Below are 46,069 nucleotides of genomic sequence, written 5' to 3'. Positions count from 1 at the left end.
TGCAAACTCCACCATAACGATGAACCCGGTGGCCACCAGCGACGCCGCATTCCGGGGTGGGGCATGCCCCACCCCGGAATACACCATCGCCTACACCGGAAATTACACCACGAGCGCGGACGCTAACAGTGATCGTGGACCTGGCGCGCTGACCCTAACCACTCTGGTGCGCCATCTGACGGAATCTCTCCATGACTGCCCGCTGCCCGGTGACAACCGCCGGATGCAGGCGGGGACAGGCTGAAACAGATCGCGAACCCCGCGCCGGGCGGCCGGAAGTTCGGTGGCATCGCGGCGGCCGGACCGCTGTCTCAACCGATGCAATCACATGCAACCCCTTGAAGAATCTGGTGGGCCCGGCAGGATTCGAACCCGCAACCAAGCCGTTATGAGCGGCCAGCTCTACCCTTGAGCTACAGGCCCCCGGATCAGGGATATCCGCGCGATAGCAAATCGGTCGCCCGTGCGCCAGAGTGGTCAGGACCGGCGCGTTCACCGCCTGGAACCCCGCCCCCTGAGACAGTGGCCCGCACAAGGCCGAACCAGCGCTTGAACAGCCTTGTGCAGCGCAGTAGGGTGCGCCGCCCTTTTTCAAAGGGGCACCCGACCACCGCCCCATCGACCAACCGACACGAAGGAACGACCATGGCTTTCCTGAGCGACGCGCTCGGCCGCATCAAGCCCTCCCCCACCCTGGCAGTCACCGCCAAGACGGCGGAGCTGAAAGCGCAGGGCATTGACGTCATCAGCCTGGGCGCGGGTGAGCCCGACTTCGACACGCCCGAGCACATCAAGGAAGCCGCCATCCAGGCGATCCGCAACGGCGACACCAAGTACACGGTGGTCGACGGCACGCCGGCGCTGAAGAAGGCGGTCGCGCTGAAGTTCAAGCGCGACAACGGCCTGGATTATGCGCCGGACCAGATCTCGGTGAACTCCGGCGGCAAGCACACCCTGTTCAACGCGCTGATGGCGACGGTGAACCCCGGCGACGAGGTGATCATTCCCGCGCCTTACTGGGTGTCCTACCCGGACATGGTCTATCTCGCCGGCGGCACGCCGGTGATCGTCAACGCCGGCATGGAAACCGGCTTCCGCATGACGCCGGACGCGCTGGAAGCCGCCATCACCCCCAAGACCAAGTGGCTGATCCTGAACTCGCCGTCGAACCCGACCGGCGCGGCCTACACCCGCGACCAGCTGCGGGCGCTGGCCGACGTGCTGCTGCGGCATCCGCATGTGTGGATCATGGCCGACGACATGTACGAGCACATCCTGTTCGATGACTTCGAGTTCGCCACCATCGCCCAGGTCGAGCCCGGCCTCTATGACCGCACGCTCACCGTCAACGGCGCCTCCAAGGCCTATTCGATGACCGGCTGGCGCATCGGCTTCGCCGGCGGCCCCAAGGTGCTGATCAAGGCGATGGCCGCGATCCAGTCGCAGTCGACCTCCAACCCCTGCTCGATCAGCCAGGCGGCGGCCGTCGCCGCGATGACCGGGCCGCAGGACTTTCTGAAGGAGCGCGCCCGCGCCTTCCAGAAGCGCCGCGACCTGGTGGTGTCGATGCTGAACCAGGCCACCGGTCTGGTCTGCCCGACCCCGGAAGGCGCCTTCTACGTCTATCCCAGCTGTGCCGGCGTCATCGGCAAGACCACGCCCAAGGGCCAGGTCATCGCCACCGACGAGGACTTCGTCACCTACCTGCTGCAGGACCACCGGGTGGCGGTGGTGCAGGGTTCGGCCTTCGGCCTGGCCCCGCACTTCCGCATTTCCTACGCCACGTCGGAGGATGTGCTGACGCGGGCCTGCGAGGCGATCCAGCGGGCCTGCGCCGAACTGCGCTGATCCGCGACCAGTCGAGCCGGGCGGACGGTGGATGCGCCAAATGGTGCATCCACCGTCCGCTCAGGCGTCGTATAAGGGGGAACAGGAGGATCCGCTCATGCTCATCCGTTCCCGACCCGACTGGTGGCTGCCCGAGCGCGCGGCCACACCGGAATCCCTCTACCTCAATCGCCGGCAATGGCTCACTGGCTCCGGCCTGCTGGGGGCGGGCCTGCTGGGAGGCGGCCTGGTCGGCGCCCTGACAGCCACGCCCGCCCACGCCGCCGCTCCAGCCCTCCCGGCGCTGCGGCACACCAAGGGCCTGGTCACCACCGATGATGCCCTGACGCCCTACGAGGCGGTGAGCGGCTACAACAACTTCTACGAATTCGGCACCGACAAGACCGACCCCGCCGCCAACGCCGGCACGCTGAAGCCCCGCCCATGGACGCTGGCGGTGGACGGCGAAGTCAGCAAACCGACCCGTTTCGACATCGACGCCCTGCTCAAGGCCATGCCGCTGGAGGAACGCGTCTACCGGCTGCGCTGCGTCGAGGGCTGGTCGATGGTGATTCCCTGGGTCGGTTTCCCGCTGGCCAGCCTGCTGAAGCAGGTCGAGCCGACATCGAAGGCCAAGTATGTCGCCTTTGCAACATTGAATGATCGCACCCAGATGCCCGGTCTGCGCGCGCGCGTGCTGGACTGGCCCTATGTCGAGGGGTTGCGGCTCGATGAGGCCATGCACCCGCTGACCATGCTGGTGGTCGGGCTCTATGGCCGTGTGCTGCCCAACCAGAACGGGGCGCCGATCCGGCTGGTGGTGCCGTGGAAATATGGCTTCAAGAGCATCAAGTCGATCGTCTCGCTGAAGCTGGTCGAGCGTCAGCCACCCACCAGCTGGAGCCGCTCGGCCCCCAGCGAGTACGGCTTCTATGCCAACGTCAACCCGAAGGTCAGCCACCCGCGCTGGAGCCAGGCCAAGGAGCGGCGCATCGGCGAGTTCTTCCGTCGCGACACCTTGATGTTCAACGGCTATGCCGCTGAAGTCGCAGGCCTCTACAAGGGCATGAACCTGGCGCGATATTACTGACCATATGAGCAACATCCGTCACATGCCCCGGCCGCCGCGCCCACTGGCCGACCGTCGCCGCCAGCGCGACCTGCTGAAGCGCGGCACCTTCATTCTGCTGCTGATGCCGCTGGTCTGGCTGGTGCTGCAGTGGGGCTTCCTGCTGACCACCGGCGGCAGCGCGCTGGGCGTCAACCCGATCGAGGCGAGCATCCGCTTCACGGGCGAATGGGCGCTGCGCGCCCTGCTGCTGACGCTGGCGGTGAGCCCGCTGGCCCGGTTCAGCCGGTGGACCCCGGTGATGAGCATCCGCCGCATGCTCGGCCTCTATACCTTCACCTATGCCGCCCTGCACTTCTGCCTCTACTTCGGGTTCGACAAGGAACTGTCCGTGGCCGACGTGGTCGCCGATGTGCTGAAGCGCTGGTACATCACGCTGGGCATGGGCGGGCTGCTGCTACTGATCCCGCTGGCCGCCACCTCCAGCGCCGGTGCGATCCGCCGCCTGGGCGGCCGCCGCTGGCAGCGGCTGCACCGTGCGGTCTACGCCATCGGCGCGCTGGCCTGCGCCCACTTCGTGCTGCTGGTGAAGGGCAACCAGCTGGAACCCTGGGTCTATGCCGGCATTTTCGCGCTGCTGATGATCCTGCGGCTGATCCCCCGCTCGACCGGGCCGCTCCCCACCACAACGGCATCCGCTCCCACCGGCCATTAATCATTCCACTTCCGAAATTAGAACTTCTTTAAGACCAATGCGCGAGAATTGTCCATCTGGACAAGGTGCGCGTCGCGTCATGAATAACAGCCCCTCCTCGATCCTCCCGCGCGGCCGGTTATCCGGTCTGCGCGCGCTGTTTGGCGACCCGCTCAAGGAGCGCGAGCCGGACGAGGCCCTCACCAGCCATATCAGGGCCGAACAGATCGCCGCCATCGTCCGTCTTACCCCCGTCACGATGCTCGCCAATGCGGTCAATGCCGGCATTGTCGCCTTTGCCATGTGGGGTGAAGGGTACGACCTGTTCCTCGCCGGGTGGACGGCATTGCTGGCTGTGCTGATCACCCTGTCATTCGCTGGCTGGCTGCACAGCCAGCGCCATCCGCGCCGCCAGACGGCGACGGCAAAAGCCCTGAGCCGCGTGATCCTGTACGCCTGCCTGCTGGCCGTCACCTGGTCACTGGTGCCCCTGATTCTGTTCCCCGAGGCCAACAGCCAGCAACAGCTCCTGATCGCATCACTCAGTGCCGGCATGATCGGCGGCGGCGCCTTCGCCATGGCGACCGTCCGGGCCGCCGCTTTCAGTTACGTGCTCATCCTCACCGCCACCTGCGCCCTGGCGCTGGAACTTGCGCGCTTTCCGATGACGCAGCTGATGGTGTTTCTGCTGGCAAGCTACGCCGTCATCGTCCTCAGCTCGGCGAGCGCCCACGCCCGTGTTTTCGTGTTGCGGCTGGCCGACCAGGCCGAACTGGAACGCCAGAGCCACGTCATCGGCCTGTTGCTGCGCGACTTCGAGGAATCGGCCAGCGACTGGCTGTGGGAGACCGACCGCAAGGGCGTCCTTGTTCACGTCTCCCGCCGGTTCGCCGAACTGGTGGGCTGCGAGGCCCGTGCCTTGCGCGGCACCAGCTTTCTGCACATTCTGGGCGGCCCCTCGACGCCCGTCTATCTATCCACACCCGATGGCGATTTCAGACCGGTGACGGACGTGGAGTCGCTTTTCAATACCCGGCAACCGTTTGGCGATGTCTTCATCTCGGTGATGGCCGATGGCGACTACCGATGGTGGTGCCTGACCGCCAAGCCGATCCTCAACCCCGACGGCAGGTTCATCGGCTACCGCGGCGTCGGCGCCGACGTCACCGCCGCCAAGCAAGCCGAACTGAAGATCGCCCACATGGCCATGCATGACGTGGTGACCGGCCTGCCCAACCGGGCCTATTTCCGGGAAGCACTGGAACAGGCGCTGGACCGCAGCCGCCGGTACAAGAGCAGTTTCGCCGTGCAGCTGGTCGACCTCGACCGCTTCAAGGCGGTCAACGACACCCTGGGCCACCCCGCCGGCGACACCGTGCTGGAGGAAGTTGCCCAGCGGCTGCGCGGCATCGCCCGCGAGTCCGACGTCATTGTCCGCCTCGGTGGTGACGAATTCGCCATCCTGCAATGCGAGGCGCACAGCGAAGGTGAAGTTGCCGCACTGGCACGACGCATCGTCGACACGATCAGTGAACCGTACACGGTCAACGGCGCCCAGGTGGTCATCGGCGCCAGCATCGGTATTGCACTTGCCCCGCGCGACGGCTCGGACGCCGACCAGCTGATGCGTCATGCCGACCTTGCCCTCTATCGCTCGAAATCCGACGGCCGCGGCACCTACTGTTTCTTCGTCGCCGAGATGGACCACCAGGCCCAGGCCCGCCGCATCCTGGAGCTGGACCTGCGCGAGGCCCTGGCGCAACGGCAATTGTCGTTGCACTTCCAGCCGATCGTCAACATCAAGAGCGGGCAGGTCAGCGGGTTCGAGGCGCTGCTGCGCTGGCGACACCCGGATCGCGGCATGATTTCCCCCGCCGAGTTCATTCCCGTCGCCGAAGAGACCGGCCTCATCCAGGCGGTTGGCGAATGGGTGATTCATGAGGCCTGTCGCGAGGCCGCCAGTTGGCCCGCACCGCTCAAGGTCGCCGTCAACCTCTCACCCTCGCAGTTCCGCAATCGGCAGCTGGTCGACATCATTCAGCAGGCACTCACCACCAGCGGCCTGCCACCGGAACGGCTGGAGATCGAGATCACGGAATCGCTGCTGCTGGAGGACAACGACGCAGTGCTGCACATGCTGAGCGCCCTGCGCGAGAAAGGGGTACGGATTTCGCTCGACGACTTCGGCACCGGCTTCTCGTCACTGGGCTACCTGCGCAGCTTCCCCTTCACCAAGATCAAGATCGACCAGTCGTTCATCCGCGATGTCGCCACCCGCAACGACTCCGCCGCCATTGTCCGTGCCGTCACCGGGCTCGCCAACTCGCTGGGCATGGTCACCACGGCCGAAGGGGTCGAAACCAGCGAGCAACTCGATGCGCTGCGCGGCTTCGACTGCGTGGAAGTCCAGGGCTACCTGTTCAGCCGTCCGGTGCCCGCCCAGGACATCCGGCACCTGATCCTCAACTGGCAGGCCCACCGCCGCATCCTGGCGGCCTGACCGCCGCCACACGGGCGCGCACAAAAAAATGGCCGGGCGTTGCCGCCCGGCCAGTTCGCATAGGGATGTCTCATCGGGGGGATGAGACGGGTCCGATACGGGGGGAGGACCGATCGAACCGGGCTTGAAGCCTCGGGGGGAGGAGAGGAGGCCTCAAGCAACGCTGCAATGCAGCACACGGAGGATATGGGCTGCCAGAGTCGTCGGCGCCAGTGGGCGTTTGCGCAAAGCAGGCATAAAGAATTTGCATACCTGCGCAGACGCCGCGGAAAACCGCCGTTTTCAGGCCTCACCCCCCTCCGGCCCGCTGCCTGCGTCGGGATGTCGCGCCTTTATGCCCTCATGTTGAAACAAAAAAATGGCCGGGCGTTGCCGCCCGGCCAGTTCGCATAGGGATGTCTCATCGGGGGGATGAGACGGGTCCGATACGGGGGGAGGACCGATCGAACCGGGCTTGAAACCTCGGGGGGAGGAGAGGAGGTCTCAAGCAACGCTGCAATGCAGCACACGGGTGATATGGTCGCATCGAGGCACGATTGCCAGAGGGGTATTGTGCAATGCAGATATGCAAATAATGCATAGAAAGTGGATCAGGCCATGCCCAACTGCTCAGGCGTCATGCGGGCAGCAAGGAAGTCGCGCAGCACCACAACCCGGATCGAACGCTTAAGCTCGCGGGGATAAACGAAATAGATCGGAAAACGCGGCCCCACCGCGTCGGTCAGCAACGGCATGACCTTGCCGGAGTGCTTGAACAGATAGCTCGGCAGCGCACCTATGCCGATCCCCGCCTCCACCGCCTGCAGCAGGCCGTAGATATTGTTGAGCGCCAGCACCGGCTCACGCCGGCCATGGCTGGCGCCCGCATCTAGAATCCAGTTGACGTCCTTCAGCGGGTCGGGCGCGTGCGGCCCGTAGGCGACGATACGATGCTGATCGAGATCCTGCACCGCCTGCGGCCGCCCGAACCGCTCCAGATAGCTCGGCGCGGCACAGATGACATGGCGCACCGTCGCCAGATGCTTCTGGATCAGGTCCGACTGCTTGGGCTCATGAAAGCGGATCGCCACGTCCGCCTGCCGCGTCGACAGGTCGACATCATCGTCCGACAGCCACAGGCTGAGCTTGATGTCAGGATACTGCTCAAGAAAATCCTTGAGATGGTGAATGAGCCAGGTGGAGCCGAAACTGACCGTGGTGGTCAGTCGCAACTCCCCCGATGGCTTCGAGCGGGTGGCCTGAATGGAACGCTCGGCGGAGTCGATGCGTTCACTGACGTTGCGGGCCGCCGCCAGCAGCTGCTCGCCCTCGTGCGTCAGGGCCAGACCCCGGGCATGGCGATGGAACAGCGCCGCGCCCAGATCCGTCTCCAGCGCCTGGATCTGACGGGAAAGCGCGGGCTGACTCTGATGCAGCCGACGGGCTGCCTCGGTGAAGCTGCCCGCCTCGGCCACCGCGTGAAACAGTCGCAGCTTCTCCCAGTCCATTGGCGGCGCGCGCCTACTCTGCTGCCGGCACGGCGGCGTGGTGCGCCAGGAACCGTTCCGCCTCCAGCGCCGCCATGCAGCCCATGCCGGCCGCCGTGACAGCCTGACGATAGACCTTGTCCTTGACGTCCCCGGCGGCGAACACGCCGGGAACCGAAGTCTCGGTCGAGTCCGGCCTGGTGACCAGATACCCCTCGTCGTCCATGGCCAGCTGTCCCTTGAACAGGCCGGTGGCCGGATCGTGACCAATGGCGACAAACAGGCCATCGGTCGCCAGTTCGCTGATCTCGCCCGTCACCAGATCGCGCAAGCGAACGCCGGTAACGCCCAGCGGCTCGCTGGTGCCCAGCACCTCCTCGACCGCGCTGTTCCACACGACCTCGACCTTGGGATGGGCGAACAGGCGCTGCTGGTTGGTCTTGTCGGCGCGCAGGGTGTCGCGGCGATGCACCAGCGTCACCTTGGTGGCGAAATTGGTGAGGAACAACGCCTCCTCGACGGCCGAGTTGCCGCCGCCGACCACCACCACCTGCTTGCCGCGGTAGAAGAAGCCGTCGCAGGTGGCGCAGGCGGACACGCCGAAACCCTGGAACTTCTGTTCACTCGGCAGGCCGAGCCAGCGGGCCTGGGCGCCGGTGCAGATGATCAGCGTTTCAGCCAGATAGGTGGTGCCGGAGTCGCCGGTCACCCGGAACGGCCGCCGGGAAAGGTCGACGCCGGTGATGTGTTCGCTGAGGATCTTGGCGCCGACATGAGTCGCCTGGGCCTGCATCTGCTCCATCAGCCACGGCCCCTGGACCGGCTCGGCGAAACCGGGAAAGTTCTCGACCTCGGTCGTGATGGTCAGCTGGCCGCCAGGCTGGATGCCGGCCACCAGCAGCGGCTCAAGGGCGGCGCGCGCGGCATAGATGGCGGCCGTGAGACCGGCCGGGCCGGAACCGAGGATCAGCACACGGGTGGAAATCGTCTCGCTCATGGATAGATCGTCCTTAACATCGCGGGTCTCAACATCAGGGGGCGCCATGCCCGGAATCGGACCCTGCATATAAGTGCGCCGATCCCGATTTACGACACCTGATGTGATCGTTGCCGCGCAGAGTCGGGCGCGGGTGGCACCACAAGCTGAAACACACCCGCCGAAACCTCAAGCCGCCCCCCCATGGCGGCCGCCAGACGATCGATCAGGCGGGTGGACAGCATCGCATCCGGCATCGGTGCCCGTGCCGCGTCGGGTCGCTGGACCTGGAAGGCAATATCACCGCCGGGCAGGGCTTTCAGCCCTGTCACCACTGTCTCGCCCGGATGGGCGCCGGCAGCGGCCAGCACCAGCAGCCGGCCCAGGGCGCGCTTGATGAAATGCGGATCGCCACGCATCGGCGGCACCGCGCCGCCGATGCGGCTGACGAGATAGACCCCGCGCCGGTGGGCCTGCTCCTGGTGGGCATCGACCAGCGACTGGACCAGCTCGGCGGGATTGAACAGCTCGTCGAGCAACTGGTAGCTGCCGCGCTTGAGCCGGGTGGTGTCCTGCACCGAATCAATGGCCCCCATCAGTTGTTCGGCTTCGGTGATGATCCCCGACGCGCGCTTGCGATAGGGTTCCGGCACCGGCCCCACCGTCTCGCTCTCGATCATCTGGGCAAAGCCCATGATGGCATTGAGCGGCGTGCGCACCTCGTGCGCCATGGTGGAGAGCGCCTCGCCGGCCAGCAGCGATTCCTGCGCCGTTGCCTCGGCCTCCTGCGTATCGGACACCGATGAACGAGACACCGCCGCCGGCCGCTGGAGCACGGCGGTGGCGGTGCCGCGGTAGCCGAGATATTGCCCAGTCGTGCGATCAAAGTAGGGCACGCCGGCAAACAGCCACCGCCCCTGCGCCGCCCCCTCGGCGATACGCACCCTGATGTCGCGGAACGGCACCCGCCGCCGCATCGGCCCCTCCAGGGCCGCACCGGCCGCCACGGCCAGCGACAGCAGCGACTGACCGACCAGTTCAGCCTCGTCCGACGAGGAAAGACCATCAACATAGCGCAACACGGACAGCCGGTCCGTCTCCCAGCGCCAGTCCGCCACCGACGACGCCAGATCGCGGAACATCCGCTCCGGCCGGGGAGGCAACGGCAGACCGGTGTCGTTGGCCGCCACGGCGGGCGTTTCGGACGCCCGCGGACGCCCCGGCCAGGGAATCACCTGTCGCGTGTCCTCCTCGGGCCGGGCCTGCGGCGCCGCGTCGACATCCATCGACACCGGCGCCCCCCCGACCGCCGGCATGGCCATGCGCGCCCGGTAGGCCTCGATGCGGTCGATCAGACGTCGCACCTGCGCGTCATCGTCGGTCGCCGGCGGCTGATCCGGCGGCACCACATCGGGCGACGTCGGAGTGGCGGTGGCGGGCTCGGATACGGGCTGAACCGGACCGGAGGACACCCTCGCCGCGGTGTCCGCCGGCTGACATGCGAGTGCGCCCGCATCGTGCACATCGGGCAGGCGCCCCGCCGATGGCCGACCGTCCTCCAGCATCGGCACCGCCGGCCCGAAGCGGGCGAGGAACCGCCGAACCCGCGCCGGCAGGCCCGTGCGTGCGGCCATGATGGCACGAGCCCGCGGCGGCGCGCACCACGCAATGTCCTCCCAGGCCGTATCCGGCAGGCGCGCCGCCAGCAGCAGCGGCGCCAGCACGGTGGGATCCTCATCCAGAAACAGCGCAACCAGATCCACCTGATCGGCGGCGTAACGCGTCACCAGCGCCGCCATCTCGCGGCGAGTCAGGGCGTCCGTCGCCGGACGCGCCTGATGCAGAGCGTCCAGCACACGCTCATAGCGGCGGTCATCCGGGGTCACCCGCTGCTGGATCAGCATGTCGATCAACTGGCGGAACACGGCCGTCTGGGCCGGGCCGGAGCAGTCCTCCGCCAGCCTCAGAATCGTCTCGACGCCATCGTCAAACTGCACAAGCCCCTCGATGCATCCCGTTGGCAGGCTGTCCAACCTGCCTGCGGGCACCCTTGCCCCCGGTGCTGCCCGCCAGATCTCTCACGGTCGAGAATCGCGCGACGCCGCATGCCTGACCATGTTTCACGTCGTCGACGGATTCAATGCGAAACCGGGTAATGCGCGACCATCGCCGGCAGGTGAGCGCCACCAGTTAACCACGCCAGTCGCCCAGAAAAGGTTAACACACCGCCGCGGGACAATCTCTTGTAACGAAATCGCCCTTGAATGACATAATATTACACTGTAGGCACTGAGTGTTGGTATAAATTGCGCAAGGGAATTGGCGTGGCGCGGGCGAAACTGGACGCTGTGGACCGCAGGATCTTGGCCAATCTGCAGGACGAGGGTCGGATGACCAACGTCGAGCTGGCCACCCGCGCGGGAATCACCGCCCCCCCCTGCCTGCGCCGGGTCCGCACGCTGGAGGAAAGCGGCGTCATCCGCGGCTACCACGCCGACCTCGACCCCGAAGCGCTGGGCTACTCGATCATCGTCTTCGCGCTGGTCAGCCTGAAGAGCCAGGCGGAGGCCGACCTGCAGCTGTTCGAGCAGCATGTGGAGACACTGCCGGAAGTCCGCGAGTGCTACATGCTGAACGGCGAAATCGACTTCGTGCTGAAAATCGTCGCCACCGACCTGCAGGCCTTCCAGCGCTTCCTCACCTCGCGTCTGACCCCGGCGCCCAACGTCGCCAGCGTCAAGACCTCGCTGGTGATCCGCACCTCGAAGCGCCAGCCGGGCGTGCCGGTGGCGCTGGAGCAGTAAGCCGCGCCAGCAAGGCTCAGGCCGGTAGCGCCAGCAGCCCCGCCGAACCGTCCTCGCGCCCGAAGCCCAGCTGATTGCCGTCGCCCGAGAACGCCAGCGCCGACACCGGCGCGTCGGCCGGCGCCGCCACCAGCAGTTCCGCCTCGTCGTCGAGCCGGAACATCATCACCGCGCCATCGCTGAACCCCGCCGCGACGAACGGGCTTTTCGGGTGAGCCGCCACCACCGTCGTCAAGCCGCCGGTGCCCGGCAGCTCCAGCCCGCTCTTGCCCATCGGCCCGGACTTGTCGGCGAATGGCCAGCAGATCACCGACTGCGCGCCGGAGGTCGCCAGCCAGCGCCCCTTGCCGGCCCAGTCGAAGGACTTGGTCTTGGCGGGATAGCCGCCCATGCGCATGTCCGACTTGTCGTCGAGCCGCCAGCCGTGCAGCGCGTTCTCCTGCATCGCGGTGACAATGAAGCGTCCGTCCGGGCTCCAGGTCACCAGCATGTGGGCACCCTTCCACTCCAGGATGGCCGGCGTCTGCGCCTGCGAATTGGTCCACCACAGCGACACACCGTTATAGTGGGCACAGGCCAGCCGCTTGCCTTTGGGATCGAATGCGAGACTCTGTACCGTCGCCGGGTTGGCGAAGCTGCGAACGACGCCCTGGCCGGGCTTGACGATATGCGCCGTCTTGGCCGTCGCGGCGGCGATGCCGGCCTGCGGGTGCGCCGTCAGCTGCTCGACCCACCTGCCGGCGAAATCGGCCAGCGTCTGACTGTCGCCATCGGTACGGGTCAACCGCACCAGGCCGTCCTCGCCGCCGCTCACCACCGCGCCATCGTACGCGCTGGCGCTGAGCAGACCGCCATCGTGGACGACAACCGGCGCCGCCGCGCCCATCGCCACCCGGCCATCGGCCAGCGCGAACGCGATGCCGCCGGTCACCGGCAGCACGGCCACCACATAGTCCCCGAAATCGAGGCCCTGCCCGAACTCGTCCAGCAGCGGCATCAGGCGACGCAGGCCTGGAAGTCGGCGGCCAGTTCGCGGGCGTCGAGATTGCGGCCGATCAGCACCAGGCGGGAGACGCGCGGCTCGTCGGCGCCCCAGGGCCGCTGCATGTCGCCATCAAGGATCATGTGCACGCCCTGCAGCACGAAGCGCTCCTCCTCGCCCTCGAAGTCGAGAATGCCCTTCAGGCGCAGGATGTCCGGCCCGCGTTCCTGGGTCAGCCGCTGAATCCACGCCAGAAACAGGTCGCCGATCAGCGGCTTGTCCGCCTGCAGCGACACGCTGGTGATGCCCTTGTCATGGATGACGTTGGGCACCACCGCCGCCGCGTCATGGTGATGATCGTGGTCATGATCGTGATCGCAATGCTCGTCGCATTCATGATCGTGATCATGCTCGTGATGGTGGTGATGGTCGTGATCGTGGTCATGACCGTTGTCGAGGAAGGCCGGATCAAGGCTGAGAATGCGGTCGAGATCGAAGGCGCCGCGATCGAGCAGCGCGGTCACCGGTACGTCGCCGCGCGTCGCCCGGTGCAGCACGGCGTAGGGGTTGATCCGGCGGATCGCCGCCTCCACCGCCGCCAGTTCGGCCGGCGACACCAGGTCGGTCTTGTTGACGATCACCACGTCGGCGAACGCGATCTGCTCCTCGGCTTCCTTCGAGTCGGCCAGCCGCAGCGGCAGGTGCTTGGCGTCGACCACCGTCACCACCGCGTCGAGGCGGGCCTTGGCGCGCACGTCCTCGTCGACGAAGAAGGTCTGGGCCACCGGCGCCGGGTCGGCGAGGCCGGTGGTCTCGACAATGATGCCGTCGAAGCGGCCCGGGCGCTTCATCAGCGACGAGACGATGCGGATGAGATCACCGCGCACGGTACAGCAGATGCAGCCGTTGTTCATCTCGAACACTTCCTCGTCGGTATCCACCACGAGGTCGTTGTCGATGCCGATCTCGCCGAATTCGTTGACGATGACGGCGTAGCGCTTGCCATGCGGCTCGGTGAGGATGCGGTTCAGAAGGGTCGTCTTGCCGGCGCCGAGATAGCCGGTCAGCACGGTAACGGGGATTTGCGACATGTCTTCGCCCTGCATGAGTGTGCCTGCGTCAGGCTCGTGTCATGCTACTTGGCGATCCCCCGTCCCCGCGTCCAGAGGGTAATGGCGCAATCCGTGCACGGATCAGCGGTTCGGACCCGTCTCCCTGCCGATACGCGGGATCAAGCCGGGCAGTACCGCAGATGACGCATGTTCAGGGCATGAGCCACTGCCAGCAGGGTGACACCGCTCACGGTCAGCATCACTTCGGCCGACCCCCGCAGCGCCGGCAACACAGCGAGAATCATCAACGCCAGTCCGACCGCGCCGATGGCCGACGGCAGCACATAGCGATGGCGGGTGAGCGTCCGGCCAAGCGCGACCACCGTCAACGGCACCACGATCACCAGCGCCCCCAGATGCAGGTCATGGGCGGCAGGTACCGCGAGACTGACAGCCGACAATGCCGCCACCACCAGACTGCCGGCGAGACAATGCAGAAGGCACAGCCCCGACAGGCCAATGGCCGACAGATCGAGCCAGTCAACGCGCCGGCGGGGATCGTGATCCTGCTTGTGCATGACAATGTTATAGTATCACATCGGGTGCAGGACAAGGGCCGCGTCTGCGACCGTCGGTCGCGTGGCGCCGAAATCCGACTGACGGTCATCGCGGGGCCTTGGCCTGCGGAACGGAACGTTTTACTCCTCCGCCATGCAGACACGAGCCTCCTCTTCCGCCGCCGCGACCTTTGCCGACGATCGCCGGAACCGCCGCTGGACTGCCCGCTGGCTGCTGCTGGTGGCAACCCTGGTCTTCGCCATGGTGGTGGTCGGTGGCGCCACCCGCCTGACCGAATCAGGCCTGTCGATCACCGAGTGGAAGCCGGTGTCGGGGGCCATCCCCCCGCTCAACGATGCCCAATGGGCCGCCGAGTTCGAGGCATACAAGAAAATACCCGAGTATATTCAGGAACATGCCTGGATGTCTCTGGATGACTTCAAGGCTATCTACTGGTGGGAGTTCGGACACCGCCTGCTCGGCCGGGTCATCGGCCTGGCCTACGGCCTGCCCTTCCTGTGGCTGCTGTGGCGCCGGCGGGTGCCGCGCGGCTATGGCTGGCGGCTGACCGGCCTGCTGGCGCTGGGTGGCCTTCAGGGCGCCATCGGCTGGTGGATGGTGGCCTCGGGCCTCGTTGAACGCACCGATGTCAGCCACTACCGGCTGGCGGTGCACCTCACCACCGCGCTGCTGATTTTCGCGGGCCTGCTATGGACCGCGCTCGACCTCACGGCGGATCGCCACCGAGTACCGGCACCGACCCTGCGCTGGCCGGCGGCACTTTTCCTGCTGCTGCTGCTGGCGCAGGTGATCATGGGCGCCTTCGTCGCCGGGCTCAACGCCGGCTTTGCCTTCAATACCTGGCCGCTGATGGGTGACAGCTTCGTACCACCGATGCTGTGGGATGCGGCGCTGGGGTGGCTCAACATCATCGAGAACCCGGTCGCGGTGCAGTTCATTCACCGGATCGTCGCCTATGTCCTGTTCGTTGCCGGCCTGTGGGCGATCTGGCGTGGCTGGGCGAGCGGTATCGCCGACGTGATGGTCCGGGCCGGCCTGCTGGGTGCGGCCTTGCTGCTACAACTGGTGCTGGGCATCCTTACCATCGTCGAGGGCGTGCCGATCCTGCTTGGCGTCGCCCATCAAGGGGGCGCCGTGGTGCTTCTGGCCGCCGCCGTGCTCTATGCCCATCGCGGCCGCGACATGCGGCGGGTGGCGTGATCCAAGACGGGAGGCGGCGCGCATGTCGGGTCCGGTCGCCACGGTCTACGCCACCTTCCCGGCCGGCTTCGATGTCGTCGCGCTGATGCGCGCGCTGGTGGAGGAACGCCTAATCGCCTGCGCCAACATCCTGGGCGCGGCGACCTCGGTCTATGCCTGGGAGGGCAGGACCCACGCCGACGCCGAGATCGCCGTGCTGATGAAGACCGCCGCGGCACGCGTGCAGCCCCTGCTGTCGCGGCTCGCCGCTGCCCACCCCTATGATGTACCGTGCATCACCGTCTGGCCTGTCAGCGATGGTCTGCCGGCCTATCTGGACTGGGTGACGACACAAACCGACTGAAGGGAGCCGGCAATGGCGTTCGACGACCCAGTGGAGCGACATGGTGGCGCCCGCAACGTTCTGGGCGGACGACTGGCCGCCTGTTCCTTCGAGCCGCTGACCGGCTTCCATCGCGACGGCTGCTGCAACACCGGCCCGGAGGACCGCGGCCTGCACAGCGTCTGCATCGTCGCCAACGAGGCCTTCCTCGCCTTCAGCCGGCTGGTGGGCAATGATCTGTCGACCCCGCGACCGGAGTATCTGTTTCCCGGCCTCAAGCCCGGCGATCGCTGGTGCCTGTGTGCCGCCCGCTGGCGCGAGGCCTGGGAGGCGGGTGCCGCCCCGCTGGTGGTGCTGGCGGCCACCCACGAGGCGACGCTCGCCATCGTGCCGCTGGAAGTGCTGCTCGCCCACGCCGCACGCTGAAGTCGCTGCCGACGTGGGTCAACCCGCCTTGCGGCCTGCCGCGATCAGGTTCCACGACAAGGGCTTGAGCAGACGGGGTATCGTTGCCTCCAGGCCCCGGTCGAACGCGCAGGCCAGCGAGGCCGCCCAGCCGACCGGCGCCAGGTCCGGCAGCAGCACCTCGGCGAACGGTGTCGAGAACAGCCCCTGCGGCACCACCTTGACATCCGCCAGCCCCGTCTGGCGCCACAGGCCGGCCAGTTCGCCGGCCGTGTAATAGCGCTGCTCGACCGAATAGGCGGCATCGACGCGCTTGCGCACATGGCGGCTGAGCTGAATGAGCGGGTTGGCGCTTTGCGGTTCATTGGCCAGCAGCCAGCCGCCGGGCCGGAGCAGGCCGGCCAGATGGCGCAGCAGACCGGCGTCGTCGTCGACATGGTGCAGCACGCCGATCATCACAATGGTGTCGAAGCGGGCATCCTGCGGCAGGGTCTGTGCCGCGCGGGCCGAGAAGCGCGCCGTCGGGCTGCCGTTCTCGGCCATGGCGATGGCGACCAGTTCGGCGGAATGGTCGACGCCGAGATAGCGCCGGTAACGCCCGGCAAGATAGCGCGCGGTGAAGCCTGCGCCACAGCCGACTTCCAGCAGGTCGCCAGCGTCACCGATCCGTGCCGCCTTCAGCGTCTGTTCCAGCCGGAGACGGCGCGCCAGCCGGTTGGCGGCGCGCCGGTCCTTGGCGCCATAGTCGACCGCGATGCGATCGAACAGCTTGCGATCGTAATCTGACACGCAAGCGCCCTTAAAGCGTCGCCAGTGCCTGCTCCAGATCGGCGATGATGTCGTCGATGTGCTCGATGCCCACCGACACCCGCACCACGTCCGGCCCCGCGCCGGCCTTGGCCTGACCTTCCGGCGGCAACTGGCGGTGGGTGGTGGACGACGGGTGGATGATCAGCGACCGGGTATCGCCGATGTTGGCGAGATGGCTGAACAGCTTGACCGCCGAGACCAGCTTGACACCGGCCTCATAACCGCCCTTGAGGCCGAAGGTGAACACCGCGCCACCCTTGCCGCCCATGTAGCGCTGGGCCAGTACGTTGTAGCGGTCGCTCTCCAGCCCGGCGTAGGACACCCAGGAGACCTTCGGATGGCGGCTCAGCCACTGGGCCAGCGCCAGCGCGTTCTCGCAGTGCCGCGCCATGCGCAGGCCCAGCGTCTCGATGCCGGTGAGGATCAGGAAGGCATTGAACGGCGACAGCGCCGGGCCGAGGTCGCGCAAGCCGAGCGCCCGGCAGGCGAGGATGAAGGCGATCGAGCCGAACGCTTCGGTGAACACCTTGCCATGATAGCTGGGGTTGGGCTCGGACAGATAGGGGTATTTGCCCGAGGCTGCCCAGTCGAACCGGCCGGCATCGACGATGACGCCACCCAGCGAGTTGCCATGGCCGCCAAGGAACTTGGTGGCGGAGTGGACGACGATGTCGGCACCATGCTCGATCGGCCGGCACAGGGCCGGACTGGCCATGGTATTGTCGACGATCAGCGGCACGCCGGCTTTGTGGGCGACCTCGGCGATGGCGGCGATGTCGGTGACCACGCCGCCGGGATTGGCCAGGCTCTCGATGAACACCGCCCGCGTCTCCGGCCGGATGGCGGCGGCGATGTTGGCCGGATCATCAGCGTCGACGAAGCTGGTGTGCCAATCCATCTTGCGAAACGACTGGCCGAGCTGGTTCATCGAGCCGCCATAGAGCTTGTCGGCCGCCACGATATGGCAGCCGGGTTCCATCAGCGTATGGAAGGCCAGGAACTGGGCGGCGTGGCCGGAGGCGACGGCAAGCGCGGCGGCGCCGCCTTCCATCGCCGCCACCCGTGCTTCCAGCACCCCGCTGGTCGGGTTCATCAGACGGGTATAGATGTTGCCGAACTGTTCGAGGTTGAACAGCGCGGCGGCGTGATCGACGTCGTCGAAGGCGTAGGACGCGGTCTGGTAGATCGGCGTGATTCGCGCCTTGGTCGTCGGGTCGGGAGCCGCTCCCGCATGGACCGCAAGGGTCTCGAATTTCTGGGTGCCGCTGGTCGCATCGCTCATCGCCGTCTCCACTTCTCTACCTTGGGCCTGGGGATTGGCCGGGAATGTGCGCGGGATTCGCGTCAGATACAAGCGCGCGGTCGTGCATTGGGGTATAATGATACCCCATCCGCAAAAGCCGCATTTTCCTTGACTTTGTGAGGCCCCTACGACATTCAGCCACTCGGTCGGCGGCGGACTTTTTCCGCCGCCTCGTCATTTGTGAGCACGAGGACCAACCATGAAGACCTACGTCGCCAAACCGGCGGAGGTGGAAAAGAAGTGGCTGTTGATCGATGCGGACGGGCTGGTTGTCGGTCGTCTCGCAGCCATCATCGCCAACCACCTGCGCGGCAAGCACAAGACCACCTACACCCCGCATGTTGACTGCGGCGACAATGTCGTCGTCATCAACGCCGAAAAGGTGAAGTTCACCGGTCGCAAGCTGACCCAGAAGTTCTACTACCGTCACACCGGTTATGCCGGCGGCATCAAGGAAGTCCGCGCCGACAAGCAGCTCGGCGGCCGCTTCCCGGAGCGCGTGCTGATCAAGGCCGTTGAGCGCATGGTTCCGCGTGGCCCGCTCGGCCGCCAGCAGATGCGCAACCTGCGCGTCTACACCGGCGCGACCCATCCGCATGAGGCCCAGAGCCCGACGGTGCTGGATGTGGCGGCGATGTCGTCCAAGAACAAGCGAGGCGCGTAATGGTCGAGAAGCATTCCCTTGACGATCTGAAGTCGCTCTCCAGCGGCGAGGCCGGCGTCACCGCCGCCCCGATCCGCGAGCCGCAGATTGACGCCCAGGGTCGCTCCTACGCGACCGGCAAGCGCAAGAACGCCACGGCCCGTGTCTGGGTGAAGCCCGGCACCGGCAAGATCACCGTCAACGGCAAGGACCAGTCGGTCTACTTCGCCCGGCCGACGCTGCGTCTGGTGATCAACCAGCCGTTCCAGATCGCCGACCGCGAAGGCCAGTACGACGTGGTCGCCACCGTCGTCGGTGGTGGCCTGTCCGGCCAGGCCGGCGCGGTGAAGCACGGCATCAGCCAGGCGCTGACCCGCTTCGAGCCTGCCCTGCGCGGCCCCATCAAGGCCGCCGGCTTCCTGACCCGCGACTCGCGCGTCGTCGAACGTAAGAAGTACGGCAAGGCCGGTGCCCGCCGCAGCTTCCAGTTCTCGAAGCGCTAAGCGGTTCTCCGCTGGATCAGATGGAGGGCGTCCCGTTGGGGGCGCCCTTTGTCGTTTGGGCGCTGGATACGCCCGGCAATCCGGCTAAGATCGGCGACAAGAACAGAGGGGGAGATCAAGCGCGTGGCGGAACTTGAGCCGGATGACCGGCTGATCCTGTGGATGCGAGCCCTGGAAGACTATGCCCGCGACTGGGACGCGACCTTCAACAACCGGCCCGGCTACTTCACCCAGGAATACTGGTACCTCTTCGTCGGCTGCATGATCGCCGATTGGCAGGGCCGGCCGCTGACCGTCAGCGCCGCCTGCCAGTGCATGAAAAGCGGCTCCAATCGCACCCGCGAGGAACGCATCAAGAAGGCGGTCGACGACGGCTACCTCGTCAAGGAGCGTGCCGGCGACGACGCCCGTGCCGCCATTGTCCGCCCGTCGGCCGAACTCCAGGCGATCATGCGCGCCCATTTCAGCCGCACACTCGCCGAGGCGCGCCAGGCGCTCGACTACCGCAACGCACAATAAGCGCAGGATTTGCGGGCATTTCTGCCGCTGTATCTGCGCTAGTCGGACGGGAACACATCTGCTGCTGTCAAACCAACGACAGATCCGGGCGCCGACGCGCCCGGGCTCGCCCTTGGGGAGATACACCATGACCCGCACGCTGCCGCGCGCCGCCTCTGCCGCCTCGACCCTGACGCTCGCCCTGCTGGCCGCGCCGATCGCGCAGGCGCAAACGCCACAAACCGTGCCCCCCGGCGAAGCGCTCGACGAACTGGTGGTCACCGCGCGCCGGCGCGAGGAATCGCTGCAGTCGGTGCCGGTGGCGGTCACCGCGCTGGGCCGCAATGCCCTGGCCGACATGCAGGCGACATCGCTGGGCGACATCGAAGCCGCCGTCCCCAACCTGGCCCTGCACGTCGGCGACGCCCAGAACGCCGTCGTGTATCTGCGCGGCGTCGGCCAGATCGACTCGCTGGCCTTCGCCGACCCGGGCGTCGGCGTCTATCTCGACGACGTCTACCTCGGCCGCGCCCAGGGCGCCTTCCTCGACATCTTCGACGTCGAGCGCGTCGAGGTGCTGCGCGGGCCGCAAGGCACGCTTTATGGCCGCAACACCATCGGCGGCGCCGTCAAGGTGGTAACCAGTCAGCCCGGCGACGACTGGAAGCTGCGCGGCGGCCTGACGCTCGGCAGCTACGACCAGTTCGACGCCCAGCTGATGGCATCCGGCCCGCTGGTCCCCGGCAAGCTCTACGCCAAGGCCGGTATCGCCTGGCTGTCACGCGACGGCTATGCCGACAACAGCGCCACCGGCAAGGACGACGGCGACAAGGAGACACTGGCCTGGCGCACCAGCCTGGTGTTTACGCCGAGCGACTCCCTGCGCCTTGAACTGAGCGGCGACGGCTCGCGCGATCACCCCGACACCTCGCGCACGCCCGCGCGCATGACTTCCGTATTCGGCGTCCCGGCCAGCACGGACCCGTTCGAGATCGACGCCAATTTCAACGATCTCAACAAGCTCGCGGTGAAGGGCATCTCCGGCAAGGCGGTCTGGTCGGCGACCGACGCGCTGACGCTGACCTCGATCACCGCCTACCGGACGATGGACTATGACGCCCATCTCGACCTCGACGCCACGGCGGCGGACTTCTTCGGCGTCTTCGTGTTCGAGGACCAGAAGCAGTTCAGCCAGGAATTCCAGCTCTCCTACGAGTCCGACCGCCTGAACGTCGTCACCGGCCTCTATTATTTCCGCGAGCACGACGAGACCGAGTCCGGCATCTTCGGGCCGGTCATCGCCTTCGTCTCCAACTCGCTCAACGATCAGATCAACCGCAGCTACGCCGCCTACGGTCAGGCGAGCTACAAACTCACCGACGCGCTGAGCCTGACCGCCGGGCTGCGCTATACCCACGAGAAGAAGTCGTTCGCGCGCATTCAGGAATTCTTCGGCGCCGCCACACCGCTGGTGCCGGTGCTGGGCACCGGCGCGCGAGTCACCGACGTCGACGTCAAGGCGGACTGGAGCAACCTGTCACCCAAATTCGGCATCGACTACCAGATCAACCAGGACGTGCTGCTCTATGTCTCGGCCAGCCGCGGTTTCAAGAGTGGCGGCTTCGACGGCCGCTCCAACTCGGCCGACCAGGCGCTGCCATTCGATCCCGAGACCTTGTGGTCCTATGAGGCCGGCCTCAAGTCGACCCTCATGGACGGCCGGGTGACCCTGAACCTCGCCGCGTTCTACAATGACTACAAGGACCTGCAGCTCTCCAGTTTCACGGCGGATGAAAACGGCGCATTCAGCGCGCTGTTCACAAACGCCGGCAAGGCGCACATGGCCGGCCTCGAGGCCGAGATGCACGTCAAGCTGACGCAGGCGCTGCGGCTGCGGTTGTCCGGCGCCTATCTCGACGCCCAGTACGACGAGTTCATCGGTGCCGGCGGCGCCGACATCGCCGGTCAGCGCGAGATGGTCAACGCGCCGAAGTGGAGCTTCACGTTCGGTGGCCAATATCGCCAGCCGATCGGCACCTGGGGGTACGCCAGCCTCAACGCCGATGTCGCCTACCGCTCGAAGACCTACCCGACCGTCAGCAGCAGCGAAGTGCTGGCGCAGGATGGCTATGCGCTGGTCAACGCCGGCCTCGCCTTCGAGACCATGGACGGCGTCTGGCAACTGGCGCTGGGGGTCAAGAACCTGACCGACAAGAACTACGTCACGCACGGCTTCGACCTCTCGGACAGCCTTGGCTATCAGCTCGGCTATTACGGTGCGCCACGCACCTGGTCGCTGTCGCTGCGTGTCGACTATTGATCCCTGCCCGGTTGCATCCATGTCCCTGGACCCGCACAGCCGGCGGATCGCCGAGGCGCTGCGCAAGACGACCGACGCGGCGGCTGCCCCGTTCGATCTCGCGGCCGCGCGCGCCAACTACACTGTCCTGTTCAACCAGTGGGCGGGCGCGCCGATCACGCCCGTCAGCGCGCAAGCCCTGACGCTTGCCGGTCCCGGCGGTCCGCTGGCCGCGACGCTGTTCGCGCCAACGGCCCAGGCCGCGCCGGCAACGCTGGTGCTGTTTCTGCACGGGGGCGGCTGGAGCCTCGGCAGCACCGAGGGCTATGAGCGGACGCTACGACAGATCGCCGGACGCAGTGGTTGTGCCATTCTCAGCCTGGATTATCGCCTGGCACCGGAGTCGCCGTTCCCCGCCGCGCTGGACGATGCCGGGGCGGCCTGGGCGGCCATCGTCGACGGGCGGTGCGGCCGCTTCACGCGACGGGTGGTGATGGGCGACAGCTGCGGTGGTCAGGTCGCCGCGGCACTGTGCCTCAAACTGCGCGACGAGGGCCACCCGCTGCCGGCAGCGCAGATCCTGCTCTATCCGTTGCTCGATGCGGTGATTGGCGATGACCACCCTTCCCGGCACCGCTATGGCGACGGCGGCCACTTCCTCACCGAGCAGGATATCGCTTGGGCGATTGGCAATTATCTGCCCGATCCGGCCGCGCGACCCACCGCCTATGCATCGCCGCTGCGCGCGCCCGACCTCTCGGGCCTGCCGCCGGCCCTGCTGATCACGGCCGGCTGCGACCCGCTGCATGACGAGGCGGCCGCCTACGCCCGGCGTCTGGCGGCGGCGGGAAGCACCGTGGATCATGCCGACTTCGCGGGCACCATTCACGGCTTTGTCAGTTTCGCCGGTGAAATTCCGGCCGGACGCCAAGCCCTTGATCGCGTCATCACGACGTTGGCCGCACCGGCAACACCCTAGCCTCGCGGCCACCCGCTAGACGCCGGTGCGGTAGCCTTCCGCGACAAACGCATCAATCTGTTCGGCCTCGATCTGCTCGCCCCCGGCTTGCCCCGCCGACGCCTCGGCAATGACCCGGCCGAACGACACCTTCAACGGATCAGGCCAGCCCTCGGGCTTCCACAGGCTGGCGCGCAGGATCGCACGCGCACAGTGGAAATAGGCGCGCGTCACCGCGATGCGGGTGACAAGCTTGGCAGGCTTGCCACGCGAGACCAGCCGCTGGCACAGCGCGGCATCGTCGTGCAGTGTCGCGGTGCCGGAGACACGCAGCATCTCGCCAGTGCCCGGCAGCAGGAACAGCAGGCCGACGTCGGGACGCTCCAGGATATTGGTCAGACTGAAGATCAGGTTGTTGCCGTCGCGCTCGGGCAACAGCAGCGTCCGGTTGTCAGCCACGGCAACGAAACCAGGCTCATCGCCCTTGGGGCTGACTTCCAGCCCGCCGTCGGCGGCGGTGGTCGCCAGCAGCAGGAACGGTGAGCGCCCGACAAAGGCGATTGCCTGCGCGTCAAGGTGATCGCGTATCTTCAGTCTGGTCAGCGGGTTGGGTTCGGTGAAATGCTGCCTCAGCGTCGCAAGGTCGGTGATCTGTGCCATTTCGCTCCCCCCTCTCCGGACCGCGCCGAACCTGTTTCAATACATAACGCTGTTCTTGAGATAGAACTCGCCCGGGAACGGCGGCATCACCCGCTTACCCTCGCGATCGACAAAGCCGCGCATGATGCGCCCGAACGCCGCCTGCGGATCGATCACCGTCTTAACGCCGGCGTGCGTCATCATCTGCAACACCCCCAGCGCCAGTTGCAGGTTGCGGTGAGTGGCACCGGAGAAGTGGATCGGCACCACGTCGCGCCGCATCGGCGGCAATCCTGCCTTCGCCCGCTCGGCGGTCATCCAGGCGTGATAGCCGTCGTTGTCGGCATAGGGCAGCCGGTCGTCGTTCTTGCCGGTCACGGCGGTGCTGATGCCGTAGTCCAGCCCGTCGACGCCGTTGATGTAGTGGCCGCCGAGCTGAACCCGGCGGACGATGCTTTGCAGCTTCCAGTCAAGAATGTCATCGGGCACCGCCCGGCCGGCCAGCCGCATCCACAGCAACACCTGATTGCCGTAATCGAGCTGGAAGTTGGAAACGCAGCGGTGGTCCGTACCGACGAAGGTGGAGACCGTTCCCCAGAAACGGCGGATGCTTCCGTGAACGTCGCGGGCCTGGATGCGCTGGCGCAGATAGTCCCAGGTCTGCTCTATCCCGCGCGTGAAATAACGCCGGGGCAGGAATTGGTCGGGCAGGTGCCCGTCGGGTGTCAGTTGCTCGGCCCACCACAGCGCCCGCAGTCCCCACCAGAACCCGCGCTCCTCGGCCACCACCACGCCGGTGTAGCCGGGTGGACGGTTGAGCGCCGTGCCAAAGCCGATGGCCGCGACAGCATTGAGCTGCGCCAGCAGCAGGTAATAGGGGTCGTCGGTCAGCAGACTGGGCAGCAGCAGGCTGTTCATCGGGTGGGCGAGATCCCAGCTGCCACGACGGCGGATACGCACCTGCGCGCCTTCGGTGGCGGCATAGTTCGCATGCCAGCTGTGTTCCGGCGACGCGGGATCGACAACCCGTCCGTTACGCATGAAGAAGTAATCGCGAAACTGGCCGATATTCTCAGCCACCGACTTGATGGACGGATAGAGCTGGGCGAACCGTTCTTCCTCGCCATCGAGGATCGCCCGGATCAGATGAGCGTGGAACTCGTGCACCAGCCCGATCTCCGGGCGCTCGCCGCCCGACGGGTTGGCCTGCATGCGCAATCGTCCCGGTGACAGGCCGAACGGCGGCAGCGGCAGCGCGACGTCCTTCCACAAGCCGCGCCCCGGCTGCCGGCCCAGCCCCATCAGGTCGTGGCGCAACAGCACCCCGCGCCGGACCAGCGCCGGGATACGATCATGATGCCAGCGGCGGGCATAACTCTCCCACCGCCACAGCGTCGACCGTGTCATGGTGAGTGACCGCGGCACCTGGCCCCACAGCGATTGCGGCCGGCCATTGAGAGTGATGGTGACCTCGGCGCTGACGGAGGCGTCGTTGCTGGTGGCAAAGGCGACGTAGACTTCCACCGACACCCTGCCGTCGTCGTCGAGACAGAAGGTGACGTCCAGTCGCTCGCCAGCGAGAGTGCCCGACTGGAACCACCGCTGCTGGTCGCCGATGCGGCCAAGATACGCCCCGGCCCGAGCGTTGAGGGCCAGCCGCTCACCGTTGCCGACGAACAGGATGGCCAGGTCGGGTCCGGCAGCCATGGACGAGCGTCTCCCTGCGGTATGGCGCGATCAGGCTACCCTGCCCTGCCTTGGCCGCCCGGTCCACCATAACCGCCCTCGCCGCGGATATGTGCACGGCGCACGGCGCCTCGCTTGACGGGCAATCCACCGCTCTGAAGGCATCAGCCACCTTCGCGGCCACAACGTTCCTGTTCGGCGGGATCGGTCTCGACCAGGTTCAGCAGCACGCCGTCGGGATCACGCAGACAGACCTCCGGCTGCGCACGATGCGCCATGCGGAACATCTGCGGCTCGGGTGACCAGCTGGCCCCCGCCGCGCGCAACCTGGCCAGCGTCGCCGCCAGGTCCGGCACATAGAACACCAGCGCCACTTCGCCGACACGGGCCGGACCGGCGGCAGGCGCCAGGGTCTCCGGCGACAGCGCGGCGTCGATCAGGAACAGACCGACCATGCCGTAATTGGGGTTTCCCGCCGCGCTCTTCACGATGCGGACCGCCAGCGGCCCGTGCGCCCCGAAGCCGAGAATGTGCGAGGCGGACGGATCAGTCAGCACACCCTCGTAATAGACCTCGGTGAAGCCGAGCGCGGCGTAGAACGCGCTGGCACGATCGAGGTCGCGGACGAAAATCGTCCCCCGGATGAGAGCGGAAACGGAACGCATGGGTCACAACTCCTCGTACGACACCAGTTCATAGGCACCTGGCGCCAGCGGCCAGACAAGCCTCAGGAACAGGCAGTCGTCGGCGCGCACCCACAGATCGGCCACCGGCCAGTCAGCTTGCCAGCGCAACTGGAAATGATCCGCCTGAAATGGACCGGCGGCAACCTCCACGGACACGCGGCCGACGAACGCCGCCTCGATCGTCAGCGTCCGGGCGCCGGGGTCTGCGTCGCCGTTGGGCGAGATTGAATTGGTCATCGCCGAGATCGGCCGGAACTCGCCCGGCGCCGTACGCCCGCGTGCCATCGCGATCAGCGCATCCCCCTGCAACGGATGCAGGCCAAGATAAGGCAGGCCACCGGCCGCCGTCAGGCGTGCCGCCGCCCGATCCTCGCCTGCCAGGCGCGAATCCACCACGACCGTGTCGTCGCCACAGCGGAACCACAGCGCATCATCGCCCTGGCCATGCCGGACAACCCGACTCCAGCCATCACACGGACGCCACGCGCCGTCGAGGCGCAGCGAGACATCCCGCACCAGCCCCTCGGCATCCATCACGCACAACGCCCGCAGCAGGTGGCCATCGGGGAGCGGCAGCAGATCGAACCATTCGCGACCCACGTCGGCGCCGGCGGCATCCCGATAGGCAATGCACCCGCGCCGGTGACGCCAGACGGCCATGCCAGCGGTGGCGCTTTCCTCGCCGTGTCGCGATACTGCGCCGTTCATGCACCGTCCCCTGCTTCATCGCGCGAAGTCTGTCCTGATGCGGCCATAGTGTGGCAATCCCGCAGCGGGCAGGCGCGGGAGCGTGGCGCTATCCGGCTGGCGGTGACCCCGGCGTCAGATATCACGTCGAAACGAAATCACCCCCGGCGCGCCGTGGGCGCCGGGGGTGATCGCAGGACAGATCGGCAATCGCTCAGGCGCGACGCAGCCGGGCAGGACGGGAAGTCGTCGATCCGTTGGTTTCGTCATGGCCCGCGTCCCGATCGCCCAGGTGTTCCATGACCTCCAGCAGCGACTGCCGGGCCGCCACAGACTCAATGGCCCAGTATTTGCGCACCAGCGACACAGTCTCCCGCCGTGCAAACAGCGCCTCGGCGGCCGAGCCCTGCAGCTCGGCATCCGGCGCCGGCTGGCTCTCCATGGTGTCGGTGATTGCTTCAGGAACCAGATCCTCCAGCGAACACTTGAACAGCCGGGTCATCGCCATCGCCACACCGAAGCTGATTCTGTTCTTGCCGGATTCGTATTTCTGCACTTGCTGGAAGGACAAGCCAAGATACTTGCCCACTTCCGTCTGTGAATAGCCGGCAAGAACTCGCAACTTCTTGATCCGCTTGCCAATATCGACGTCGATTGTTTCTAGGTCGAACGGGCAGGTCTGCTGGATTTTATTCATGTGCATCTCTCTCAGTACAAAGGCCAGCGCGCGCCAGCCACGCACCCTCCCTATTGCTTCATGCCTGAAAAAGGCCGTCCCGACAACCTCTCCAAGTGGTAAAATCGGCGATTGGTCTCAGCTTGCCTGACGTATCGTAATGCAGCCATACTGACCGGCAACGACAAGGGTGTGTAGAGGGCGTTCTCACCATGAAGCCGGAGCCAGCCGTGACCGCAGCGACGCTGGAATTCATTGAACGTTTACGTGCCCTTGAGGACATCGACGTGATGGAGGCCGAGCTTGCCCGCTTCCTGCCAACGCTGGGCTTCGAGCATTTCGCGCTGGTCAGCCATGTCGATCTGATCGATGTCCCGCGCGGGCTGGTTCACATGGTGAACTACCCGATCGACTGGCGATTGATGGTGCGGCGCAAGCGCTATCACGAGGTCGACCCGGTGATTCATATATCTTCGCGCACCGCCCAGCCCTTCCGTTGGGACCAGCTGCCCGTCAAGGTCTCCACTGATCAGCAGAACGTGTTCGCCATGGCCGCGCACCAGGGCCTCAATTTCGGCTTCACGGTGCCGGTCCATGTGCCGGGCACCATTTCCGGCAGTGCCAGCCTGGTCGCTCGCGAGGCGGTCGATGAATCCGTGCTGCCGCTGGCTTACTACACCGCGATCTATGCCTTCGAGGCGGCCCGCCGGCTGGCGATGAAACGTCTTGTGCCATCGCGCGCCGAACGCGACACCGGCTCCCGCCGGCTGACGCCCCGCCAGCGCCAGTGCCTGGCGCTGGTCGCCAAGGGCAAATCGGATTCCGTCATCGCCGAAATCCTCGGACTGAGTCCCTTCACGGTCCAGGAGCATGTGGAGGAAGTCAAGCGACGCTATGATGCCTCCAGCCGGACCACCGCCGTCGTCCGCGCACTGTTCGACGGAGAACTCTCATATGGCGAAGTCATGACCGCCGTCAGCGACTCAGAGTAACCTTGAAACAGCCATCCGAACGAAAGACACCCCCCTGACCTAAGGGGGATGTGAGGCCGCGCCGCCCAGTCCACATTTGCCGGGACAGGAGGACGCCATGCTCGTTCACATTCCGCGCCATTCCCACAGCCGCCACCACACATTGCTGCGAGCGGTCTACCGCCAGCGCAAGGTTGCCTTCATCGACCGCATGAACTGGCCGCTGACGCCGGTGGGCGACGAGGAGCGGGACGATTACGACGCCCACGCCGACTATCTGATCCTGCTCGACGACACGGGCGACGTCGCCGGCTCGGCCCGTTTCCTGCCCACCACCGGGCCTCACCTGATGGCCGATCACTTCGGGCATCTGTGTGCCGACGGCGCGCCGCGCGGCGCGCACATCTGGGAGCTGTCCCGGCTGTGCTACAATCCGTTCGACCAGTCCGGCAACGCCGCCGCCCGCATCCGCCAGCGGCTGGCACTGGCGATGCTGGAGGTGGCGATCGTCCACGGCATCGAGCAGCTGGTGTTCGTCACCCACATGGCCGTGTTCACCCGCGTCCTGGGCTACGGCTGGAACATCCGGCCCCTGGGTCCGCCCACCGGCACCCGCGCCGTCGACATCGGCGCCTTCAGCATCGACGTCGACGCCGCCTCGCTGCGGCGGATGCGCGCCAACTTCGGCATCTATCAACCCATCGTCGCGCTCAGCGCCGCCGCCTGAGGAGCCGAGCCATGCCGTCCGCCGCCCGCCCGTCATGCTTCCCGCCAGTCGACGACAGCTTCGAGACACCCGCCATCGCCGATGCCATCGTCGAGACCATCCAGCGCCATGGCTTCTGTATCGCCCGTGGCGTCGCCGATGCCGCGCGCGTCAACCGGGTCAGTGAGGAACTGACACCGTGGTTCGACGCCACGCCGTTCGCGCAAGGCCCCTTCTATGGCGACCGCACGGTGCGTTTCCATGCCGCGCTCAACAAGTCGCAGGCCTGCCATGCGCTGGTACTTGATCCGGTCGTGCGCGATGTCTGCGATGCCCTGCTTGGCCCCTATTGCGACTGGATGCAGCTTAACCTGACCCAGGGGCTCGCCATCCACCCCGGCGCGCCGGCCCAGCCGCCGCACCGCGACCAGAACATGTGGCATGGCGCCCGCTACACCCACCCCTTCGTCATCAACGTCATGTGGTGCCTCGACCGCTTCACGCCCGAGAACGGCTCCACCGTGTTCTGGCCGGGCTCGCACCGGGCGACCTCCAGCGCCTGGCTGCCCGACGACCAGGCGGTGCAGGCCACCGCCGAACCTGGCGACGTGATCTTCTGGCTGGGCGAGACCCTTCACGGCGGGGGTGCCAACACCACGTCGGCGCCACGCCGGGGCTTCCTCACCAGCTATTGCCTCGGCTGGCTGAAGACCTACGAAAACATGTTTCTCACCTACCCGCCGGAAATTGCCGCCGGCTTCAGCCCCGAACTGCAGGCGTTGATCGGCTACCGCATCCATCGCCCCAATCTCGGCGGCTACGAGGGGCAGTCGCCGGCGATATTGCTCGACAGCGGTGAACGACCGACCCGACTGGGCGCCATCGACTATCTGTTGCCCGAGCAGCTGGCGATGATCGACCAGATCAACAGCCGGCAGGAGGCCGCCGCGTGACCCCCGCCCCGGCTCTCGCCATCACCCTGCCGCGCCAGGCCGACACCGCGCCCACCGGCGCCGACGCCGTGCGTCATCACTATGACGTCGGCAACAGCTTCTTCGAACGCTGGCTCGATCCGACGATGACCTATTCCTGCGCACTGTGGGACGGCACGGACGATCTGGAAACCGCGCAGATCCGGAAGCTGGACTGGCACGCCCGCGCCATGGCGGCAGCCCCCGGCCAGACGGTGCTCGACATCGGTTGCGGCTGGGGCGCGATGATGGACCGGCTGGTCCGCCACTGGCGGGTGCAGCGCGCCGTCGGCCTGACCCTGAGCCACGAGCAGGCCCGACACATCGCCGCCCGGCGCGACTTCGCCATCAGCGCCCGGCTGGAAAGCTGGGCCGACCACCAGCCGACGGCGCTCTATGACGGCATCGTCAGCGTCGGCGCGTTCGAGCATTTCGCCTCGCCGACGCTGGACGCCGCCCGGCGGGTGGCAACCTATCGCGCCTTCTTCCAGTCGTGCCGCGACTGGCTGAAGCCCGGCGGCCGGCTGTCGCTGCAGACCATCGCCTATGACGCCCTGTCGACGCGCAAGTTCAGCGATTTCATCCGCCGCGAAATCTTCCCCGACGCCGAACTGCCGACGCTGGGCGAGATCCTCGCCGCCAGCGACGGGCTGTTCCGCCCCCTGCTCATCACCGACGACGGCGACGGCTACGCCCGCACCTGCCGGGTGTGGCGCCACCGCCTGTTGGCGGCCCATGGCGACAGTAAGCGCCTTACACCCGAGGCCCGGCGCTTCCAGCGTTACCTCCGCATTTCCGAGGCGTCTTTCCAGAGACGCAACATCACCCTGCTCAGGCTGGCTTTTGAACGGAGTTCATCATGAAACTTGTTGCCGTGACCACTTCCCCGACCCCGAACAGCAGCGCGCTGTCCGACGAACAGCTCGGCGCCATGCTGCATGTGTTGGACGATTTCCGGCTCAAGCTGGAGCGCGAGAGCAAGGTTGGCGGCATGTTCCTGTGGTGCGCCATCGAGGAGATCGAGGATATCCTCGACAAGCGCCAGCGCTCGCAACGGCACGCCTGAGCGTCACCCCGGACCGACCGGCCGGCGCTGCGGCACAGCAGACGCGGCTGATCGCTGTCACGCGATCACCGCCTCGATGAGCACCGGCCCGCGCGTGGCCATCGCCGTGCGCAGGGCCGCCACCAGTTCCTCCGCCGTGGTGGCGCGGAACGCCTCGACGCCCATGCCCCTGGCCAGCGCCGTCCACTCCAGCGTCGGGTTGGTGAGGTCGAACAGCGGTGCGGCCTTCGGCCCCGGCGGGGCGCCGGTGCGCACCATCTCGACATTGAGGATGGCGTAGGCGCGGTTGGCGATGATCACCGTCACCACGTCGAGCTTCTCCCGCGCCATGGTCCACAGCGCCTGCAGCGTGTACATCGCGCCGCCATCGCCATGGACGCACACCACCTTGCGGTCGGGACAGGCCACGGCGGCGCCGGCGGCAACCGGCAGGCCCTGACCGATGGAGCCGCCGGTCAGGAACAGCCAGTCGTGCGGCGGGCAGCCGGCGGTGAGCGGATAGAGCGCCGCGCCGCCGGTCGCCGACTCGTCCGACACGATGGCGCCTTCCGGCAGGGTGGCGGCGATGGCCTGACCCAGCGTCTGGATGGTGAGCGCGCCGGTGGGTGCCTCCGGGCGCATCAGCGTCTTGCGCGGATCGCGCTCCAGCGCCGCCAGCCGGGGCGCGCCCAGCAGGTCGGCCAGCTGCTCCAGCGCCTCGGTCTCGTCCTCGCCTTCCGTCGCCAGGGTGACGCGGCCGACGCCCTCGGGATCGAGCTCGCTCGGCTTGCCGGGATAGGCGAAGAAGGAAACCGGCGGCTTGACGCCGACCAGCACCATCAGATCGGTGCCGATCAGCTGGGCCTGGGCCATTTCGCCAAAATAGATCAGCCGCTCGGCCTCGACGAGGCCGGCGCCGCGTTCCAGCCGGCCGGCGAAGGTGGGCATCACCACCCGCGCGCCGGTGACGGCGGCGACGCGGGCCGCCGCCTCCAGGCCGCGCCGGCGCAGGCCCCGGCCACCGACATAGAGCACCGGCTTGCTGGCGCCCCGCAACGCCTCGGCGGCGGCGCGCACCGCCGCCTCGCTGGCCGTGCGGGTCTGCGGCGGCAGCGCCGCCGTCACCTGACCCTGGGCATCGTTCCAGGCGATGTCGGCCGGCAGGATCAGGGTGGCGTTGCCGCGCGGGCCGTCCAGGCTGGCGGTCACGGCATCGGCGACGTCGGTCGCCAGCGCCTCGGGCCGGCTGGCGACGCGCACCCATTTGGAGACGGTTGCCGCCATGCCCTCGATATCGGAGGTCAGCGGCGCGTCGAGATGGCGATGATAGGTGGCATGGTCGCCGACGATGTTGACCACCGGCGAGCCGGCGCGGCGACCGTTGTGCAGGTTGGCCATGCCGTTGGCGAAGCCCGGGCCGAGATGCAGCAGCGTCACCGCCGGCTTGTCGGCCATGCGGCCATAGCCGTCGGCGGCGCCGGTCACCACGCCCTCGAACAGCCCGAGCACTGGCCGGATGCCCTCGACCCGATCCAGCGCCGAGACGAAATGCATCTCCGAGGTGCCGGGGTTGGCAAAGCAGACATCGACGCCGCTTGCCTTCAAGGTGCTCAAAACCAGATCGGCGCCGTTCATGCCTGCTCCCCTATTGATCGCGTGTTGCCCGCACAGTGGCGCGCCCCGGCGCGCTTGCCAAGGGGTTTGAGGCCGGCTCAGAACAGTGGACGCGGCGGCCGGCGGCGGTCAGTCCGCCCAGGCGGCGTCGTCGAGGTGCAGCTCCGGCCGGGGCTCGCCCGACCAGCTGTCGATCACCAGCCGCCCGGCGACATAGAGCGGCCGCCGGCCAGCGCCGGCGAAGGCCTGACCGAGCGGCGTGTCGGCATGACGGAAGGCCATCGCCTTGATCCGCGCGCCATCGCGCCCGGCGAGGATCAGGCGGACATGATCCTGCCCCACCACGTCGCACTTGACCACCGACACCGGCCCGACCGCCAGCTTGGGCGCTGGCCAGCCCTGGCCGTAGGGACCGGCCGCCGCCAGTTCCTCGCCCAGTTGCGCTGTCACGCCGCCCGGCGCCAGCGCCGCGTCGAGCTTGAGCGCCCGGCCGTCGGCGGCCCGCGCCACCGCCTCGCCGAGCCGGGTCGACAGAAAGTCGCGCAGTGCCTCCACCCGGTCGGCGGCGATGGTGAGCCCGGCGGCCATGGCGTGGCCGCCCCCGGCCACCAGCAGCCCCTCGTCCTTGGCCGCCAGCACCGCGGCGCCGAGATCGACGCCCGGCACCGAACGGCCCGAGCCCTTGCCGATGCCGCCCTCGGTGGCGATGACCACCGCCGGGCGACCGAAGCGTTCCTTCAGCCGGCCGGCGACAATGCCGATGACTCCGGGATGCCAGCCCTCGCCGACGGCCACCACCACCGGGTCGGCGGCGGGCGCCACCGCCAGCGCCTGCTCGGTGGTCAGCGCCTCCAGCGCCTTGCGTTCGCCGTTCAGCCGGTCGAGCTCTTCCGCCAGCGTGCGGGCCTCCAGCGGATCGCTGCTGATCAGCAGCCGGGTGCCGAGGTCGGAGCGACCGACCCGGCCGCCGGCATTGATGCGCGGCCCGAGCTGGAAGCCGAGGTCGCCGGCCTCCGGCGCCCGCTCCATGCGGGCAACGTCCCCCAGCGTCGCCAGGCCGAGATTGTCGCGCCGGGCCATCACCTTCAGCCCCTGGGCGACGAAGGCGCGGTTGATGCCGGTGAGCGGCGCCACGTCGGCCACCGTGCCCAGCGCCACCAGATCGAGCAGCGTCATCAGGTCCGGCGCGTCGCGGCCGCTGGCGTACCAGCCGCTGTCGCGCAGCAGCCGGTTGACCGCGATCGCCAGCAGGAAGGCGACGCCGACCGCCGCCATGTGGCCGAACTCGGGGCCGGCGTCGTCGTCGAGCCGGTTGGGGTTGACCAGCGCGTGACAGGCCGGCAGCTCCCAGCCGGCCTTGTGGTGATCCACCACCAGCACGTCGAGGCCGGCCTCGGCCGCCGCCGCCAGCGCCTCGAAGGCCTGGGTGCCGCAGTCGACCGTCACCACCACCTTGGCGCCGGCCTCGGCCAGCGCGCGCATCGCCGGCACCGACGGACCATAGCCCTCGGTCATGCGGTCGGGAATGTAGAAGCTGACGGTGGCGCCGACATGGCGCAGCAGCCGCCACAGCAGCGCCGTCGAGGTGGCGCCATCGACGTCGTAGTCGCCGAAAATGACGATGGCCTCGCCACCGCGGATCGCCGTCACCAGCCGTTCGGCGGCGCGGTCCATGTCCTTGAACAGCGACGGGTCGGGCAGCCAGTCGCGTAGCGTCGGCTTGAGCAGGCGCGCCGCCGTTTCCGGCGCGGCGCCCCGGCCGGCCATCACCAGGCCGACGGCGTCCGACAGCCCGTGGGCCTGGGCGATGGCGGCCCCCGCACCGGGGACCGCCCGCCAGCGCCAGGGCTGGCCGAGGATGGAGTGATCAACGCCGAAGACGGACGCCCCGGCGTGCATCATCAGAGCTTCTTCCGGCGGTGCTCGCCAAACACATAGCGCACGGTGCCCGAAGAGGCGCGCATCACCAGCGATTCCGTGGTGAACCAGCCGCCCGGCTTGCGCTTGACGCCTTCCAGCAGCGCGCCGTCGGTGACGCCGGTCGCCGCGAAGATCACGTCGCCGGAGGCCAGCTCGGTCAGGCTGTACTTGCGGTTGAGATCGGTGATTCCGACCTTGCGGGCCCGCGCCTTCTCGTCCTCGTTACGGAACAGCAACCGGCCCTGGATCTGGCCGCCGATGCAGCGCAGCGCGGCCGCCGCCAGCACGCCTTCCGGCGCGCCGCCCGAACCCATGTACATGTCGATGCCGGTCTCTTCCGGGTCGGTGACGGCGATGACGCCGGCAACGTCGCAGTCCGGGATCAGCTTGATGCCGCAACCGACCGCGCGCAGCTCCTTGATCAGCGCCTCGTGGCGCGGACGGTCGAGCACGCAGACCATCACGTCGTCGACGTCGACGCCCTTGGCCTCGGCGAAGTTCTTGACGTTCTGGGCCGGCCCGAAGTCGAGATCGACCAGACCCTCGGCGAAGCCCGGGCCGATGGCCAGCTTGTCCATGTAGACGTCGGGCGCGTAGAGCAGGTGACCGGCCTCGGCGATCGCCAGCACGGCCATGGCGTTGGCGCCGGCCTTGGCGGTGATGGTGGTACCTTCCAGCGGATCGAGCGCGATGTCGATCTTGGGTCCGCCCGAGCCGACCTTCTCGCCGATATAGAGCATCGGCGCCTCGTCGCGCTCGCCCTCGCCGATGACGACGGTGCCATCGAACGGCAGGCGGTTGAGTTGCTCGCGCATGGCCTCGACGGCGGCGGCGTCGGCTTCCTTCTCGTCACCCCGGCCGGCCAGGCGGGCGGCGGCGATCGCCGCGGCCTCGGTGACGCGCACCATTTCCAGCACCCAGACGCGATCCAGTACCTCGGAGGGTTTTTGTGTCATGTGTCTGCCCTTACAGATCAAGAATGTGCATCATCACCGGCGGCGTCGTCACGCTGTCCAGCGCGGCGAGGCGGTCCAGTGCATCGGTTACGGCCCGTTGCGGCCCGGCGTGCGTGGTCAGCACGAAATACACCGCGCCATCGGGCGCGCCCCCGCGCTGGATCACGCTTTCCACCGAGACCTCATAGTCACGCAGCACCGCCGTCACGTCGGCGAGCACGCCGGGGCGATCCACGACGGTCAGCCGGATGTAATAGCGGCCGACATGCTGGGCCGGGTCGGCCGGCGGCGCGTCGGTCAGGCTGGCGGCAGGCATCGCGAACGGCGCGCCCCACTCGCCACGCGCCACGTCCACCAGATCGGCGACCACGGCCGAGGCGGTCGGCCCCTCGCCGGCACCGCGGCCCTGGAACAGCAGGCGGCCGACGTAATTGCCTTCCGCCACCACGGCGTTGAGCGAGCTGGTCACGTGCGCCAGCGGATGGTTGAGCGGCACCAGGCACGGGTGGACCCGCTGAAACAGGCCGCCGGCTTCCATCTTGGCCAGCCCGATCAGGCGGATGCGGTAGCCCAGCGCCCGGGCATAGTCGATGTCGGTGGGCGAGACGTTGCGGATGCCGGCAATCGACACCGCCGGGAAATTGAGCCGGGTGCCGAACGCCAGTGCCGAGAGGATCGACAGCTTGTGGGCGGCGTCGATGCCGTCGATGTCGAAAGTGGGGTCCGCCTCGGCGTAGCCCAGCGCCTGGGCCTCCGCCAGCACCTCGGCGAACGGCTTGCCGTCCTGCTCCATCGCCGAGAGAATGAAGTTGCAGGTGCCGTTGAGGATGCCATAGACCGCGTCCACCCGGTTGGCGGCCAGGCCCTCGCGCAGCCCCTTGATCACCGGGATGCCGCCAGCCACCGCCGCCTCGAACTTGAGCGCCGAGCCCGACTTCTCGGCCAGCGCCGACAGATCAAGCCCGTGGTGGGCCAGCATCGCCTTGTTGGCGGTGACCAGCCCCTTGCCGGCATTGAAGGTCGCCCGCGCCGTCGCCAGCGCCGGGCCGTCGGAACCGCCGATCAGCTCCACCACCGCATCGACGTCGTCGCGTGCGGCGAGATCGGGGGCGTTGTCCTCCCAGGCGAAGCGGCCAAGGTCGATGCCACGATCACGCGAGCGGTCCCGCGCCGACACCGCCGTGATGACGATCGGCCGGCTGGCCCGGCGCTGCACCAGTTCGGCATTCTCGTCCAGCAGCTTGACGACGCCGGCACCCACGGTGCCAAGACCCGCCAGACCAACGCGCAGTGGTTTTTCAGACATGTTCATTCCATCTCTCAAGCGGATGGTCCTAGCGGCTTGAGATGCTTTTGGCTAGCGGCCAGTCGAACAACCGGGCGGCCGCGACAACCCCGCGGCGGGAGGCGCCGCCGGCCGGCCGCGGGGTACGCGGGCCGGCCGAACGGCGGATCGGGCTGAACCGGACTACTCGGCGGCCGAGCGGGCGCCGGCGGAATTGATGCCCAGCGACTGGAAGTAGCGCTTGATGTTGCGGGCGGCCTGACGCAGGCGCTGCTCGTTCTCGACCAGCGCGATCCGGACATAGCCTTCGCCCATCTCGCCGAAGCCGGCGCCGGGCGCCACCGCCACCTGGGCGTTGACCAGCAGCTGCTTGGCGAACTCCATCGACCCCATTTCCCGGAAGGCCGGGGGGATCGGCGCCCACGCGAACATCGAGGCGGCCGGCGGCGGGATGTCCCAGCCGGCGCGGCCGAAGCTGTCCACCAGCACGTCGCGGCGGGCCTTGTAGAGCTTGCGGGCCTCCTCGATGCAGTCCTGCGGGCCGTTGAGCGCCGCCACCGCCGCCGCCTGGATCGGCGTGAAGGCGCCGTAGTCGAGGTAGGACTTCACCCGCGTCAGCGCGCCGATCAGCTGCTTGTTGCCGACCGCGAAGCCGACGCGCCAGCCGGCCATCGAATAGGTCTTGGACATCGAGGTGAACTCGACCGCGATGTCCCTGGCGCCGGGAATCTGCAGGATCGACGGCGACGGCTTGTCGTCGTCGAAGTAGATCTCGGCATAGGCCAGGTCGGAGAGCACCCAGATTTCGTGCTTGCGGCAGAAATCCACCACCTGGGCGTAGAAGTCGAGGTCGACCACCTCCGCCGTCGGGTTGGACGGATAGCCGATCACCAGCGCGGTGGGCTTGGGCACGCTGTAGTGCACGGCGCGCTCCAGACTCGCCATGAAGTCCGGCCCCGGCTTGGCCGGCACATGGCGGATGGCGGCGCCGGCGATGATGAAGCCGAAGGTGTGGATCGGGTAGCTGGGGTTGGGCGCCAGGATGACGTCGCCCGGCGCGGTGATCGCCTGGGCGAGGTTGGCCAGGCCCTCCTTCGAGCCCAGCGTGACGATGACCTCGGACTCCGGGTCGAGCTCGACGCCGAACCGGCGCTCGTAATAGGCCGCCTGGGCCTTGCGCAGGCCCTTGAGACCCTTGGAGGCCGAATAGCCGTGCGCGTCCGGCTTGCGCGCCACTTCCGCGAGCTTTTCAATCACATGCGCGGGTGGCGGGCTGTCCGGATTGCCCATGCCGAGATCGATGATGTCTTCCCCGCGAGCTCGGGCGGCTGCCTTCATCGCGTTCACTTCAGCGAACACGTAGGGAGGCAGGCGCTTCACGCGGTAGAAATCATCGTTCATCGTTTGAACCTTCTGGTTTGAACCTTTTGCGAACTATCGGGTTTGTGCCTTCCCCCCGGCCGGAGATGTCGGCTAGGCTGGCGGCAACGGCCTTATAGTCCCTGCCCCCGTTGAAGGCGAGCGCGAAACGCCGCGCCGGGGCGGTGGCGGGACAGGCAGCCGGATGCGTCGGCGGACGCATGATGGGAGACGCGGAGGGGACATGACGACGACGCAAACCCTGCCACCGGGCGATGACGGCACGGACACCGACCTGCACGCCCGGTTCCAGCAATGGACCCGCCTCACCGGCCGCGCCCAGCAGCTCATCGCCGAGTTCTGGCTGAAGAACGCGAAGGCCAGCAGCGACCTGCCCGCCGACCCGCTCGGCCTGCTGCCAACCTGGACGCAGTTGACGACCAACCTGATGAAAAATCCCGACAAGCTGGCCGAGGCACAGGCCCAGTTCTGGCAGAACAGTGTCCAGCTCTGGCAGGCCTTCGCCACCTCCCTGCGCGGCGACGAGGCGGCCCCGGTCGTGGCCAGTCGCCCCGGCGACAAGCGCTTCTCCGCCAAGGAGTGGCAGGAACACGCGGTGTTCGACTTCATCCGCCAGAGTTACTTGCTGGCGGCCAATTTCCTGTTCGAGACGGTGGCCAGCGTCGAGGGCCTGGACGCCAGGACCAAGGCGAAGGCCGAGTTCTACACCCGCCAGTTCATCGACGCGATGGCGCCGACCAACTTCCTGCTGACCAACCCGCAGGCCTTGAAGGTGACGGTGGAGGAGCAGGGCAAGAACCTCATCCGTGGTCTGGAAAATCTGCTGCAAGACATTGAGCAGGGCCGGATTTCCATGACGGACGAGAAAGCCTTCTCGGTTGGCGGCAACGTTGCCGTCACGCCGGGCAAGGTGGTGTTCGAGAACCGCATCTTCCAGCTCATCCAGTACAGCCCGACCACCGAGACGACCTACGAGACACCGCTGCTGATCTGCCCGCCATGGATCAACAAGTTCTACATCCTTGACCTCGGGCCGGAGAAGAGCTTCGTCAAATGGGCGCTCGACCAGGGGCTGACGGTCTTCATGGTGTCGTGGATCAACCCCGACTCCAGTTACCGCGACACCAGCTTCGAGGACTACATGCTCGACGGCGAGGTCAAGGCGCTGGAAGTCGTCGCCGAGATCTGCAACGTCAAATCCATCAACGTCATCGGCTATTGCTCGGCCGGCACGCTGCTGTCGGCGACGCTGGCCCACCTGCACGCCAAGCGACGTCAGAAACTGGTCAAGACCGCCACCTTCTTCACAGCCCAGGTCGACTTCACCGAGGCCGGCGACCTGTGCGTGTTCGTCGACGAGGGCCAGCTTGAACTGGTGGACCGGCTGTCGGCCAACACCGGCTTCCTCGATAGCAGCTACATGGCGACGACGTTCAACCTGCTGCGCTCGAACGACCTGATCTGGTCCTACGTCGTCAACAACTACCTGCTGGGCCGCGATCCCTTCCCCTTCGACCTGCTGTACTGGAATTCAGACTCCACACGCATGTCGCGCGCCATGCATCTGTTCTATCTGGAAAAACTATATCACCAGAATCTGCTGGCCCAGCCTGGCGGCATCACCCTGGGCGACACGCCGATCGATCTCACCAAGGTCAGGACGCCGACCTACATCCAGGCCGGGCGCGAGGACCACATCGCCCCGCCCCGCTCGGTGTACAAAATGACCCGGCTGTTCTCCGGCCCGATGCGTTTCATGCTGGCGGGCTCCGGCCATATCGCCGGCGTCGTCAATCCCCCGGCAGCGCGCAAGTACCAGCACTGGACCAACGACCAGCTGCCGGAGACGCTGGACGAGTTCATCGCCGGCGCCACCGAGCATCCGGGCTCCTGGTGGCCGGACTGGATCGGCTGGCTGGCGCCACAGTCCGGCAAGCAGGTGCCGGCGCGCCAGCCGGGCGGTCATCCCGGGTACCCACCGATCGAGGACGCGCCGGGCAGCTACGTCAAGGCGAAGTAGGGGGACCCGTGATGTCGCGCACACACACACTGGCCATCGCGATCGCCCTGACCACCTTCGCCGCGGCGTCGACGCCGCCCGCGCGTGCCGCCGCCAGCGCGGTCACCGCGTCGGGCTTCCTGTCCACCCACGAGGTCGTGGTGCCGGATACGCCACTGGCCGCCTATGAGGCCTTTATCCGGATCGGTGACTGGTGGTCGCCGGCGCACACCTATTCCGGCAATGCCCGCGCCCTGACACTGGCGCCGCACGCCGGCGGCTGCTTCTGCGAGCATTGGGGGAACAACAGCGTCGAGCATGCCCGCGTCATCCAGGCCATTGCCGGTGACACCCTGCGCCTGAGCGGTGGCATTGGCCCGTTGCAGTCCTTGTCCGTGCAAGGGGTACTCACCGTGACGTTCCGGCGGATGGAAAATGGCCAGACGCGCGTCAGCCTCTCCTATCGGGTTGCCGGCCCGGCGGACGCGATGCTGGAAGCGCTTGCCAGCCCGGTCGACCAGGTGTTGGGGGAACAGTTGTCCGGCTTCGCCGCCGCCCGAACGAAACGCGCGGACGTTCAACCCTGAATCGTTGCCGAGTCCTTCCACGATCCTAACTTGCCGCGCCGTCCGACCGGGCGATTCGGACCACCAGTGCGGCCGCGGCAAGGGTCGAATGTCACCGCAAAACAAGACCATTTCCATCCACTCTTGATGGCACACCGCAACACAAGGTAGAATTGAGAAGTTTCAAAGTGTCATCATGAGGGCGCAGCAATGGACTTCCAGGTCGAGCGATCCCTCAGCCCGCGCCAGTTGCTACGGTCATTCCTCGGCGGGATCAGGGACTACAGCCTGATCTCCCTCGATCCCGACGGTCGTATCGACGGCTGGCCGGCCAATGCCGCCGACCTGTTCGGCTACGCCTCGCCGGATATCATCGGCCAGCACTTCTCCACCCTGTTCCCCGAGGAACTCTGGCACGACGGGCAGCCGCTGCTGGAGTTGCAGACGGCACAATCAGACGGTCACTTCGAAGCGGTGGAAACCCAGGCCCGCAAGGACGGCTCCTGCTTCTGGGCGCATGTGATCACGGTACCCATGGGGCGTCGGCAAGGCTTCGGCCGCATGGTCCGGGACATTTCCGACAAGGTCGCGGCCGGAGACACTTTGCGGATGAGCGAGGCCCACATGCGCGGCCTCATCAGCACCATCCTCGACGTCGTCGTCGATGGCGTGGTGACCATCAACCGCCGCGGCGAAATCCAGTTCTTCAACCAGTCCGCCCAGCGCATGTTCGGCTACACCCCCGAGGAGGTGATCGGCCGCAACGTCTCGATGCTGATGCCCGACCCGTTCCGCAGCGAACACGACCAGTATCTGCGCAACTACCACGACACCCGCGACGCCAAGATCATCGGCATCGGCCGCGAGGTGAAGGGCCAGCGCAAGGACGGCACGGTGTTTCCCGTCGAACTGGCGGTCGGCGAGGTGCCGCTGGGGGAAACCCATGCCTTCGTCGGCACCCTGCGCGATAGCACCGAGCGCCACGAGGCGGAACAGGCGCGCGAGCAGCTGCGTCAGGCCCAGAAGATGGAGGCGATCGGCCAGCTCACCGGTGGCATCGCGCACGACTTCAACAACCTGCTGTCGGTCATCGTCGGCCACCTCGACCTGTTGCATGACATCACCGAGGGCGAGGAACAGCTGCGCCGGCACCTGGCGCCCTGCCTGACCGCCGCGCTGCGCGGCTCGGAGCTGACGCAGCGACTGCTGGCCTTCGGCCGCCGCCAGACCCTCCAGCCCCGGCTGGTGAACGTGAACACGCTGATCAGCGCCTTCGTCAACCTGCTGCACCGCACGCTGGGCGAGCGGATCGAGATCATCACCGCCCTGTCCCCCTCTCTATGGGAAACCCATGTCGACGCCGGCCAGCTGGAAAACGCCATCCTTAACCTGGCCGTCAACGCGCGTGATGCCATGCCGGCGGGCGGCAAGCTCATCATCGAAACCGCCAATGTGACGCTGGACGACAGTTACACTGTTGCCAATGCCGAGGTCATGAGCGGCGACTACGTGATGATCGCGGTGTCGGATACCGGCTGCGGCATGAGCAGTGAGGTGACAAACCGCGTGTTCGAACCCTTCTTCACCACCAAGGCCGTCGGACGGGGCTCGGGGCTGGGCTTGAGCATGGTCTACGGCTTCGTCAAGCAGAGCGAGGGGCACATCAAGCTCTACAGCGAGGTCGGGCGTGGCACGAGCATCAAGATCTACCTGCCGCGCACCACCAGTGCCCGGAAACCGGGCCCGGAGGCCGGCGACACCACCAAAGAAGCCCTCGCCGCGCCACGGGCCGCCCGGCTCGTGCTGGTGGTCGAGGACGACCAGGATGTACTCAAGCTCACCGCCGCCATGGTCGAGAGCCTGGGTTACGACGTCATCACCGCCGAGACCGGCGACACCGCCCTTCCCCTGATCGAAGCGCACCACGACATCGCGCTGCTGCTCACCGACGTCATGCTGCCCGGCAGCCTGCACGGACCGTCGCTGGCCGAGCGCGCCCAGGCCCTGCGCCCAGGCCTGCCGGTGCTGTTCGTCTCCGGCTATGCCGAGAACGCGATCATTGAAAGCGGCGTGCTGGCACCCGGCGTCAACCTGCTGTCCAAACCGTTCCGCAAGAGCGACCTCCAACGGATGCTAAAGGCGATCATGCTGTGAGTGCGTCGCCCAGGCGACGCGCATCAACGCACCCCCCGATCAACCCTGCTCATTCGACGCCGCATGGCGGGCCAGGGCGGCAACGAACTCATCGAGATAGACGATGCTGGTCTCGATCACGCCGCGCGGCCGCAGGTGGTAACGGGCGAGATCACGCCGTTCGCTGCGCAGGACATAGAGGGCTTCCTCATGCGCCCACGAAAACCGCTCCAGCAGGTCCAGCCACTGACGTTCCATCACGGTCTCCTGCGCGCCATGGCCTGACGGGGAGTCGCGCAACGCCGCCAGACGGCCGGCGCGTGGAAACGGCACGACCGTGGAAACGGCGTCCGGCGGGCGGACGACGGGATTGAGATGCCGGTACCGCCGGCGGCCCTGCGCCAGGCAGGCGGACAGGCGTTCGATACCGTCATGATCGGCCTCAACGGCCGGCAGATGCACTGAGCGGGGCATCGCTGTTCTCCCTGGTGTCGTACCCTTGGCCGGGGAGACAGCAGGGATCATGCCAAGTCGAGCGGATCAGGATTGCCGCGGATTGGTTCGCACCATCAACAAAACGCCCTGTCCCGAATCAGGACAGGGCGTTCCCTGCGGGGATGCCGCGCGTCTCTTGCCGGGACAGCTCGTGACGGAACGAACCAGTCTGCCGCCTTCCCCGGCGATCAGCGGGTCAACCGCTTGTAGGTGATGCGATGCGGCCGGGTCGCCTCGTCGCCGAAGCGGCGCACGCGGTCTTCCTCATAGGCCTGGAAGTTGCCCTCGAACCACTCGACATGGCTGTCGCCCTCGAAGGCCAGGATGTGGGTGGCCAGGCGGTCGAGGAAGAAGCGGTCGTGGCTGATGACCACGGCACAGCCGGCGAAGCTCTCCAGCGCCTCTTCCAGCGCGCGCAGCGTCTCGACGTCGAGGTCGTTGGTCGGCTCGTCGAGCAGCAGCACGTTACCGCCCTTGGCCAGCATCTTGGCCATGTGCACGCGGTTGCGCTCACCGCCGGAGAGCAGGCCGACCTTCTTCTGCTGGTCAGCACCCTTGAAGTTGAAGGCGCCGACATAGGCACGCGTCGGGAACGGATGCTTGCCGAAATAGAACATGTCGTTGCCGCCGGAAATCTCTTCCCACACGTTCTTGTTGGGGTCGAGCGCGTCGCGGCTCTGGTCGACATAGCCCAGCCGCACCGTCTCACCGATACGGATAGTGCCGGTGTCCGGCTTCTCCTGTCCGGTGATCATCTTGAACAGCGTCGTCTTGCCGGCGCCGTTGGGACCGATGACGCCAACGATGCCGCCCGGCGGCAGGCTGAACGTCAGATCGTCGATCAGCAGCCGGTCGCCGAACGATTTGGAGACGTTCTTGACCTCGATCACCGTGTCACCCAGGCGCTCCGGCGTCTGGATGAGAATCTGGGCAGCCCCCGGCGCGCGCTCGGCCTGGGCCTTCACCAGCTCGTCGAACGCCTTGATGCGCGCCTTGGATTTGGCCTGGCGCGCCTTGGCGTTGGAGCGGATCCACTCCAGCTCGTCGGCGATCGCCTTCTGCTTGGCCTCCTCGGTGGACTCTTCCTGCTTGAGCCGCTTCTGCTTGCCTTCCAGCCACTTGGAATAGTTGCCCTCGAACGGCAGGCCGCGGCCACGGTCGAGTTCCAGCACCCAGGTCACCACGTTGTCGAGGAAGTAGCGATCGTGGGTGACCAGGATGACGGTACCCTTATAGTCCTGCAGGTGCTTTTCCAGCCACGCCACCGACTCCGCGTCGAGGTGGTTGGTCGGTTCGTCGAGCAGCAGGATGTCCGGCTTCTCCAGCAGCAGCCGGCACAGCGCCACCCGGCGCCGTTCGCCGCCCGACAGCTTGGTGACGTCGGCGTCGCTGGGCGGGCAGCGCAGCGCGTCCATGGCGATCTCGATCTGGTTGTCGAGCGTCCACAGATCCTTGGCGTCGATGATGTCCTGCAGCCGGCCGATCTCGTCGATATTCTCGTCGGAATAGTCGGCCATCAGCTCGTTGTAGCGGGCCAGCGTGTCGCGATCCTCGGCGACGCCGTCCATCACGTTGCCCTTGACGTCCTTTTCGGGATCGAGATGCGGCTCCTGCGACAGGTAGCCGACCCTGACGCCCTCGGCGGCCCAGGCCTCGCCGGTGAACTCGGTGTCGATGCCGGCCATGATCTTCATCAGCGTCGACTTACCGGCGCCGTTGACGCCGATGATGGCGATCTTGGCGCCCGGCAGGAAGGACAGCGTGATGTTCTTCAAGACCTCCTTGCCGCCCGGATAGGCCTTGGAGAGGTTCTTCATCACATAGGTATACTGGTAGCTCATACGCCTGCCCGATCATCCGGTCGTTGGAAAGTTGTGCCGGGCATAGCCGAGGGGGCGCCACTTCACAACCGCCGCCATGCGGCCGGGCGCGACAAATGGCCCATGGCCAGGGCCGCCAGCCTGGTTTAGGCTGTCCCCATGCTGAAACCTCATCAGGAACCGTTGCTGCGCTTTCTCGCCAGGCATGTGCTGGGCGGCATCGTCGTCGGCTGGGTGCTGCTCGGGCTCCTGCTGTGGAGCGATGCCGGCGGCCTCGGCACACTGGTGATGAATGGCGGCGCCATTCCGTTGGTGATGCTGATCGTGATGTTCGCCATCACCTTCGGCAGCGCCCAAGCCGGCATCGGCGTCATGCTGGGCCTGAAGGAGCGCGACGGCGAACCGCCGGCCCGGCGCCAGCGCATCGAACCCGCCGCCCCCGCCATTCCCGTCCCGGCGTCCGCCCGCGCACGCGGCCGGCAGGCCTGAACACCCGCCCCAGGCTCAGCGCGCCAGCCAGGCGTGCCAGGGCGCGGCACGTGGCCGGTCAACCGGCGCCACCGGCGGATCGACCGGGTAGCCACACTGCGCGAGCGGCAAGCCGAGGCGCGCGGCGAGACTCAGGTTGCTCTGCCAGAACTGCTGGGCGATCCAGGCGACGGTCTCGGGGCCGAGCAGTTGCGCGGCAGAGGGAGGGCGCCCCATGCGGCTGAGTTCTTCCAGCAGCTTGCCTCGCGCACCATACCAGCCCGGAATGTGAATGACGCACCGCTTGTCCTGCACGGTACGGCTGGTGAAGTGGTTCAGCAGTCGTGCCGTTAGCGTCCGCGCTCGTGGTGTAATTTCCGGTGTAGGCGATGGTGTATTCCGGGGTGGGGCATGCCCCACCCCGGAATGCGGCGTCGCTGGTGGCCACCGGGTTCATCGTTATGGTGGAGTTTGCA

44 protein-coding genes and 1 tRNA gene are annotated in these 46,069 nt (G+C 67.1%); 23 read left to right on the top strand and 22 right to left on the bottom strand.

Features of this window, described 5'->3' with window-relative positions; all coding sequences use genetic code 11:
* On the top strand, positions 1-244 hold a 244-nt coding region (locus ABU113_RS14625), incomplete at its 5' end, for a hypothetical protein (RefSeq protein ID WP_454560240.1).
* A gap of 104 nt (positions 245-348) precedes the next feature.
* Here ABU113_RS14625 and ABU113_RS14620 read toward each other — a convergent pair.
* A tRNA-Ile gene (locus ABU113_RS14620) sits at positions 349-423 on the bottom strand.
* 222 nt (positions 424-645) lie between these two features.
* On the opposite strand from ABU113_RS14620, the gene ABU113_RS14615 reads away from it, so the two are divergent.
* The 4 genes from ABU113_RS14615 to ABU113_RS14600 all read left to right on the top strand — a co-directional run bounded on the left by ABU113_RS14615 (position 646) and on the right by ABU113_RS14600 (position 6,090).
* Entirely contained in the window at positions 646-1,848 is a 1,203-nt protein-coding gene (locus tag ABU113_RS14615) for a pyridoxal phosphate-dependent aminotransferase (protein ID WP_454560239.1), read from the top strand.
* A 97-nt stretch (positions 1,849-1,945) separates the two neighbouring features.
* A complete protein-coding gene (msrP, locus tag ABU113_RS14610) occupies positions 1,946-2,917 on the top strand; it encodes a protein-methionine-sulfoxide reductase catalytic subunit MsrP (RefSeq protein ID WP_454560238.1) in 972 nt (323 codons plus the stop codon).
* Between the two features lie 4 nt (positions 2,918-2,921).
* Positions 2,922-3,611: a sulfite oxidase heme-binding subunit YedZ gene (locus tag ABU113_RS14605; RefSeq protein ID WP_454560237.1), complete on the top strand. Its 690-nt coding sequence runs from the start codon at positions 2,922-2,924 to the stop codon at positions 3,609-3,611.
* 79 nt (positions 3,612-3,690) lie between these two features.
* Positions 3,691-6,090, top strand: coding sequence for a putative bifunctional diguanylate cyclase/phosphodiesterase (locus tag ABU113_RS14600; protein WP_454560236.1), 2,400 nt, complete (start codon positions 3,691-3,693; stop codon positions 6,088-6,090).
* Between the two features lie 590 nt (positions 6,091-6,680).
* Here ABU113_RS14600 and ABU113_RS14595 read toward each other — a convergent pair.
* From ABU113_RS14595 to ABU113_RS14585, 3 genes are all read right to left on the bottom strand, one after another.
* Positions 6,681-7,577, bottom strand: coding sequence for a LysR family transcriptional regulator (locus ABU113_RS14595; RefSeq protein ID WP_454560235.1), 897 nt, complete (start codon positions 7,575-7,577; stop codon positions 6,681-6,683).
* A gap of 13 nt (positions 7,578-7,590) precedes the next feature.
* Entirely contained in the window at positions 7,591-8,553 is a 963-nt protein-coding gene (gene trxB, locus ABU113_RS14590) for a thioredoxin-disulfide reductase (protein ID WP_454560234.1), read from the bottom strand.
* Between the two features lie 89 nt (positions 8,554-8,642).
* Positions 8,643-10,529, bottom strand: coding sequence for a histidine kinase dimerization/phospho-acceptor domain-containing protein (locus ABU113_RS14585; RefSeq protein WP_454560233.1), 1,887 nt, complete (start codon positions 10,527-10,529; stop codon positions 8,643-8,645).
* A 327-nt stretch (positions 10,530-10,856) separates the two neighbouring features.
* On the opposite strand from ABU113_RS14585, the gene ABU113_RS14580 reads away from it, so the two are divergent.
* Positions 10,857-11,336: an Lrp/AsnC family transcriptional regulator gene (locus ABU113_RS14580; protein ID WP_454560232.1), complete on the top strand. Its 480-nt coding sequence runs from the start codon at positions 10,857-10,859 to the stop codon at positions 11,334-11,336.
* 16 nt (positions 11,337-11,352) lie between these two features.
* On the opposite strand, the gene ABU113_RS14575 is transcribed toward ABU113_RS14580, so the two are convergent.
* From ABU113_RS14575 to ABU113_RS14565, 3 genes are all read right to left on the bottom strand, one after another.
* On the bottom strand, positions 11,353-12,333 hold the full coding sequence (locus tag ABU113_RS14575) for a WD40 repeat domain-containing protein (RefSeq protein ID WP_454560231.1): 981 nt from the start codon (positions 12,331-12,333) through the stop codon (positions 11,353-11,355).
* Positions 12,333-13,424: a CobW family GTP-binding protein gene (locus ABU113_RS14570; RefSeq protein WP_454560230.1), complete on the bottom strand. Its 1,092-nt coding sequence runs from the start codon at positions 13,422-13,424 to the stop codon at positions 12,333-12,335. Before ABU113_RS14570 ends, ABU113_RS14575 begins: the two co-directional genes overlap by 1 nt.
* A gap of 125 nt (positions 13,425-13,549) precedes the next feature.
* The gene (locus ABU113_RS14565; protein WP_454560229.1) at positions 13,550-13,948 is read right to left on the bottom strand and encodes a MerC domain-containing protein; all 399 of its coding nucleotides are present in this window, start codon (positions 13,946-13,948) and stop codon (positions 13,550-13,552) included.
* A gap of 133 nt (positions 13,949-14,081) precedes the next feature.
* Here ABU113_RS14565 and ABU113_RS14560 point away from each other — a divergent pair, with 133 nt between their 5' ends.
* From ABU113_RS14560 to ABU113_RS14550, 3 genes are read left to right on the top strand one after another with little or no spacing between them, the layout of a single operon-like run.
* Positions 14,082-15,149 (top strand): COX15/CtaA family protein, encoded by a 1,068-nt coding sequence (locus tag ABU113_RS14560; RefSeq protein WP_454560228.1) that lies wholly within the window; start codon positions 14,082-14,084, stop codon positions 15,147-15,149.
* A 22-nt stretch (positions 15,150-15,171) separates the two neighbouring features.
* On the top strand, positions 15,172-15,492 hold the full coding sequence (gene cutA, locus ABU113_RS14555) for a divalent-cation tolerance protein CutA (RefSeq protein WP_454560227.1): 321 nt from the start codon (positions 15,172-15,174) through the stop codon (positions 15,490-15,492).
* Positions 15,493-15,504: 12 nt separating this feature from the next.
* Positions 15,505-15,897: a DUF2237 family protein gene (locus ABU113_RS14550; RefSeq protein ID WP_454560226.1), complete on the top strand. Its 393-nt coding sequence runs from the start codon at positions 15,505-15,507 to the stop codon at positions 15,895-15,897.
* Between the two features lie 18 nt (positions 15,898-15,915).
* Here the strand turns inward: ABU113_RS14550 and ABU113_RS14545 are convergent, their stop codons facing one another.
* Both ABU113_RS14545 and ABU113_RS14540 read right to left on the bottom strand, forming a co-directional pair.
* Positions 15,916-16,665, bottom strand: coding sequence for a class I SAM-dependent methyltransferase (locus ABU113_RS14545; protein WP_454560225.1), 750 nt, complete (start codon positions 16,663-16,665; stop codon positions 15,916-15,918).
* A 10-nt stretch (positions 16,666-16,675) separates the two neighbouring features.
* The gene (locus tag ABU113_RS14540) at positions 16,676-17,968 is read right to left on the bottom strand and encodes an O-acetylhomoserine aminocarboxypropyltransferase (RefSeq protein WP_454560224.1); all 1,293 of its coding nucleotides are present in this window, start codon (positions 17,966-17,968) and stop codon (positions 16,676-16,678) included.
* 220 nt (positions 17,969-18,188) lie between these two features.
* On the opposite strand from ABU113_RS14540, the gene rplM reads away from it, so the two are divergent.
* The 5 genes from rplM (at position 18,189) to ABU113_RS14515 (ending at position 22,911) form a co-directional block, all read left to right on the top strand.
* Entirely contained in the window at positions 18,189-18,653 is a 465-nt protein-coding gene (rplM, locus tag ABU113_RS14535) for a 50S ribosomal protein L13 (protein WP_454560223.1), read from the top strand.
* Entirely contained in the window at positions 18,653-19,135 is a 483-nt protein-coding gene (gene rpsI / locus ABU113_RS14530; RefSeq protein WP_454560222.1) for a 30S ribosomal protein S9, read from the top strand. The genes rplM and rpsI overlap by 1 nt, the downstream gene beginning before the upstream one ends.
* 123 nt (positions 19,136-19,258) lie before the next feature.
* Positions 19,259-19,654 (top strand): hypothetical protein, encoded by a 396-nt coding sequence (locus ABU113_RS14525; RefSeq protein WP_454560221.1) that lies wholly within the window; start codon positions 19,259-19,261, stop codon positions 19,652-19,654.
* A gap of 127 nt (positions 19,655-19,781) precedes the next feature.
* Complete coding sequence (locus ABU113_RS14520; RefSeq protein WP_454560220.1) at positions 19,782-21,953, top strand: TonB-dependent receptor; 2,172 nt, start codon at positions 19,782-19,784, stop codon at positions 21,951-21,953.
* A gap of 19 nt (positions 21,954-21,972) precedes the next feature.
* Positions 21,973-22,911 (top strand): alpha/beta hydrolase, encoded by a 939-nt coding sequence (locus ABU113_RS14515; protein WP_454560219.1) that lies wholly within the window; start codon positions 21,973-21,975, stop codon positions 22,909-22,911.
* A 15-nt stretch (positions 22,912-22,926) separates the two neighbouring features.
* On the opposite strand, the gene ABU113_RS14510 is transcribed toward ABU113_RS14515, so the two are convergent.
* The 5 genes from ABU113_RS14510 to ABU113_RS14490 form a co-directional block, all read right to left on the bottom strand.
* Positions 22,927-23,550, bottom strand: a complete 624-nt coding sequence (locus ABU113_RS14510; protein ID WP_454560218.1) for an MSMEG_1061 family FMN-dependent PPOX-type flavoprotein — start codon at positions 23,548-23,550, stop codon at positions 22,927-22,929.
* Between the two features lie 36 nt (positions 23,551-23,586).
* Positions 23,587-25,236, bottom strand: a complete 1,650-nt coding sequence (locus ABU113_RS14505) for a hypothetical protein (RefSeq protein ID WP_454560217.1) — start codon at positions 25,234-25,236, stop codon at positions 23,587-23,589.
* Between the two features lie 143 nt (positions 25,237-25,379).
* Positions 25,380-25,880: a VOC family protein gene (locus ABU113_RS14500; protein WP_454560216.1), complete on the bottom strand. Its 501-nt coding sequence runs from the start codon at positions 25,878-25,880 to the stop codon at positions 25,380-25,382.
* 3 nt (positions 25,881-25,883) lie between these two features.
* Positions 25,884-26,609 carry a hypothetical protein gene (locus ABU113_RS14495; RefSeq protein ID WP_454560215.1) on the bottom strand — a complete coding sequence of 242 codons (726 nt, stop codon included), beginning with the start codon at positions 26,607-26,609 and terminating at the stop codon, positions 25,884-25,886.
* A 193-nt stretch (positions 26,610-26,802) separates the two neighbouring features.
* Positions 26,803-27,285, bottom strand: coding sequence for a helix-turn-helix domain-containing protein (locus ABU113_RS14490; RefSeq protein ID WP_454560214.1), 483 nt, complete (start codon positions 27,283-27,285; stop codon positions 26,803-26,805).
* Positions 27,286-27,494: 209 nt separating this feature from the next.
* Between ABU113_RS14490 and ABU113_RS14485 the strand changes: the two genes are divergently transcribed.
* From ABU113_RS14485 to ABU113_RS14465, 5 genes are all read left to right on the top strand, one after another.
* Positions 27,495-28,256, top strand: a complete 762-nt coding sequence (locus tag ABU113_RS14485) for a LuxR family transcriptional regulator (protein WP_454560213.1) — start codon at positions 27,495-27,497, stop codon at positions 28,254-28,256.
* A 97-nt stretch (positions 28,257-28,353) separates the two neighbouring features.
* A complete protein-coding gene (locus ABU113_RS14480) occupies positions 28,354-28,962 on the top strand; it encodes an acyl-homoserine-lactone synthase (protein ID WP_454560212.1) in 609 nt (202 codons plus the stop codon).
* 11 nt (positions 28,963-28,973) lie between these two features.
* Positions 28,974-29,894 carry a phytanoyl-CoA dioxygenase family protein gene (locus ABU113_RS14475; protein WP_454560211.1) on the top strand — a complete coding sequence of 307 codons (921 nt, stop codon included), beginning with the start codon at positions 28,974-28,976 and terminating at the stop codon, positions 29,892-29,894.
* Positions 29,891-30,775 carry a class I SAM-dependent methyltransferase gene (locus ABU113_RS14470; protein WP_454560210.1) on the top strand — a complete coding sequence of 295 codons (885 nt, stop codon included), beginning with the start codon at positions 29,891-29,893 and terminating at the stop codon, positions 30,773-30,775. Before ABU113_RS14475 ends, ABU113_RS14470 begins: the two co-directional genes overlap by 4 nt.
* Positions 30,772-30,978, top strand: a complete 207-nt coding sequence (locus ABU113_RS14465) for a hypothetical protein (RefSeq protein WP_454560209.1) — start codon at positions 30,772-30,774, stop codon at positions 30,976-30,978. Before ABU113_RS14470 ends, ABU113_RS14465 begins: the two co-directional genes overlap by 4 nt.
* 57 nt (positions 30,979-31,035) lie before the next feature.
* Here the strand turns inward: ABU113_RS14465 and ABU113_RS14460 are convergent, their stop codons facing one another.
* The 5 genes from ABU113_RS14460 to ABU113_RS14440 all read right to left on the bottom strand — a co-directional run bounded on the left by ABU113_RS14460 (position 31,036) and on the right by ABU113_RS14440 (position 38,133).
* On the bottom strand, positions 31,036-32,592 hold the full coding sequence (locus ABU113_RS14460) for an acetolactate synthase large subunit (protein ID WP_454560208.1): 1,557 nt from the start codon (positions 32,590-32,592) through the stop codon (positions 31,036-31,038).
* Positions 32,593-32,700: 108 nt separating this feature from the next.
* Positions 32,701-34,473, bottom strand: a complete 1,773-nt coding sequence (gene recJ, locus ABU113_RS14455) for a single-stranded-DNA-specific exonuclease RecJ (RefSeq protein WP_454560207.1) — start codon at positions 34,471-34,473, stop codon at positions 32,701-32,703.
* The gene (gene glpX / locus ABU113_RS14450; RefSeq protein WP_454560206.1) at positions 34,473-35,447 is read right to left on the bottom strand and encodes a class II fructose-bisphosphatase; all 975 of its coding nucleotides are present in this window, start codon (positions 35,445-35,447) and stop codon (positions 34,473-34,475) included. Before glpX ends, recJ begins: the two co-directional genes overlap by 1 nt.
* Positions 35,448-35,457: 10 nt before the next feature.
* Positions 35,458-36,753: a homoserine dehydrogenase gene (locus ABU113_RS14445; protein WP_454560205.1), complete on the bottom strand. Its 1,296-nt coding sequence runs from the start codon at positions 36,751-36,753 to the stop codon at positions 35,458-35,460.
* Between the two features lie 162 nt (positions 36,754-36,915).
* Positions 36,916-38,133 (bottom strand): LL-diaminopimelate aminotransferase, encoded by a 1,218-nt coding sequence (locus ABU113_RS14440; RefSeq protein WP_454560204.1) that lies wholly within the window; start codon positions 38,131-38,133, stop codon positions 36,916-36,918.
* A 202-nt stretch (positions 38,134-38,335) separates the two neighbouring features.
* On the opposite strand from ABU113_RS14440, the gene ABU113_RS14435 reads away from it, so the two are divergent.
* The 3 genes from ABU113_RS14435 to ABU113_RS14425 all read left to right on the top strand — a co-directional run bounded on the left by ABU113_RS14435 (position 38,336) and on the right by ABU113_RS14425 (position 42,831).
* Positions 38,336-40,132, top strand: a complete 1,797-nt coding sequence (locus ABU113_RS14435) for a PHA/PHB synthase family protein (RefSeq protein WP_454560203.1) — start codon at positions 38,336-38,338, stop codon at positions 40,130-40,132.
* A gap of 11 nt (positions 40,133-40,143) precedes the next feature.
* Complete coding sequence (locus ABU113_RS14430) at positions 40,144-40,698, top strand: ATPase (RefSeq protein ID WP_454560202.1); 555 nt, start codon at positions 40,144-40,146, stop codon at positions 40,696-40,698.
* Between the two features lie 189 nt (positions 40,699-40,887).
* On the top strand, positions 40,888-42,831 hold the full coding sequence (locus ABU113_RS14425; protein WP_454560201.1) for a PAS domain S-box protein: 1,944 nt from the start codon (positions 40,888-40,890) through the stop codon (positions 42,829-42,831).
* A 39-nt stretch (positions 42,832-42,870) separates the two neighbouring features.
* On the opposite strand, the gene ABU113_RS14420 is transcribed toward ABU113_RS14425, so the two are convergent.
* Together ABU113_RS14420 and ettA are read right to left on the bottom strand one after the other, a co-directional pair.
* The gene (locus tag ABU113_RS14420; protein WP_454560200.1) at positions 42,871-43,284 is read right to left on the bottom strand and encodes a hypothetical protein; all 414 of its coding nucleotides are present in this window, start codon (positions 43,282-43,284) and stop codon (positions 42,871-42,873) included.
* A gap of 209 nt (positions 43,285-43,493) precedes the next feature.
* Positions 43,494-45,146, bottom strand: a complete 1,653-nt coding sequence (gene ettA, locus ABU113_RS14415) for an energy-dependent translational throttle protein EttA (protein WP_454560199.1) — start codon at positions 45,144-45,146, stop codon at positions 43,494-43,496.
* Positions 45,147-45,284: 138 nt separating this feature from the next.
* On the opposite strand from ettA, the gene ABU113_RS14410 reads away from it, so the two are divergent.
* Positions 45,285-45,614, top strand: coding sequence for a hypothetical protein (locus ABU113_RS14410; protein WP_454560198.1), 330 nt, complete (start codon positions 45,285-45,287; stop codon positions 45,612-45,614).
* A 15-nt stretch (positions 45,615-45,629) separates the two neighbouring features.
* On the opposite strand, the gene ABU113_RS14405 is transcribed toward ABU113_RS14410, so the two are convergent.
* Positions 45,630-45,908, bottom strand: a complete 279-nt coding sequence (locus ABU113_RS14405; RefSeq protein ID WP_454560197.1) for a hypothetical protein — start codon at positions 45,906-45,908, stop codon at positions 45,630-45,632.
* Between the last annotated feature and the right edge of the window lie 161 nt (positions 45,909-46,069).

It is taken from the genome of Parapedomonas caeni, from assembly GCF_041060555.1.
Lineage (GTDB): Bacteria > Pseudomonadota > Alphaproteobacteria > Sphingomonadales > Sphingomonadaceae > CAUJIW01.
Note: the sequence above shows the minus strand (reverse complement) of the source record. Positions and strands in the feature narration are given on the sequence as shown.

Excerpts from the sequence above, each read along its gene's own strand:
- ABU113_RS14510 (WP_454560218.1), bottom strand. The coding sequence starts at position 23,550 with ATGGCACAGATCACCGACCTTGCGACGCTGAGGCAGCATTTCACCGAA.
- ABU113_RS14520 (WP_454560220.1), top strand. The coding sequence starts at position 19,782 with ATGACCCGCACGCTGCCGCGCGCCGCCTCTGCCGCCTCGACCCTGACG.
- ABU113_RS14540 (WP_454560224.1), bottom strand. The coding sequence starts at position 17,968 with ATGAGCGATGCGACCAGCGGCACCCAGAAATTCGAGACCCTTGCGGTC.
- ABU113_RS14460 (WP_454560208.1), bottom strand. The coding sequence starts at position 32,592 with ATGAACGGCGCCGATCTGGTTTTGAGCACCTTGAAGGCAAGCGGCGTC.
- msrP (WP_454560238.1), top strand. The coding sequence starts at position 1,946 with ATGCTCATCCGTTCCCGACCCGACTGGTGGCTGCCCGAGCGCGCGGCC.
- ABU113_RS14550 (WP_454560226.1), top strand. The coding sequence starts at position 15,505 with ATGGCGTTCGACGACCCAGTGGAGCGACATGGTGGCGCCCGCAACGTT.
- recJ (WP_454560207.1), bottom strand. The coding sequence starts at position 34,473 with ATGATGCACGCCGGGGCGTCCGTCTTCGGCGTTGATCACTCCATCCTC.
- ABU113_RS14515 (WP_454560219.1), top strand. The coding sequence starts at position 21,973 with ATGTCCCTGGACCCGCACAGCCGGCGGATCGCCGAGGCGCTGCGCAAG.
- ettA (WP_454560199.1), bottom strand. The coding sequence starts at position 45,146 with ATGAGCTACCAGTATACCTATGTGATGAAGAACCTCTCCAAGGCCTAT.
- cutA (WP_454560227.1), top strand. The coding sequence starts at position 15,172 with ATGTCGGGTCCGGTCGCCACGGTCTACGCCACCTTCCCGGCCGGCTTC.
- ABU113_RS14570 (WP_454560230.1), bottom strand. The coding sequence starts at position 13,424 with ATGCAGGGCGAAGACATGTCGCAAATCCCCGTTACCGTGCTGACCGGC.
- ABU113_RS14490 (WP_454560214.1), bottom strand. The coding sequence starts at position 27,285 with ATGAATAAAATCCAGCAGACCTGCCCGTTCGACCTAGAAACAATCGAC.
- ABU113_RS14605 (WP_454560237.1), top strand. The coding sequence starts at position 2,922 with ATGAGCAACATCCGTCACATGCCCCGGCCGCCGCGCCCACTGGCCGAC.
- ABU113_RS14560 (WP_454560228.1), top strand. The coding sequence starts at position 14,082 with ATGCAGACACGAGCCTCCTCTTCCGCCGCCGCGACCTTTGCCGACGAT.
- ABU113_RS14600 (WP_454560236.1), top strand. The coding sequence starts at position 3,691 with ATGAATAACAGCCCCTCCTCGATCCTCCCGCGCGGCCGGTTATCCGGT.
- ABU113_RS14410 (WP_454560198.1), top strand. The coding sequence starts at position 45,285 with ATGCTGAAACCTCATCAGGAACCGTTGCTGCGCTTTCTCGCCAGGCAT.
- ABU113_RS14505 (WP_454560217.1), bottom strand. The coding sequence starts at position 25,236 with ATGGCTGCCGGACCCGACCTGGCCATCCTGTTCGTCGGCAACGGTGAG.
- ABU113_RS14575 (WP_454560231.1), bottom strand. The coding sequence starts at position 12,333 with ATGCCGCTGCTGGACGAGTTCGGGCAGGGCCTCGATTTCGGGGACTAT.
- ABU113_RS14500 (WP_454560216.1), bottom strand. The coding sequence starts at position 25,880 with ATGCGTTCCGTTTCCGCTCTCATCCGGGGGACGATTTTCGTCCGCGAC.
- trxB (WP_454560234.1), bottom strand. The coding sequence starts at position 8,553 with ATGAGCGAGACGATTTCCACCCGTGTGCTGATCCTCGGTTCCGGCCCG.
- ABU113_RS14615 (WP_454560239.1), top strand. The coding sequence starts at position 646 with ATGGCTTTCCTGAGCGACGCGCTCGGCCGCATCAAGCCCTCCCCCACC.
- rpsI (WP_454560222.1), top strand. The coding sequence starts at position 18,653 with ATGGTCGAGAAGCATTCCCTTGACGATCTGAAGTCGCTCTCCAGCGGC.
- ABU113_RS14440 (WP_454560204.1), bottom strand. The coding sequence starts at position 38,133 with ATGAACGATGATTTCTACCGCGTGAAGCGCCTGCCTCCCTACGTGTTC.
- ABU113_RS14445 (WP_454560205.1), bottom strand. The coding sequence starts at position 36,753 with ATGTCTGAAAAACCACTGCGCGTTGGTCTGGCGGGTCTTGGCACCGTG.
- ABU113_RS14595 (WP_454560235.1), bottom strand. The coding sequence starts at position 7,577 with ATGGACTGGGAGAAGCTGCGACTGTTTCACGCGGTGGCCGAGGCGGGC.
- ABU113_RS14475 (WP_454560211.1), top strand. The coding sequence starts at position 28,974 with ATGCCGTCCGCCGCCCGCCCGTCATGCTTCCCGCCAGTCGACGACAGC.
- ABU113_RS14425 (WP_454560201.1), top strand. The coding sequence starts at position 40,888 with ATGGACTTCCAGGTCGAGCGATCCCTCAGCCCGCGCCAGTTGCTACGG.
- ABU113_RS14565 (WP_454560229.1), bottom strand. The coding sequence starts at position 13,948 with ATGCACAAGCAGGATCACGATCCCCGCCGGCGCGTTGACTGGCTCGAT.
- ABU113_RS14495 (WP_454560215.1), bottom strand. The coding sequence starts at position 26,609 with ATGAACGGCGCAGTATCGCGACACGGCGAGGAAAGCGCCACCGCTGGC.
- glpX (WP_454560206.1), bottom strand. The coding sequence starts at position 35,447 with ATGACACAAAAACCCTCCGAGGTACTGGATCGCGTCTGGGTGCTGGAA.
- ABU113_RS14430 (WP_454560202.1), top strand. The coding sequence starts at position 40,144 with ATGTCGCGCACACACACACTGGCCATCGCGATCGCCCTGACCACCTTC.
- ABU113_RS14435 (WP_454560203.1), top strand. The coding sequence starts at position 38,336 with ATGACGACGACGCAAACCCTGCCACCGGGCGATGACGGCACGGACACC.
- ABU113_RS14420 (WP_454560200.1), bottom strand. The coding sequence starts at position 43,284 with ATGCCCCGCTCAGTGCATCTGCCGGCCGTTGAGGCCGATCATGACGGT.
- ABU113_RS14465 (WP_454560209.1), top strand. The coding sequence starts at position 30,772 with ATGAAACTTGTTGCCGTGACCACTTCCCCGACCCCGAACAGCAGCGCG.
- ABU113_RS14480 (WP_454560212.1), top strand. The coding sequence starts at position 28,354 with ATGCTCGTTCACATTCCGCGCCATTCCCACAGCCGCCACCACACATTG.
- rplM (WP_454560223.1), top strand. The coding sequence starts at position 18,189 with ATGAAGACCTACGTCGCCAAACCGGCGGAGGTGGAAAAGAAGTGGCTG.